This window comes from Leptospira soteropolitanensis (assembly GCF_026151655.1).
GTDB lineage: Bacteria > Spirochaetota > Leptospiria > Leptospirales > Leptospiraceae > Leptospira_A > Leptospira_A soteropolitanensis.
This window is the reverse complement of record NZ_JAMQPN010000002.1, coordinates 230,685-288,355: the sequence shown is the minus strand read 5'-3', so window position 1 is coordinate 288,355 and position 57,671 is coordinate 230,685. Positions and strand designations below refer to the sequence as shown.

Here is a 57,671-nt window from a genome sequence, read left to right as displayed (position 1 = left end):
CAAAATTCAAAGGTTAATTGATACATGGAATCCTTAGTTCGTTATATCGTTACATCTCTCGTTGACCAACCAGAACAAGTTGCAGTCAACCAAGTCCCCGGAGAGGAAGAAACTGTGATCGAACTTCGGGTAGCTGCAAAAGACCTCGGTAAGGTGATCGGAAAAAACGGAAGGATTGCAAAGTCTTTGCGTACTGTTTTACAAGCAGCCGGAACCAAACAAGGCAAAAATTATACTTTAGAAATTGTCGACTAAACCAAGTTTAGTGAAAGTGGGGGTCATCGGATCCTCACATGGAATCAAAGGGTTCATCAAGGTTTTTACAGAAGGTGACACCCTTTTATCCGCCAAACCACCGTTCCTCTGCACTGTAGAAGACCCTCGTGGAAACCAGTCCACAATCCAAATCGATGAGATTCGGCCCAATGGGAATCATTTCCTAGTCAAACTAAAGGGTTTTGAAACTCCAGAAACTGTCATCAAATACCGCGGGTTCTCTTTACTATGGAAAAGAGAAGATCTGCCAAAACCAACAGAAGGCGAAATTTACACAGAAGACTTAGTGGGTCTTCTTGCCATTTCGAAAGAAACCAATGTTTCCTTGGATTATCTTGTGACCCAAGTCATTGACAATCCCGCACATCCTATTTTGGAACTAAAACCAAAAAACGGCGAAGGGGAAACTGTCCTCATTCCTTTCCTCCATCAGTTTGTGGGAGATTGGAACTTAGAATCCAAAACCTTAGAAATCATTGGCTGGGAGCAGTGGTTTGAAGTTTAATTTCATCACTCTTTTTCCAGAAAAAATAACCTCCTATTTTGATACCGGAATCCCTGGAAAAGCAGTAAAACAAGGGGTTGTAGATATTAATACAGTCCACCTCCGAGACTTTGCCGACAACAAACACCAAAAGGTAGACGATACCATATATGGGGGCGGACCGGGAATGCTTTTGCAAGTGGGCCCGATCTACCGTGCTCTAGAATCCCTTGGTGAAAACAAAGGGAAGGTCATCCTTCTCAGCCCCTCGGGGGAGCTTTTCAACCAAACCCTGGCTCGGGAAATTTTTGAGTCCTCGGATACCATTACTTTGATTTCTGGATACTACGAAGGGGTCGACCATCGAGTCACGGAGCATTTAATTGACAGGGAAGTGGCCATTGGAAACTATGTTATTTCATCGGGGGATTTAGCTGCTCTCGTTGTGGCCGATTGCCTTTCTCGGTTTGTTCCGGGATTTTTAGGAAAAGAAGAAAGTCTTCTAGAAGAGTCGCACAACGAAACGGAAGAATTAGAATACCCCCAGTATACAAAACCCTATGATTTTATGGGTTGGACTGTTCCAGATGTGCTCCTTGGTGGACATCATGAAGAGATCCGGAAATGGCGGCAAAAAAACCGCAAAACAAGAAATCATTCTTAGAGGAAGCCATGAATCAGATTCTAGAAACAGCACTCGCAGACGAAGCAAAGAACGAACTTAATTTCGAAATTGGTGATACGGTAAAAGTTCACTACAAAATCGTTGAATCTGGAAAGGAACGTGTTCAGGTTTACGAAGGTATTGTGATCTCCATTGCAAACAAATCACAAAGTAAAACCTTTACTGTAAGACGAGTGTCTTACGATATCGGAGTGGAAAGAATTTTCCCACTTCATAGCCCAAGAATTGCAAAGATTGAACTCGTTCGTAAAGGATCTGTTCGTCGTGCAAAACTTTTCTATCTTCGTGATAAAAAAGGAAAAGCAGGACGTATCAAAGAAAGAAAGGGCGGACAAGCAATTGTTGCCAAAGACAAAAAGAGACAGGATGAGGCTTCTAAAGCCGCTCTTGCACAAGCAAAAGCTGCCGAAGCACCTAGCGCATAATCTCTTTCGACAAAACGGCCATAAAGAGGCCGTTCTTTCCTGAATTTCAAATTCCCCATTTGACCTGCTACTCCCTCGATGAAGCGGGTCGTGGTACACTTGCAGGCCCAGTTTCTGTGGGTTGCGTTTCCTTTGATCTCAAGACTTTAGAGAAAATCAAAAACGGCGAAATCCTAAAAGGGCTTCGTGATTCTAAAAAAATTCCAGAACCTAAACGGACCGAACTACGCACGGAAATTTTAAAGTATGTTTCCTATTACCGTGTCACCTTTGTTAGCGCAACATTCATTGATCGTTTCAATATCAACCAAGCTATTTTTTATGGGATGAATCGGTGTTTGCCGACACACTTTTCTCCTTCTGTATCCAATTCAAAGGAGAATGAAAATTCTAATGCGACCACTTCATTTGGAAAAGAAAAGGGAAGTCATATCTCAGACCAAAGGCCAGGAACAAAACCATTTCTTCTCGCCGATGGAAACTATAAACTAAAGATCACAAAACCCATTGAAGGTTATTTCTCTTTACCCAAAGGAGATGATTTGATTCCTTCGATTTCTGCCGCATCCATCCTTGCTAAAACCTACCGGGATGAATATATGGAAAAGATGGATGCTAAGTATCCCGGTTATGGGTTTGCCAAACATAAGGGATATGGAACCGAAGAACATAGAGGTGCTTTGGAAAGACTTGGAATTTCTCCCATCCACCGGTTGAGTTTTTGTAAATTTCTCCGAAAGGATGGGAGTGAGCCCTCTCTTTTTTAATCAGAATCCGAATCATCCGTTTTACGCTTTAGGAAAACTGACCTCTCAGAGAAAGGATCCGTTTTTTTTTAAAGAAACTAACACTAGGGAACTGGGACTCCAACTTTGGGAAGGCAATCGCTCCCAGTCCAAAACTAGACCTTTGCATACGACCATTCCGAATCATTCTATTTCTCTCCAAACAAAAGGAATCGAAAAGGAAAATCAAATCCACTCAGGGAAGTCCGAGAATCGTTTGCGTTGGGCCCAGTGGATGGCAGTACAATCAGATTCAAAATCAGTGGATGTTTCGGATCTAAAACCCCTTTGGAATTATCTACTTGGAGAAACCGGATTTTCTGACCTTCTTTCTTACATTGATCCTGATGCGAAAGAATCATTACAAATGGTTGTCGAACCGAAAAACAAAGGTTTGGTTCTCTATGTATATTGGGAATCTAAAGAAACCGGTGCGATGGGAATCCAGTTCCATTATGATCCTGAAAAAGAAAAACCGATCTTCGTACAACTCACTACGGAAAGGTCATTCCAAGGTGAAGACTTTACCAAATCTTTTGCCAACCTCATTCGGGACTTTCCCCAAATTCGTTCCGTACAGATGGAAATTTGGAAGGATGAATCCTTTAACGGAGATTATAGATGAAACAAAAAATGGCGGCCCTTGCTTATGATCCGGCGCGAAATGCGGCACCGAAACTAGTAGCAAAAGCAGAGGGAAGACTTGCTACGAATCTGATTCAGATTGCTCGTGAGTCTGGAGTTCTTGTGATTCAAGATGAAGTGATGATGCAAACCTTAGATCATCTCCCCAATGGAAAAGAAATCCCCAGGGATTTGTATGAAGTTGTGGCCGCAGTGTTTCGAATCCTTGTTTTAGAAAGGCAAAAGAAAAACAATTGATGTTTCTACGCTTCTTACTAGGATTTACGCAATTATGCGAAAAATCTCCATACGTGACTTAGAACCTGGATCCAAGTTTACTAAGTCAATTTACCTGGATAAAGACACTGTTTTTGTTGGCGCAGACCAACCCATCACACAACAAGACTTAGACCGTTTGGTTCAATTTGGTATTACCTTTGTATTAACCGATGGAGAAAAAGTAACAGCCGATGGACTTGATAAAACTGCTTCTGGGGCTGGGCCAGGTTACTTCGATACCAACCTTCCTTTTTACCAAGATGATGAAAACTCAACCAGGTTTAAGTATCTACTAGAAAAAGCCAATACAGCAAAGGTTGAGTTCAATGCAGTATTTAAAGATTGTTTTGATTTAGTTCAAAAAACTTATCGATCGGCATCAGAAGGTCGTTATACTGAAATTCGCGAGTTTCGGGAAATTGCGGAACGTATCGCAGATCATACTAAAGCAAACGCTCAAATTTCTATTTTATTATTATCTCATTCTCATTCAGGTTATTATCTATATACACATATCTGTTATGCGACTTTTTTCTCTGTTATGCTTGGAAATTTTTTGGAGTTTTCTAGACCTAAGCTGATTGATTTGGCGCTTGCATCTCTTTTTGCAGATATAGGAATGGTAACAGTACCGGAAGAAGTATCGGAAAAAAAAGGTGTCCTGTCCGAACTAGATTTAAAAACGATCAAACGCCATCCTGTTACTGGTTACCAAATCCTTACCCAAAGATTGAAGTTAAAAAACTCTCTTGCCATAGTTGCCTTACAACATCATGAAGCAGTAGATGGTTCTGGGTATCCACAGAGAATTCTCGCCAACCAAATTGAAGAACTGACTAAAGTGTTTATGATCGGTGATCAGTTTGCTGCCATGATCCATCCAAGACCTTATAGGCAAGCCATCCTTCCTTATGATGCGATGAAGATTATGATTAGTGAAAACGTGAACCGTTTTGATTTAAAAATGGTAAGACTCTTTTTAAACAAACTTTCCATGTTTCCTGTAGGATCCGGCGTGGTTCTTTCTGACCTAAGAATGGGTATGGTAATCGAATCTAATAAAGACAAACCTCTTCGTCCCGTCATTAGAGTCACAAAAGATGCAGAGGGCAAACGCCTAAAACATTTAGAATTTGTGGACCTTATGAAAGACCTCAATCTCTATATCCAACAAGCCATTCCTTTTTCCCAGATTTACTGATCCTTACGGTGATAGGGGATCAGAGATGCAGAAAAAAACGGATCTAGGACAGTCGGGAGAAGATATGGCCACGGAGTATTTGATATCAGAAGGTCATACGATCCTGTTTCGTAATTTCCGAAAATCTTTTGGGGAATTAGACATAATTAGTATTTCGAATGATTTGCTGCATTGTTCAGAAGTGAAGTTTTGGAAAGAAAGTAGCGGATTTCACCCTTTAGAATGTTTTCATGAGACAAAACGTAACCGAATGCGGAAGGTATATTTCTATTTACTAAAAGAAGTTCCTGCCTTTTATCACCTAACACCTTCGTTTAATTTGATCCATATCACAGAAAAAAAGGAAGTTCGTTTTTATTCGTCAATCTTCTAAAATACTTCATCAAGGGATTTTTGTACTGGGCCGATTGGTTTTGTATCCCTAAAGGGAAAACGCTCTCAAGGATGAGAGTTTGATTGTTACAAGGAAGTAACCGTATGAGACAATTTAGTATTTTTGGGAATTTGGCAGAAACCGACGAATTTGGTCCAGATCCGGTATTACTCCGGAAACGGGGAATGGCCTCCACCGTTCAGAAAAAATTCGAAAATTACAAAAAAAAGATCGATGATCCAGCTTACATGGATTATGCGATTAATAAAATTGCGATGGAAATTTCGCATTTTATTTCAAAGTAGTTAACCTAGGCTATAAATCCACTGGTAACCGATACAATATTCAACTGCTTCCCGGATATGTGCTTCCTTTGTTCGGGAGGATAAATCCCAATCTGCTATGGTCCGAGCCAGAGAAATGATTTGTTTTTTCTTTCTTAAGGAGAGTAGTTTGGTTCGGTTTTCTGAATCTAAAATTCTTTGAATTTTAGATTCTTCATCTTCTGGAGTTTTTCTGGTTTTTCGAAATATGATACGATCTAGAAGAATTTTTTTCATTCTATATTCTTCTAGTTGAATACACCTTTCATTCGTTGTTTCGAATAACGTTTGAAAGATGGTAATTCGGTCTAAAAAAGCCCCACTTATTTTTTGTAAATACAATCGAATCTTTTGTAAGGAACAGTGACAGGTATTGTTACTGTGGTAGTTTCCACAAGGGCAGGGGTTGGCAGAAAGCATTAGAGTAAAATCCGTTTTTATTTTTGTTTTTTCGTTCAATCGTACAATTTCTAAATACGAATCTTCCATAGGCATCCGTAGGCTTTCCAAAATCCGATCTTTAAATTCTAATGCTTCATCTAAATATAGAACTCCGCCGTAAGCTTTAGAAATTTCGCCAGGTTGAAAAGGTAATCCACCTCCTACGAGTCCTACTTCTGTAGCGGAATGGTGCGGGGACCGAAAGGGTCGTTTTTTTGTCGGGATTTCAAAATCTCCACCGAGTGTCCAGATTCCTTGGTCGTTTGGGTCTCTTGTTTCTTTAAGAGGGAGGAGGGATTCAAGCATGCGGTGGAGCATGGTTTTTCCTGAGCCAGGACTTCCGAGGAGTATACTATGGTGTTTGCCAAGAATGGCATAGAGAAGACCCTGAAAGGTTTTCATTTGAAAAGGATCTAAAAATACTTTTTCCCAAGTTTGCGATTCCGAATTTAGAGGGGAAACTTCTAGGATTTGAGGTACGGACTGGTTTATGATTCTTAGCCCATCCAAATGTTCTAAAAAATAATATCGGCCTTCGGGTAAGTTTTCTTTTTCTAAGGATTTGGGAAGGCAAAGGGTAACATCTTGGTTGTTTCTATTTTGCCAGAGATAGGGTAAAAGTTCCTGTCCACCAAGAACCGCTCCATCTAAGCCGAGCCCACCTAAGAAGAGGATAGGACCCTCAGGAATTTGGATTTGTTCTGTTGCTTCCAAGATTCCCACAGCAATGGCAAGATCCAAACAAACCATCCTTTTGGGGATATGGGCCGGTTTTAAATTGATTATGATGGTCTCGAGTGGGAATATGAATCCTGACACCTCTAAAGCCAAACGGATGCGGTCTCTGGACTCTTTTGTGAGGGAGGAGGCACAACCTAGAATTTGGAAATTGGGAAGACCCCTTCGAATGCCTACTTCTACCTGGATTTCTTTGGTTCCATTCCATTCGTATAACAGACTTCCGACTTCGGCGCGTTTGGGGATCACAAATAAATCAGGTCCTGTTTCTTCTCTTTTGGGCCAAAAAATAAAAAAGACTTTTCATAATTGAGGCATCATGGTGACTTTTCCTCAGAGTTTGCTTTGAATTGTAGTGTCATTCGTGTAATTCCCTTCGTTCTTCTCCTTGTGTTCAGCCATTGTTCCCAAAGGTTGATTAAAAAAGAAAGATTAAGGGAAATCAATGAATACTATGATGGAAAAACCTATTCCTTACAAGAAGAGATCAAGTTCTCGGAAACGGAAGTTTGGAAGAAAGGGACTTTGGTAAAGATTTATATTGAATCTACACCTTCTCTTTTGAAATTAAAGGTGTATCCTATTGCAGAGTCTAGAGAGTCTTCTGTGGGAAAGTTGGCTGCTTATATCATCAATGATGATGTGAAGAAAAAGCAGTATGACCTGGAAGACGTCGAAGAGTGGGTTTCTAGAAAGTTCACTCTGGTAGAACCCAGTGTAAAAAAAACAAAGAAATAAAGGTTTGGGAAGTCTCCATTGTTGCAAGTTTTTCGTTTTCATTCTTTCTTTGTTTCTAGTTCAAGATTTCTCCCCCTAATTCCCGATATTTTATCTGTGAAGATCCTTCGGTTGGTTATGATTTCCCATTTGGTCCTTTCTGGAACCGGGCTTTTTGCCAATCCATTCCAAAAAATTCACTCAGAGATCAATGAGTCTATTCCGGGAAACGAATCCGCCATGTTTCGTCTCTTTGGTTCTCAATCCCAAGAATCGGAGATTCACAAACTTTTCTCAAGTGGAGTCAATCCTTCCGGTGAAGAGGAAGAGGTGGAACTAGCTTCTCTTGATCTGCCCAAATACATCGACGTATCACCTGTAGTCAGCAATACCGTAGTTCATGAATCTGGTATCATCATCAAAAAATACGCGGTCCAAAAGAAGGACAATCTATCGAAGATTGCTAGGTCTTTTTCTATTGAGTTGGCTAAACTAAAAAAACATAACGGACTCACCAGTGACCAGTTAAAAATTGGGCAAGTTTTAGAGATTCCCGTCCAAGTAAAAAATGCCTCCTCGTCTAGGGTCGTTCTAAAAAAGATTTTCATTTTGCCTGTGCCTCAAAGTCGAGTGACTTCCCGGTTTGGAAGGCGAGTTGATCCATTTAATAAATACAATCGTGTCTATCATACCGGTCTTGATCTTGCGGCCAAAGTTGGGGCACCTGTTCTTTCGGCAGCAGATGGAGAAGTTGTTTTCACTGGTCGCAATGGGGGATACGGCAATTCCGTTACGATCCAACATAAAAATGGTTATAAAACAGTTTACGCCCACTGTTCACAGATTTTAGTTGAGGTTGGGGAAACGGTGAAAATGGGTCGTGTGGTGGCTCTGGTCGGACGGACGGGAACTGCCACAGGAGCGCATTTGCATTTTGAAGTGTTTCGAAACGGGAAAATAATGAATCCCGAGTCAGCTCTTAGCATCACGGAAAAACAAGTCACCAGGCTCCCTAAATCTGAAGTAGCTGGAATGTAATCGGAGCCAACCTCCGGTTTGTGGGGAGCATGAATTTAATCCTTCAAAGAATCCAATCGAGTCAGTTTTTGACATTGATTCCGGCGGTTTTACTTTTTTCCTTTTCTTTAGCTTATCTTTTAAAGTTAGTTTTGCTCCTTTTGTTTTCGACAGAAACAGGGATTAGTGTCGCAGGAGCCAAACCCAAACAGATGCGCCAAGAAGTGATTTTGGCTGTAAGTACTTATGAAGACATTGTTACCGGAAATCTTATCCGTGGGCAAGTTTATGACCCTAATGATGCCACCAAACGGGGGGCAGATGGCACACCACTCGATCCAGAAATCGCTCAGGATAATGGGGACGATGACCAAATGCTCATCACTGGAACTCTTTCAGGACACTGGTCTTTTGCTCGGGTCACAGTACGCGAAAAACAAAACAATGACTCAGAAGAATACGCAACAGGGGAAATGGTCGGTGGATATAAAGTCCAAGCCATAGAACAACATTATGTGGTATTGAAAAAAGGTGGTTTAAGCCTTCGAGTCAATATCGGGGAAACTCCCGCACAAGCGAAAGAACGAATTCGACCAAAAGATGCGGCGGCTGTTTCTAATTTGGGACCATCGAGCCAAACCGTCCAAAAAGTTCTTTCCCGTGAGGACGTGAATCGCAAACTAAAAGATCCGAATACTATCTATAAAAATGCAAGGTTTGGCCCACATTTGGTAGACGGAAAGATCGAGGGTTACAAGATCTATCAGGTGGCAAAAGACCATGTCTTTTATGCTCTCGGTGCGCGCGGTGGGGATATCATTAGAAGGGTCAATGGAATGCCGCTCAATGAAACAGAGAAAATGTTGGAAATTTGGGGTTCGATCAAACAAGCTCCAAAAATTACAGTGGATTTAGAGAGACAAGGCAAAATAATCACATATGAATTTATCATTCGGAATTAAAATGAGAAATCGTCTTCCTTTAGTATTACTTAGTATTTGCCTTTATGTATTTGTTACACCTGGTTTTTCCCAAGAAAAAGGGAAACCTAAGACCAAAGCCACGTCACAAGAACCTGCCAGTTTTACTGCTGATTGGAGAGATACAGAACTCAAAGACTTTTTAATGGGGATGAGTGCTATCATCAAAAGAAACATTCTCATTGATGATGCAGTAAAAGGGAAAAAAATTACTATCATCTCGCAAAAACGAGTAAAAATTGATGATGCTTATGGATTTATGAAATCCGTTTTAGAAACGCAAGGGTTTGGTCTGATTGAAGAAAACGATTTAATTAAAGTTGTAAAGATCAAAGATGCCTTAGCAAAATCACCGATTGTCCGAATTGGAAAAGATCCGGTTTCTGAATCAGAAGTTTCTCTCAATAAAACTATTACACAAATTGTTCCATTAGAATATTCGAATGCTGCTGAGCTTGAACCAATTCTTAAAAGAGTAACATCTCCTGATACTGATATTATCATTCCTAAAAACCAAAATACTTTGATATTTTCTGGTTCTACATCTGATATCAATAAGTTGCTTAAGTTAGTTGATAATTTAGATGTAAGAGTGGATGGTCCGGGATCGATTTCTTCTGCAGGTGATATTCATATTTATACTTTAGAATACAATGAAGCAGAGAAGTTGGCTGCCATTTTAGTAAAGTTGGATATGCCTGATGCCCCTGTGGCACCTACTCAAAATGCTCAACCGGGGGAACCTGGTCCTGATGGAAAACCAAATCCACCTCCGCAACCAGTGACCCAGGCTCAAAAAATTCCTGGCAAACAAGATAAAATCAAAGCTGTTGCCCACAAGGAATCCAACTCACTTATTGTGACTGCTTCGCCGCAGGAATGGGAAGAAATTAAAAAAATTATAAAAATTTTGGATACTCCCAGAAAACAGGTGTTACTGGAAGTTTTGATTGTGGAATTAAGTTCTACCGATCTCAATGATTTTGGTATCGATTGGCGTTACCAAGAGCTGGCTTATGGTCAGTTTAATACTGGTCTTGCGGCGCAAGGGGGAGTCATTGATAAAAACGGTCGGCCCACTAACGTAAATACTTTATCTGGGTTCTCTCTTGGATTCATTCGCCGTGGGGGACAACAAATCATTGGTATTTTAAATGCAAACTCCACCAATGAGAATTTTAACGTATTGTCAGCACCTCAAATTTTGACTTTAGACAACCAAGAAGCAGAAATCAATGTGGGTCAGGATGTTCCCGTTCGAACTCAAAACCGTAACGCAGGTCTTGGTGGTGATAATGCGGTCACTGTGGCAAACTTCGAATACCGTCCCACAGGTATTAAACTTAAGTTCACACCGCATATCAATAAAAACAACCGCATCACTTTAGATCTTTACCAAGAGATCAAAAACGTTGCAGGGATATCTTCGGAAGCTACCGGGGGAAACCCAACTTTCAACAAACGAGATATCAAAACAACCATTGTGGTCGATAATATCCAAACCATCGTGATTGGGGGGTTACTTTCCAATGACAAACAAAAGAAAGTGCAAAAGATCCCCATTTTAGGGGAGATTCCACTTCTGGGAACCCTATTCCGAAGAACTACCAATCAAAACCGAAAAACCAATTTGATGGTATTTTTGACTCCTCATATCTTAGACGACCGTGACAAATCGGATCGTATTACCATCCAGAAGAAAAATGAACAAGAAAGGATGGTGGATGAACGAGAAAAGAAATTACGATGAGAAAGAGTTTAGGCCAAATCCTATTAGAAGATGGGATTCTTACCATTAAGGATCTCGAAGATATTTCCAAACAACAGGAAAAAACAAATCTTCCCATCACTCATATCATCCAAAAAAAAGGTCTCGCTTCCGAAACTGATATATTAAAAGCACTAGCAAAACTTCATCGTATGGAGTTTATCGATAAACTGGAGTTTGCTGGTAATGAAGATGTTTTTGGCAAAATTCCCTTAAAACTTGTCCAACGATCTAAAATTGTACCAGTCTCTGTCAAAGGCAAAAAGGTAGTCGTTGCCACTTGCGATCCAACGGACCTCCATCCAATGGACGATATGAGGTCCTTTTTAAAAGGATACGAAATTCAATTCGTTCTCGCTACTGAAAACGAAATTATGAGAATCATCCATTCTCAGTTCGACAAAACTACTGCCGAAGCAAAAGAGATGATGGATGAAATGGATGGAAGTTTCGGTGACCTCTCCGATGCTTTTGAATCCGATGCGCTAGATTTATCCAATGAAGCTCCCATCATCAAGATGGTGAACGTAATTTTGTCACAGGCTGTATCGGAAAGAGCTTCCGATATTCACGTGGAACCATTTGAAAAATCCGTTGTTGTTCGTTATCGAGTGGACGGAGTTTTGCAAAAAGTCCTTAGTCCTCCTAAGTCTTATTTGGCGGGAATATCTACCCGTATCAAAATTATGTCGAATTTAAATATTGCGGAAAACCGTTTGCCGCAGGACGGAAGGATTAAACTCCGGTTAGCTGGGAAGGATGTGGATGTTCGCGTTTCCATCATTCCTTGTCAGTTTGGAGAACGCATAGTAATGCGTATTCTAAACAAAACGGACCAAAAGTATTCTATTGAGACAATGGGTTTTAATAAAGAAATCCTGAGTGAGTTTAAAAATTTAATCTACAAACCTTATGGAATCATTTTGGTGACTGGTCCCACAGGTTCCGGTAAATCGACGACACTTTATTCCGCACTTTCTGAAATCAATACTGAAGAACGAAATATCATTACTTGTGAAGATCCCGTGGAATACCAGATGGATGGAATTTCCCAGATGCAAATGAATGAAAAAATTGGTCTCACTTTTGCTGCAGGTTTACGTTCTATCCTTCGTCAAGATCCGGATGTGGTGATGGTGGGGGAGATCCGTGATGAGGAAACAGCAAGGATTGCTATCCAGGCTTCCCTTACCGGCCACTTAGTGTTTTCTACCTTACACACCAATGATGCTTCCTCGGCTGTAACAAGGCTTGTAGACATGGGAATTGAACCATATCTCATCACAAGTTCTGTATTAGGTTTTATGGCGCAAAGGCTAGTTCGGGTCATTTGTAAGGATTGTAAGACATCTTATAAACCGACCGACAAAGACCTCGCCGGTCTTGGAATCCAAAGAAAAGAATTAAAAAATGGTGTTTTGTACCGAGGTAAGGGTTGTCCTTCTTGTCTAAACTCTGGATATAAGGGCCGAACTGGTTTGTATGAACTACTTACAATGAATGACGAAATCAAACGGGCCATTTTGCAAGGGGCAGATGCAAATCGCATCAAGGAACTTGCCGTCAAAAATGGTCTATCCACTTTGCAGGAATACGGTAAATATAAGGTGATCGAAGGGGTCACTACTCCAGAAGAGGTCCTTCGGGTTTCTTAATTTTTATGCCACTTTATACATACGTTGCATTCAATAAAAAGGGCAAAGAAGAAAAAAATATTATCGATGCCCCAAATTTACAGGCGGCGCGTAACAAATTAAAAGCGAAAGGCCTTTATGTTAGGTCTATCCAAGAAGATAGGGAAAAGGAAGAAAGAGAGCTTTTTCCTTTTTTGTCTAAATTGTTGTATAGGATCCCTAGAAAAGAAGTGGGTCTATTTTGCAAACAGTTGGGAACTCTTCTTGGTGCGGGTATTCCACTCGATAAATGTTTGTTATCGATCATTGATCAAGTGGAGAACATCTATTTCAAAAAAGTTTTGATTGAGATGCGAGCAGACATCACGGAAGGAATGAGTCTCTCCGAATCCATGAAAAAACATAAAACTGTTTTTCCTGACCAATATCCTAGTTTGATTTCCGTTGGTGAATCCACTGGAAATTATGAAAATACCTTACATCGTTTGGCTGAGTTGGAAGAAAAATCTTCCGAGCTGAAATCAAAAGTTCAAGTGGCAATGATTTACCCCATGATTATGGGTTTACTTTCTCTAGGAGTATCTATCTTTCTTCTCGTTGTAGTCATTCCGCAGATTGAACAGCTGTTTGCTTCCTTTGATGCGAAACTTCCTCTACTCACAAGAAGTGTGATTTTTTTATCTTATGTTTTAACCAATTATTGGTTTTTTATTTTGGGTGCCCTAGCCGGTGGGTTTCTTGGATTTATGAAATGGAAAAGTTCTGGGGAAGGAAAAAAAACTTGGGATAAATTTCTTCTAAGATTACCGGTGATTGGAACCTTACTTCGAAAAATCCTGGTATCTAATTTTGCAAGGAACCTATCGATTTTACTTTTGAACCGAGTGCCCCTCATTGTTTCTTTGAATATTGTTTCTGATGTTGTGGGTCATACCGTTTTTAAAGAGGAAATAGCATCAGCTATAGTCAAAATTAAAGAAGGGGGAAAACTTTCTGATTCTTTACAAGGATCACAGGTCCTTTCGCAAATGGTGCTTGGGATGCTCAGTGCTGGGGAAGCCTCTGATAAAGTCCCTGAAATGATGAATAAACTCTCGGAAATCTATGAATCCGAGGTAGACACGGCAATAAAATCTTTGACCCAATCCTTAGAACCCATGATGATCATTGTAATGGGTGGAATTATTTTTACCATTATGGCGGCGATTATGACGCCAATGTACAAACTAACTCAAGAAATCCAGGGGATGTAGAGTTTATGAAAACTAAAGGGAAACACAGAAAGATTCGTGAGGGACTGACTCTAATCGAGATTACCGTCGTAATGCTCATTTTAGGTTCACTCATGGCGATTCTTTACTCCAGTATCGGAAACCGGGGTGAAGGCGAAAAAAAATTGAAGCTGAAAAATGACAGTGCGGTTTTAAAAACTGCATTGGAAAGATATTTGGAAGTCTATGATAAATATCCTACCGAAGAACAAGGTTTACAAGCTTTAATTGAAAAACCAGATGATGATAAAATTGGCGATGATTACGAACCTATTGTTCGTGAAAAAGCTGTTTTAAAAGATCCGTGGAAAACTCCTTACGTATTGAAGTTTGAGGGAGCTGTTCCTCAGATTCTTACTTTGGGTGAGGACAAAAAAGAGGGTGGCGAAGGAAAAAATAAAGATTTTAATATCCTTTCACCGGATGATTACCCGGCAGCCTTCCGATAGAATTTCGGTTTTGAAAACCAAACGGAAATTACGCGACGGTCTCACTCTCATTGAGATTGCCGTTGTAATTTCCGTTCTTGGTCTTATCATGGTAATTGTTGGGGGAACACTTCGAAACCTAATCATTCCATCAACCGAAGATATCGCTGTTAAATTACAGGAATCTTTTAAATTCGGATACAACAAAGCTCAGTTAACAAACCAAGCAGTTCTTTTTAAATACGATTTTGAAAAAAGGGAATACCAATTTTTTCTTTTGAAAAGAGAAGAAGGCGGCCTGGAAGAAGAAGCCATTTTAAAAAAAGTTACACTTCCTTTTTATTCCAAAATTGTGAAAGTGAGAGATGTAGCCGGAAAACCAAGATCGGAAGGAAAACTACATATTGTTTTTACCCCGCAAGGCACAACCACTGATTTGTTTTTATATGTAGGATCTGATACGGAAATTAAAAGAACCATCCAAATTTATAGATATGGTGGAAAATTTAAAATCCATAAAACTGAATATTTCCCAGAACCAGAATCGACTCCCATTCAAAAAGTTTCTTATGGCCTCGATGAACGTGATGAACAAGTAGATTCCAATGCAAAACCTCAGTCGAAGTAAACGAAAATCCAGAGGATTCACTCTCTTTGAAGTAACGATTGCAATGGCTATGGCTGCAATGGTGATGACTTATACGTATTCACTGATTGCAGAAGGGATCTCGTATCAGAAAAAAGCTGTTTTACTTGCGAATGCTGTGCACCTAGCAAAGATAAAAATGGCCCAAGTAGACTCCTCCACTACTATGCAAACAGACACAACGCGTGGCTCGATTGATGCATTTCCTGGATATACCTTTGAAACAGAAATCAAAGAAGAAGAAATGGATTTACTGAAACTTGCTGGTGGACCGAATGCCGAGGAACTCCGAAAAAAAGCACCAAAGGATATGTTAGGTGATAAGGATGTCGGTTTTAGTGATCTGATGAAAAAAAGAGGTCAGAAAAAAAGTTTTGAGACTGGGGGAGTTCTTAAAGTATTTAGAGTTAAGGTTTCTATTTTTTATTTGGATGGAAATAAAAAAGAAACCTACAGTGTCGAAACTTTCAGGAGTACAAAATACTAATGAAAGTTTTGCGTGAAGATTTTCCATCAGAAAACAAACGGAAGATTCGCAATGGCTTCACCTTGGTAGAAATATCGATCGTTGTGATGATTATGGCAGTGATATTCACTGGAATTTTTTCTGTTTTTTATACAGCCAATAAAATCTCCAAAAAGGGTGCCTCTAATAAAGGTGCCAACAGAAAGGACATTTTATACGCAATGGAGAACATAAGGGGAACTCTGGCACGAACTTATTTTATAGATAACCAAAAGCGAATATTGTTTGTAGGGAAACAAGATGGTGTCACAGGGTCAAGAAATGACCGAGTTGTATTTGCTACTTCGAATCCGAATTCAGAAGAAGAGGGGCAAGCATCTGTCAGGGAAGTTTCTTTTTATTTGAGAAAAATGCCAAATCCAAAAATGGAAGGTTTGTCTTATCTCATTCGCAGAGAAGATGAAATGATTGATACCTTTCCTACACAAGGTGGCGTTGAACATGTATTACTTGAAAATGTAAAAAGTTTTCAGATGAAATTTTCTGAACGTGGAGACAAATGGGTCGATGATTGGAATTCTCGGACTACAAAAAAAATTCCAAGGCTCATTCGTTTTGAAATTATATCACTAGTGGGGAATGCCTTTGTTAAATATGAATCGCTTGCGCATCCAGTCATTCTCTTCAAATAAAAAACTAAAAAGAGGATTTATGGTCTATCTCCTTGTGATGGCCATAGGTACAGCTTCCATGTTTACAGCCTCTAAATTTTTTGAAGATGCTGCTACTGAATACCGGGTAGCAAGATCTCAAGCGGATGGATTTAAGGCGCATATGTTAGCCAAAGCTGGGTTTATGGGGGCAGTGGGGGCACTCAAAAAAATACCGGAAGAAGTATTATACCAATCGGGTTTGGCGATGGACCCTCCTCCGATTCCGTTAGGGGGTGGTGTGATCTATTACACAATGAGTCCCGAAGATGGTAAAATTAATATTAATTCCCTTGTAAAAATTTACGATGACCAGCCGAACCAGAGAACGATTGAGATGGTCACTAGACTTTTTTACCAATTTGGTTTAAAACGGGAAATGATTTTCCCGATTTTGGATTGGATCGATGAAAACCACCAGGAAACGGGGGGAGGCGCCGAACAGTATTACTACAGTAGGCTTACTCCGCCAAGAAAAATCAAAAATGCACCCCTTTATTCCCTTTCGGAACTTCTTAGTGTTAAGGGTTATGATCGTTCTATTGTATATGAGAGTTTGAAGCCCAAGGATTATGATAAAAATAACTCGAAGGACTTTATGACGGAGGAGGAAAGAGCCCTTCGTTCCGATAAAGATTATGTGCTTTCCAATAATATCACTGCCTATTTACCTGCGGGTGATTCTTATGACGACCGAATCAATATCAATACTGCACCCTATTTTGTCCTCATCTCCCTTTCTGACTTTATGACCAAACAAGCCGCTATGAAAATTTTGAAACTCAAGTTGCAGAAAGGAGGCTATATTAAAGAATTGAAAGATCTGGAGACCGAACCGGAATTCCAAGTGAAGACTACAGGAGATTTAACTCTGTATAAGGAACTGGCAGGAGAAGGAACAGATGTTTCTGGTGGGCGTATCAAAACCAAAGGCGAAGTGTATAAAATTACAGGGGTTGGGATTATAAAGGATAAAGTGGTTCGAAAGGTTTCTGGTCTTTTTGACCTAACCAACAACCAAATGTTATACTATACTGAAGATTAATTATGTTATCATTTGACCAATACCTAGCTATCGATTATGGTTCGACCTTTCTAAAAGGGGTCCTTTTTAAAAAGGTCCTCGGGAAAGTAGTGATCCTTCGGACAGAAAGTCTTCCCGTAGTGGAACTTGACGAATCAGAAGGGGATCCCTTCGAATACAATATCATTCGTTTCATTCAAAGTTTTTTTCCTGAAGAAAATAGGTTTCTTATTAATTTAGGAATCCATAATTTATTTGTTCGTGATCTGACAGTGCCTTTGGTTTCGGAAAAAGCGATCCAAGAAGTACTACCGTTTGAAGTAGAAAACCTGGTTCCTTATCCTATGGAAGAATTAGAGGTAATTGGTAAAACTTGGAGAACTAATAAAGAAAATTCTGATGTAATTTCCTTTAACGTTCACCATTCGGAACTTCTTCGTGCGCTAAAACCATTTGCGAAGGGTGATCTTTCTCTATCTTGTTTATCTCTTGATTCGTTCGCTTTATCTTCTCTTGTAACAAAAAACTATCCATTATTAATTGGTGAGAAAACTATACTACAGCTGGATCTTGGCGGTAGATACAGCATTCTTAATGTGTTATTTGAAGGAAAACTTCGTCACACGCGACAAATCTATATCGGTGGAGAAGATGTTAGTTTAGAAATTTCTAATTTACTAAAAATCGAATTGGAAGAAGCAAGAGAAATTAAAGAATCTCTTCCTTTAGGTTTTCTTTTTGATGAATTAGATAAAAATGAAGAATCAAAATTTCTTACCAAATTTCATATTTCGCAAGTGCAATGGAAATCTCTTCGAAAGTTTATATTAGCTAAAATTGAACAACTGATACATGAAGTAGAAAATAGTATCTTTTCACTTCCAGAAACGGAAAGGCCGAGCCTGATACTTCTTTCTGGAGGAGCAAGTTTATATCCAGGGCTTACCGCATATTTGGAAGAGAAATTAGGGATTAAAACAGGACGTTACGAATTTTTAGGAATTGCTGATCCAAATTTTGTGACAGCCGTTGCCACGGGAATCCATTTTGAATCTCGGAACCGAGTGAATTTTTTAGAGACTGGGTTTGCCAAAAAAATTCATACCAATAGGTTCAAATTATCTGCTTTTAAGCCTCATTTAATTCTTGTTAGCATTTCTTTGGTTTTGCTTTTAGGGGTGTTTATCATTGGAATCATTTTAGATAAACGTAAGATTTCTGCTAATAAAAAGGTATTACTAGAGAAATACAAAAATGGCATTGGTGGAGAACTAGGTGAAGACGAAGATCCACTTACAGAAGCCAATAAAAAGTTAAAAGCGGAACGTAAAAAAACGGAAATTTACCGTTTGTTTCTCTCCCAGGAAAGTGTTTTAGATGTTTTGAATGAAGCTACCGAACAGTTTCCTTCCCCAGAAGTTTTACCGTTTATTTTAGATCAGTTTAATTTTGAAGAAAAGGAAATTCAAATTTATGGTCGGGTAAATGAATTTGGGGAAATTGGAACCATTCAGTCAGCTTTAGAAAAATCTGAAAAATTTACCAATATACAAATTCAAAACAAAAGGCTGATCACTGGGGTAAACAAATACAAAGTAAGCTTTAAAATCAAAATGGATGTCGTGACTCCGAAGGAAGAACCATAATGTTTGATCGTTTAAACGATAGGGAACGCGTTTTAGTTGTTGGGCTTATTAGTTTTGTGGCACTTCTTGGGATTTATACCATCGTTACTCTTTTTTCTGATTTAAGAAATAGTCTTACGGAAGAAATTTTTGAAACCAGATCTCAAGCGACAGAACTTGACCGCATCATTCGCGAATATAATTATTTACGTGGCTTACAATCGGGTGGGAGCGAAGAAGATGTAAGTGTAATGTATTCGAAATTGGATCAAATTTTAGTTCGATATAACCTGAAAGACAAAGTCCAAACTATGAAGGATACAAGTAATGTGATCCAAAAGGATTATAATAAAATTACGATAGATGTATCCTTTCGTTCTGTACTTTTACAAGATGTTATTAAACTTGTTTATGATATAGAAAAGAATAAACAAATCCAAGCCAAAGTGGATTTACTCAGTTTTAGAAAACCATTTGCTGAAAAAGAAATTTACGATGTGAATCTAAAAGTTTCTTCGTATAGTCGTTTATCCAAAGGGAAATAATATGCCAAAAGAAGAAGAATTGGAAGAAGATTTCCTAGCAGAAGAAGAAAAGGAAATTCAAGAAAGTCTTTTAGAGGACGAAGATGATTTGTTTGATGAGGATGGTGATGAAGAACATTCCAAGGTCAATCGTAAACAAATATTAACTTTAGTAGCCATTGCAGTGGTTTCCTTTTTGGTTTTTACTCTATTTATTTTTCCTTTAAACGAAATTGTTCGTTCGATTCTCATCAAAACGGGAAAGGAAACTGGAATTTTTATGGATGCGAAGGAGATCCATTTTCCTGTAATCGGCCGCAAGTCATTTGATAGTTTTATTATTAGTTTTCCAACAGGAACTTCAGTCAAAGCCGAGGAAATTAGTTTAGGTGTATCTCTTTTTGGACTTCTTCAGTCAAGATTAGAAGGTGATGCCAGTATTGGTTATTTTAGTTTTGAGGGTAGTGAGTGGGCTATGAGTATCCAAACTTTGGACATTCCTCTTCGATTATCACCAATCGATGATAAAATTACTAAATGGAATGGAGAAGGGGAGATTGACATTTCTGGCGGAAAAATTAAAGAATCTGCAGAGATTCCATTTCTAGGAAGTTTAAAGGGAACTGACATCCGTAAGGCGAATCTATTGTTTAAAATTCGTTCAGGTAAGTTACTTTTGGAGCGAGGAAGTTTGGAATCTTCTCTTGCTAAATTTCAATTCCAAGGTGTGATTCGACTTTCAGACACTTTATCTTTTTCGCAGTTGGATCTAAAGGTTTGTTTTACTTTAACTGAAAAATTTGCCCAGGAACGCCAAGATTTAGTGGGTATGGTTGCCTTACTTCCACAGGAAGGGGGCAAAACTTGTATCCCGATTCGAGGAACTTTTTCTTCTCCAAAAGTGGATTTACCCAACTTGAATCAGTTAGGTGGTGGGGCACCTAAATCGGAAGGCACTTCCATCGAACCAGCCCCAGTCCCTTAAGTATAACTTCGATTGATCAAAATGGTCGCTCATTACCACTATTAAGTAAGATCTCTCAGGTATCTTTCTTTCAATGTTAACTGTAGGTGATTTAAGAGTAAAAAAAAGATCTCAAGGATGATTCCAAGAGATCTTTTTTTATTAATTCTAAACTCTAACCTTAAAGATCAGAGTTCGGTCTTTAATTTGTTTGTTTCTTACGAACAACCAGTAGTGGACCCACAAGAGATACACTTGAGGCAAGCTCCGTTACGAACCATTTGGAAGGAACCGCATTCAGTACAAGAATCTCCTGTATATCCTTTGGTTCTTGCTTCTGCAATGATTTTGAGAGTAGCCGCTGCCGATTGTGCTGCTGCTTGTGGCGTAGCACCTGCGACTGCAACGGCTTCCGGTTTTTCTTCCAACACGGATTTCATAGAAATGGGAGCCACCTGTATCGGAACTCTTAACCCGCTACTTTCCTGTTTTCCCCCGAGGTCCTTTGTCGGTTCTGTAGCCTTTCTGCCCACTTCGTCTGTTCTTAAATCTTCTGGAGATACTTGTGCCAAGTCGTATCTACCAAGGTAAGTGATGGCAAGTTCCCTAAAGATGTAATCGATCACTGAAGTTGACATCTTAATGTGAGGGTTGCCAGAAACCATACCGTTTGGTTCAAATTTGAAGAAAGTGAAAGCTTCTACAAATTCCTCTAACGGAACACCATGTTGGAGACCCAGTGAAACTGCGATTGCAAATGCGTTCATAAGAGAACGGAAAGCCGCTCCTTCTTTATGCATGTCGATAAAAATTTCACCGAGTTGGCCATCTTCGTATTCTCCAGTGCGAAGATATACTTTGTGACCACCCACCATTGCTTTTTGTGTATAACCAGCACGGCGGTGTGGAAGTTTTCTCCTTTCCGCAATGTATTTATACACAAGTTTTTCCGCCACTTCTGTGACCGTTTTGGGAGCAGAAGAGGTTTGAAGTTCTTCCTCTTCTTCACCCACAGCACTTAACAACTGGAATACGGAGTTAAGTGGTTGTGAAAGTTTGGAGCCATCACGGTAAAGTGCGTTTGCTTTGATCATCACTTTCCAAGACATGAGGTATGCATTTTTTACATCCTCAATGGTTGCCTCCTCGGGAAGGTTGATCGTTTTGGAAATCGCACCCGAAATGAATGGTTGTGCCGCAGCCATAATTCGGATATGTGATTGATAAGATAAGAATCGTTTTCCGTATTTTCCACATTTGTTTGCACAATCAAAAACTGCTAGATCCTTCTCTTTGATAAAAGGTGCGTTTTCGATAGTCATTGTTCCACAAACATAATCATTTGCTTGTGAAATTTCATCTGCGGAAAAACCCAATGTTTCGAGAAGATTAAAACCCATTGAGTTGTAAACGTTTGCATCAATTCCCAGTGTTTTAGAAAGGAAATCTTCGCCTAGCGTGAATTTGTTGAATGCAAATTGGATATCAAAAACAAATGGAAGTTGTTTTTCGAGTTTTTCCAATACATCTTCAGTAAAACCTTTTTCTTTCAAACGGGCAGTGTTTACCCCTGGTGCTCCGTTAAAAGTAGCATGGCCTTTACAGTAGTTTACAATTGCGTCTTGTTCTGCTTGGCTATACCCAAGTTTTTTGAGTGCCGCAGGTACGGATTGGTTGATGATTTTGAAGTATCCACCACCAGCTAATTTTTTGTATTTCACTAGAGCAAAGTCTGGTTCGATTCCTGTTGTATCACAGTCCATTACAAGACCAATGGTTCCTGTTGGTGCAATTACAGTCACCTGTGCGTTACGGTATCCATACAATTCACCTAGCTCCAAGGCTCTGTCAGAATCTTCTTTTGCTGCTTCCAGTAAGTAAGATGGAAGAAAAGACGGATTGATTCCCACCGGTGTGATGGTAAGGCCTTCGTATTCTTCTTTTGGTGCATTGTAAGCGGCACGTCTGTGGTTACGAATGACACGGAGCATATGGTCTTTGTTTTTTTCGTATCCAGCAAATGGTCCAAGTTCCTTTGCCATTTCCGCTGATGTTGCATAAGCTGTCATATGCATGATGGAAGAAATGGCTCCAGTCACAGCCATCGCTTCTTGTGAATCATAAGGAATTCCCATGATCATAAGAAGAGAACCAAGGTTGGCATATCCAAGTCCTAGGGTTCTAAACTTGTAAGAAAGTTCTGCAATTTCTTTGGAAGGGAACTGCGCCATAAGGACAGATACTTCTAAGATGATGGTCCAAATTTTGTTTAAATAACGGTATCCCGCGACATCAAAACTTCCATCTTCTTTTAAAAACTTAACGAGGTTTGCTGAAGCCAAGTTACAGGCAGTATTGTCGAGGAACATATACTCGGAACATGGGTTGGATGCATTGATGGCACCATCTTCTGGGCAAGTATGCCACTCGTTAATGGTACTGTGATACTGCGTTCCTGGGTCTGCGGAATTCCAAGCGGCATTCGCAATTCTTTCCCAGAGGTCACGAGCCCGAAGGGTTTTTGCAGGTTTTGCTTCCCTGTTTTGTACCTTCGCTTTTTCTTTTTCGGTTCTGTTGTAAAGATGGAAAGGGAGGTCTTTTTCGACGGCTTCCATAAACTCATTTGTGATTCGCACTGAGTTATTGGAGTTTTGTCCAGAAACAGTATTATAAGCTTCGGATTGCCAGTCAGTGGTTAATTCTTCAAAGAGTAAGTCTTTGTAACCTTGTTTGGAAAGGTCAATGACTCGTTTGATATAGTTGTCTGGAACAAATGCCTTTCTTGCCTTTTGGATCGCTTTTTTTAGATCTAAATTGGCAGTCGGGTCGTAGGCATCTTCACCAAGTGTTTGTTTGGCGGAAGAGCAGGCACTCATAATATCATTGAGAAGGCGGTTATTGAGAATGGATCCCGTAACAAGGGAAGCCACTTTTTTCTCTTCTTGTACTTTCCAATCAATGAACTCTTCGATGTCTGGGTGGTCCATATCAAGACAAACCATCTTTGCTGCACGACGAGTGGTTCCGCCGGATTTAATGGCTCCTGCGGCCCTATCTCCAATTTTCAGAAAGGACATCAGCCCAGAACTTTTACCGCCACCAGAAAGAGATTCATTGGCGGCACGTAAGTTAGAAAAGTTTGTTCCTGTACCTGATCCGTATTTGAAAAGACGAGCTTCACGAACCCAAAGGTCCATGATTCCCCCTTCATTCACTAAGTCATCATCCACCGATTGGATAAAACAAGCATGGGGTTGTGGGTGTTCGTAAGAAGAGGCAGATCTTACTAGTTTTCCTGATTTTGGATCCACATAGTAGTGGCCTTGTGATTTTCCATCAATTCCATAAGCCCAGTGGAGTCCTGTATTGAACCACTGTGGGGAATTGGGTGCAGCCATTTGGCTTGCGAGCATAAAAATAACTTCTTCATAGAAAACACGGGCACTGTCTTCATCGGAAAAATACCCGTATTTATAACCCCAATAGGTCCAACATCCCGCAAGGCGATGGAACACTTGTTTGGAATCTGACTCTCCGACAAATCTGTCCTCAGGATTCAGAGCAGAAAGTTTTTCATCATCGGGAACCGAACGTTGTAACCATTCCGGAATTCCTTTTTCTGCTACTTTCTTTAAATATTTTGGAACACCTTTCCTTCGAAAGTATTTCTGCGCGAGGATATCTGTAGCTACCTGTGACCAAAAATCCGGAACTTCCACTCCGTTGGCCTCAAATACAACTGACCCGTCAGTATTCGTAATTTTAGAATCCTTACGGACCCAAGTTAAATTCGGGTAAAGACCCTTATTCCCTTTGGTAAAATGCCTCTCAATTTTCATGCAGACCCCATCTACAACAACATATACAATTTCTATTTTTTCCTCTACCAGAAGCGGAGAGGATTATGTCACAATGAAGGTATCTTTCGTTGGAAACATCCATTTTTTCTCTTAAGCTTCCTTCGAATCTTAGAATTTTTTCAAAATTTCTGTAAGCTCTGTAAGTTTTTTTTCGTTGACCTAGCGACCTTCCTACGTAGCATGGTCACAGATTCGAGATTCCCCTTTAGCTCAGTCGGTAGAGCAAATGACTGTTAATCATTGGGTCGCTGGTTCGAGCCCAGCAGGGGGAGCAGTCTCGTGGTTGTTCTCATTTTGAGTGCCTACCTTATCCATAATCTTCTTTCAAAAATTCCAAAATTCTTAGATTTTTCCCTAAAAATTTCTGCCTTTTCTCATTTATCTATTCTATTTTTCCTGATTGTTTCGGGTTTTCCCTGGGTTAATATGGGACTGTCCGCGGACGAAGGTCCTCTTTCTGAGGCGAAAACCCTTCTGACTGATTCAGAACAGATTCTATTCGTCACTGCCAGTCTAGGGGAAACAAAAGGAAATTTATTTTTTTACAATCTCGAAGATGGGGAGTGGATTCCGATTTTCGAAAATATTCCTGTGCAACTTGGAAAAAATGGAATCATACCAGGAGAAAAAAAAAGAGAAGGGGATGGCCACACTCCAAGCAATATTTTTTCCATTCAAAGGGTTTTGGGTAGAGCAAAAAGAGAAATTAGAAATATCGAATACACTAAAATTCAAAAATATCATCATTGGAGTGATTCTTCTACCTCAAAAAATTACAACCAACTCATAAAACATAAAGAGAAAGGTGCAGTCTCTCTTTGGGATTCTGAAATTTACGAATTATTGATTGTGGTTGAACACAATACAAAACCGGCGATACCTGGTTTTGGAAGTATGATTTTTTTACACCCTTGGTCTTTGGACAAACCAACTTCTGGATGTGTGGGAGTTTCAAAAGAAATTTTAGAAACCATTGTTTCAAAGTTAGACGGTAAAAAGTTTCCTAGTTTAATCATTCAAATGGTAGAATAAGATAGAACCATCGCCACCGATCGCAGTGGAAATCCTTTGCGAATGCAAAGATTGGAACGGAGAGCGGGATCGCTTTTCCGATGGAATTTTTTGTTGGGAATTAAATTGCGAGGCACAAAAGAAAAAATCTTTGGTTTATATTGAGTTTAAGAATTCTGTTGGATCAGTTCAAAAAAAGCCGGTATGAAAAAATATACCGGCCAAAATGTTGTTTAGGATTTTAAAAAAATTAGAAAGAATTCAAAACAAAGTCTTTGTAGTTAGGGGTTTTCATTTCTTTTTCCCAACGGCTCCAGGTATAGGGCCACATGGCAGGATCACCATCTGGATCTAAATACCAACTTTGGCAACCACCAAGCCAAACTGTACTTCCCATACCTGCTTTGAGATAAGCGGCAAAATTTTTAAGTGCTTCTTCTGTAGTTTCAATTTCGTCGAATTTCTTTTTTCGCCAATCATTGATCACTTTCAATACGTATTTAGTTTGTACTTCACTCATCGCAATGACGGAAAAATTTCCAATTGGTGTATTGGGTCCTAACATCAGGACAAAATTTGGGAAATGCGGAATAAATAGGGACCTGTAGGCTTGGACTTTCTTTTTCCAAACTGTATCGATAGAGACTCCATCTTTTCCTGTGAGGTTCATCGGTCTCATAAAATTAAACGGGTGAAAGCCTGTTGCAAGAATCAAAACATCCAGTTCGTGGAGTTTTCCATCTTTAGTCACCACACCTTTTTCTGTAATTTTTTCGATACCTTCTGTCACCAAATCCGCGTTCGGCTTTTGTATCGCTTCGTAAAAAGTAGAGTTTACAATGACTCGTTTACAACCCACGCGGTAGTTAGGTGTTAGTTTGGCTCTAAGGACAGGATCCTTAACAGAATTTTTTAGATTCCTTTTACAAAGAAAACTCATAAGCATATGTGGAATTTTTTTACCAATCACTGCTTTGGAAAAAGTCTGTTCTACGGCAAAAGTATACCATTTATGAAATCGTTTTAGTATGTTATTATTTTTTCTCCAACGTTCTTTATCTTTTTCGGTATAATCGGTGTCGGGAACTCGGACAATCCACTGAGGAGTCCTTTGAAAAACAGACACTTTTTTACCTACTTTTATGATTTCAGGAATGACTTGGGCAGCTGTGGAACCTGTGCCAATGATCCCAATTCTTTTTCCTTTTAGATCCACGGAATGATCCCATTCCGCTGTGTGAAAACATTTCCCTTGGAAAGTACCTAGTCCTTGGATGTTCGGACGGGCAGGGTGGTGCAAAATTCCCGTTGCTGAAATGAGAAAATCAGATACGTAAGTTTTACCCTGATTTGTTTTTGTTGTCCACTTTCCATTGCGATAGGAGGCTTCTGTTACCGCTTCATTAAAATGGATTTTTGGGGTAACTTTGTACTTATCACTCACTCGTTTGAAGTAAGCTTGGATTTCTTCACCATGCGCAAACCTGTGGCTCCATTCTGGATTGGGTTCAAAACTGTAAGTATACATGTGCGCGGGGATGTCGCAGGCAACACCCGGATATGTATTTTCTCTCCAAGTACCACCAAGGTCGTTTTTTTTCTCTAAGATGGTAACGTCTGTGATCCCTGCTTTTTCTAATTCAATCGCAAGTAGGATTCCGGTCATACCGGCACCGATGACCACAACGGAAGGATTTCTCAGTATGGGTGCTGTCATTTGTTTCCTCATTTCGTAATTTGTTCGAACTTTCTTATGAGAACATTGTTCCGAAATTCGCAACTGAGAGAGAATGACATCGGTTTGGGAATTGTTTGCAATAAAAAAAACATATGTGTGATAAAAAAGGAAAAACAAATTTTAGATTTAGAATCATAGTGATTCTAGAAAAAGGCAATTTGAACAAGAATGGGTTTGGTTCAGATAAGTTGCAACTATATCATGTTATGCGGTGGCACCAGAAAATCTTCATTTTCATTGAAAATTTTCTAATTTTTTAAGATTCAAAATGTAAAAAAAATATCGAGGACCTTATCCGCTAAAAACTCGATTTTCTTTTTATATTTAAGTGATTACTTAAGTAATGTTCTTATGAATACTTTTGCAGCCTTAGCGGATGATACACGAAGAGATATAGTCAGACTTGTTGCAAAAAAAGGAGAACTGACTTCCTCTGAAATCAGCCAAAATTTCCAGATGAGTTCACCTGCCATTTCTCAGCATTTGAAAGTTCTAAAAGAGTCCAAAGTGCTTATCATGAAAAAGAATGCACAAAAGCGAATTTATAGTTTGAACCAACAAGGTATGCAGGAAATGGAAGATTGGATTTTGGAGATAAAAAACCTTTGGGTGAAACGTTTGGATCGATTAGACAGAGCCAGAGCATCTTTCTGAATGGTGGGGACCGGATGGATTTACCTTAACAATTCAAAGTTTAGATTTTTCCAACGGTGGTATTTGGGAGTTTGTGATGCATGGTCCTGATGGACATGACTATAAAAATAAAATTCAATTTATCGACATTCAAAGACCTCATTTCATTTCGTATAAACATTTAGGGGATGGAGAGGGAGATGAAGATGTAAATTTCCTATCAAAAATCATATTTGAAAGAGTTGGCAATGGAACTAACCTCGTTATGGAGCAAAAATTCACAAGCAAACAAGAGTTAGAAAGAGTCAATGAGAAGTATGGTGCCATTGAAGGTGGAAAACAACATCTGGAAAATCTAGCAAAGTATTTGGTAAAAATTAATTAGAGGATAACCGATCAAAATTTATATTTGGAGCTGATATATAATGGGATCTAAAAACATCTATAAAGCATTTAGAATTCAAGTGTGCCAGTTGATTACTAGAAATCCGAAGGAGTCGACTTGATTCAAAAAAATAGAATTCAAACGTAGGATTGTTTCTTTGAAACTTTAGTATTCAAAGTTAACAAAGATCATCCTAATGAGGATTATCATTTTTTTTATAGGCTCTTCCTCGGGTGAACTCTAGTTTGCATTTTTCTTTAAACACAAAAATAGTTTCATTTATGAACTCAGAGCGCCATTATCCGAATGCAATCCTTTCAATGGGAAAGGAAACGAGGATTTCTTTTTAATCAATGCTTTTTGCATTTGATTAAAGAAGAGGTAGAATGTTACTTCGAATACTATTCCTATTGAAGCATTATTTTGATTTCAGATACTATCTATTTTGACGCAATATGCTACTTCCCATAATTAGTATTATGTCGCATTAGTTTTGGGTTTATTTTGAGTGTACTCGTACATCCTTTACAGTTTTGTCCTGGTACATACTTTACAAAAAGTATGATGAATATCCTGATTCAGACGTTAATGAGGATGGCATTGGAAAAACTTACCTTTGGAACATGTTTTGGCTCTTAAATATGGACGGAAAATGATTCAAGGATACGATTTTTCTCAATCCTTCCTCGACTGCCGATTGGATGCTAGATGCGATTTTTTCTTTCGATTCCGTGTCTTCTGAACTAAATGGGATGGTCTTTGAAGTGATTTGTTCTGAACGACCTAAGATGCGCTGTTGTTCCCCCAAGGGACTTACAACTAAAAATTCCACTACCGAGGCGAAAGTTGCCTGACGGAATTTGGTGGTGCCTTCTTCAAACTCCAGAGTTCGATCCACTTGGACTTTTCTTAAAACAATGGCGCCAGGTTCCAGGGGTTCGTTTGATTTGAGTGGCGATAAAGAAGTTACGCTTAAATACCGAGGACTAGCGCTCGATAGAGATTGGAGTGCAAATTGTCCAATGGAGATTTCTTGCGATGGGCCAACTTTTAGAACTTTTGTTTCCAGGTCTTCCGCATACTTTAGCCGTAGCGAATTTTCTGATCTTTCGCCTGCGGATGTCGTTTCTGTTTGAATTCTTGACACACAATGAACCAACAAGAAAACCAAAATTATAGCGTATCGAAATCCGAATTTCATAGGCTAGACCTAATGATTAATTCCACCAAACAAGACGTTTATTGCAGACATTCGGAAAAAGGAAAACCTAAAGTTGGTTTTTTCCTGATCGATATTTAGAATCCTCTGAAAACAAAGTGACTTTCTTTTTGTTTCCATTAGAATTCAGAAATCGCCCTGGATTTTATGATAGGCGTTTTGTTGGAAATTCACTGATACAAAGGAAATTGGTATGAAAATTGCTTATTTAGTGGTCAGGATTTTGCTTGGTGCATTATTCCTTTTTTCATCTGTTGTTGTCCTCTTCAACTTGGTTCAGCAACCTGAAACAACTGGAGATTTAAAGGTATTTAACGATGGACTCAAAGCTTCCGGTTATTTATTAACTCTGATCAAAGTTACAGAACTTGTTTGTGCGATAGCATTTTTGTCTGGTAGATTTGTTCCACTCGCTTCTATCGTGATCGCTCCCATTGTTGTGAATATTTTACTTGTTCACTTGATGATTGCGCAAGAAGGAATACCTGTGGGGATATTTGTTGTTGTTGCTAATGCATTTCTTGCCTATGTCAATCGTAATGCTTACAAACCACTGTTTGTGGCAGTATACAAATAATCTTTTTACATTAACCCAGGCAACGAGTATTCAAATTCATCGTTGTCTGGATCATATAAAAATCGATATTTATCGTTTGATTAGTTCTTTCTTAAGGTTTTGATTCAAGATTTTCGAAAAATTGCACTTCTCCTGAGGAAGTATCATAAAACCCAGAGACAATTTTAATTTCTTTTGCATTTACTTTTCCAAATAAAAAAGGGCTATGTGTTAGGATCTCATTGATTGAATTCTTTACATTTGCCTTAACCACGTGATTAAAAATATGTTCATTTTGTTTTTGGATGGGATGGATGATCTTTTCTGATTCATCTATAGCCTTTTGGATTTTGTTTGTGATACTTGAGATATTTCCTTCTCGAAGTGAATACAAAGCACTGGAAACCGCTCCACAATTAGAATGCCCAAGTACAACGATTAACTTTGTACCAATTTTGTCACAAGATAACTCCAAACTTCCTAGAATTTCCTCGTTTACGATATTGCCTGCAATTCGAATGGAAATAATATCTCCTAAACCTGCATCAAAGATAATTTCTGGGCTTGTCCTTGAATCAATGCATGACAAAACCACTGCGATGGGATTTTGTCCAAACGCCGTTGCATTCACTTGGTGTTTGAAATATTTTTCAGACCATTTTCCTTTAACAAACCTTTCGTTTCCTCGTTTTAAAAAATCCAAAATTTCATCTGGAGTTAGTTTTTGTTGTGCTTCTTTATCTAAAATATTGACAAATTGAACTTGGTCACTGAGTTCATAGGAATCTTTTAAACCAATTAAATTCAGTTGGATTTTTTTTTCGACTGAGACTACTGTTTTAAATTCTTCTAAGACTTCTAAAATATCATGATCAATGAAATTGCAGTTTGAAGCATCTATGATCAATTTAGAGTTTTCAGGGATCGCCCAAAGAGTATCTTTTATAGAGGCTTTATTTAAAAAGGAGACTTGGTTTGGCAATTCGATACGAACCGTTTCCCCGATGTTTAAGGTTTCCGTTTCCACTAAGAACGGGTTTTTATAGTTGTTTTTTAAGATAAAAATAAAACTGATTGAAAGTCCAATTAAAACGCCTGTTAGTAGGTCAGTAAAAATAATGGCAAAGATTGTAGCAATAAAAGGAAGGAATTGATAAAATCCTTTTTTGTAAATCGATTGGTAAAGATTAAAGTTTGTCAGTTTGAAACCGGTTACGATTAAAATGACAGCTAAAGAAGATAAGGGAATTAAATTCAAAAACGATCCAAAAAAAACTACACTAATGCACAATAAAATTCCGTGAAAAATTGTGGATAACTTTGTCTTTGCACCCGCATAGATGTTGACCGAACTCCGAACTATCACTGATGTTATAGGAAGTCCACCAATGAGTCCAGAAAGTGAATTCCCTACTCCTTGTGCCACAAGCTCTCTGTTGGGAGAAGCTAATCGTTTATGTGGATCGATCCTTTCTACTGCATCTAAATTGAGTAAGGTTTCCAGAGTGGCAAAAGCAGAAATGGTAAAGGCAAAATACCAAACTTTGGATTCTGTAATGGCCGAAAAGTTAGGAAAGAAAAAAACAGATTCCCAATTCTTAATATTAGGAATGGTTACCAAATGTTTTTCAGAAAGATAGAGATTTGGAAAAAAAATTTGAAAGATCCCATTCAATAAAACCCCTATGAGGATGACTAACACAGGAGAAGGCAAAAATTTTAAAGGTTTCCATTTTGTTTTGTCATAGCCAATCATCAGGGCTAGAGAAGAAAATGCGATGAGAACTGCACCCCAAGAAAAGAAATTTATAATATTTAATAGTTCGGAAAAAGTATTCTCTCCATCTTTTTGAAAGAAGATAAAATCCTCTTCCGGATCAACGTCGAAACCTACAGCATGAGGAATTTGTTTTAAGATCAGGATGATTCCGATAGAAGCAAGTAGACCCTGGATTACGTTGGAGGGGATATAATTTGCGATAAACCCGCCCCGTAACATTCCGATGGCAATTTGAATGAGCCCTGCCAAAAAAACGGCGAGGAGAAAAGTGGGATAATCGCCTAACCCTGAAATCGCAGCTAACACTAAAGTAACGAGTCCTGCGGCAGGCCCGCTCACACTTGTACTTGAATGGCTAAGAATTCCGACAATAATGCCTCCTATGACACCTGAGATCACTCCAGATAATAAAGGGGCTCCACTGGCCAAGGCAACTCCCAAACAAAGAGGGAGAGCCACTAAGAAAACCACAAGGCCTGAGGGAATATCTTGTTTTAAATTGGAAAACATAAATGTGTGGTGAGCCTAAAATTAGAGTGAGGAAATGTCAACCTGAATGGAAAAAGTTCCCAAGGATTCAATGGAATACTTAGGGAATATGATTAAAAAGGTGATTTTTACAACCATACAGTCACATCATCTAGATCAGCTTCACTAATGACGTGGCGCACTTGGTCCGCTGTAGTAAAAGAAATTGATTGAATATGGATCGAAGACCAAAGGTTTGCATATACGAAAGGCCCCACATGGCATTTGAGAATTACGTTCGGCAAAATTTGTTTTTCGATCGAACAAATCAATTCTGGTGTTTTTTTATCTTCCGGTATTAAAATCTGTTTTTGATCATCTAAGGCAAAAAATAAAATTTGGAACTTCGAGATACTAGTATTTGTTAGGTTTTCCGTTTTGATGAAGAGTTGTAATTCTTTTGATTGGATTTTATGGCGAGGACGAATGGTAACAAGAATTGGCAATCCCACTTCCCGCAAATAGGTCTTTCTATTTTCAGTATAATTTCCATTGGGATGCAAACAAAACCCATAGGAGACCCAAAAAAGGACAAGAAGGGGAATTTGACTCCATCCATTCTTAATTTCCAAGTCCATTTGTCGTTTTCGTCGCAAGATTTAGCAATAATGGCTTAAGAAAGGCCTAGGCTCAAGCCTTTTCCTCACCCTGTCTACATCCGGTTTTTATTGAGAAACAAACTCAAAATACTAAGTTGGTTGCCAATTGATTTATGAATTTACGAGAAGTGGATTCTGTCTAAACCTGGACGTAATAGAAAAATTTACACCTATACTCTATCAGGAGCTCTTCAATGACGTTGAGTCTAGACTTCTTTCGGTCCTCAATTGGAAAGAAGATCATAATGGCCATTACTGGATTTATCTGGTTTGGGTTCGTGATCCTTCATATGGTCGGAAACCTTCAAGTTTTCCAAGGACCAGAAAAATTAAACACCTACGCAAAGTTTCTCAAGGATTTAGGTCCCCTATTATGGGTAGCAAGGATTGGACTGATTGTGGCCTTTTTTGGACACGTATGCACAGCCATCCTCCTAAAAATTGAAAACTCAAGTGCTAGGCCAGTATCTTATGCTAAAGGTTCTACGATCCAAGCCTCTGTAGCATCTCGGACAATGGCCTATAGTGGACTCCTTTTGCTTACGTTTCTTGTGTATCACCTTGCACATTTTACTTTAGGTATCACGAATCCAGAACATTACAGTTTTGAATACATCCTGAAAAACGGTGATGTGGTTCATGACGTTTATGCAATGGTGATTCTAGGGTTTCAAGATCCCATCATTTCAGGAACTTATATTGTCTTTATGATTTTCCTTGCTCTTCATTTTTCCCATGCATTGGGATCTATGTTTCAGACTTTGGGGATCCTTGCACCAAAACACAACCCCACCATTCAGAAACTATCTACAGGACTTGGTCTTATCATTTTCCTGGGAAATTGTTCCATGCCAATCTCGATTTTACTCGGGTATGTCCGTTAAGGGTTTTTAGGAGAAGTTATGAAATTAGATGCAAAAATTCCATCGGGTCCTTTGGAACAAAAATGGGACAAACACAAACAAGATATCAAACTTGTAAACCCAGCTAACAAACGTAAATATAAAGTTATCATCGTAGGAACAGGTCTTGCTGGCGCTTCTGCTGCTGCTACACTCTCCGAACTTGGATACCAAGTTTCAGTTTTTTGTTTCCAAGACAGTCCAAGACGCGCCCACTCCATTGCTGCCCAAGGTGGGATCAACGCGGCGAAGAACTACCAAAATGATGGTGACTCCGTTTATAGATTGTTCTACGACACCGTAAAAGGCGGGGATTTCCGTGCCAGAGAGGCAAACGTTTATCGTTTAGCACAAGAATCCACAAATATCATTGATCAGTGTGTCGCACAAGGTGTTCCTTTTGCTCGTGAATATGGTGGAACCCTTTCCAACCGGTCTTTTGGTGGAGCACAAGTATCCCGAACTTTTTATGCAAAAGGACAAACTGGACAACAGTTGTTACTCGGTGCTTACTCAGCATTAGAAAAACAAATCTCTCGTGGTGCTGTAAAAATGTATCCAAGAACTGAGATGTTGGAACTAGTTCTTGTGGATGGTCATGCGAAAGGAATTGTCGTTCGTGATCTAGTCACAGGTGAGATTTCTTCTCATGCAGGAGATGCTGTGATACTTGCATCCGGTGGGTATGGAAACGTATTTTACCTTTCGACAAACGCAAAAGGATCGAACGTAACAGCCACTTACCGTGCCTATAAAAAAGGTGCCGGTTTTGCAAATCCTTGTTATACGCAAATTCACCCAACATGTATTCCTCAGGCGGGAGACTACCAATCAAAACTAACTCTTATGTCTGAATCTCTCCGTAACGACGGACGGGTTTGGGTTCCTAAGAAAAAAGATGATCTTCGTGCTCCTCATGAAATTCCAGAAGACGAAAGAGATTATTACCTCGAAAGAAAATACCCATCTTACGGAAACTTAGCACCTCGAGACATTTCCTCACGTTCTGCAAAAGAAGCTTGTGACAATGGGCTTGGAGTTGGTCCAAAAGTTGGTGATAAACGACTTGGTGTTTATCTAGATTTTTCTGATTCCATCAAACGTTTGGGTGAATCTGTAGTGGCTGACCGTTATGATAACCTCTTCCAAATGTATGAACGCATTACGGGAGAAAATCCATATAAAGTGCCAATGCGCATTTACCCTGCGGTTCACTATACAATGGGTGGACTTTGGGTGGATTACAATTTGATGTCCAACATACCAGGACTTCACGTACTTGGGGAAGCAAACTTCTCTGATCATGGTGCCAACCGTCTCGGAGCTTCTGCTCTGATGCAAGGTCTTGCCGATGGTTACTTTGTAATACCTTATACAATTGGTGATTACTTTGCGAAGGAAGGTCATAAAAATATTTCTACTGATAGACCGGAATTCAAAGAAGCAGAAGCCCGCGTTCGTGAAATGACAAACAAACTTCTTGCGATCAACGGTAAAAAGACTCCAGACGATTTCCATAGAGCCCTTGGTAAGATTATGTGGGATCAGTGTGGTATGGCTCGTAACGAAAAAGGTCTCAAAGATGCCTTGAAAAAAATTCCTGAACTTAGAGAGGAATTTTGGAATAACGTAAAAGTTGCCGGATCTGGATCGGAGCTCAACCAAGAGTTGGAAAAAGCCGGTCGCGTTGCCGATTACTTAGAGTTTGGTGAACTACTCTGTTTGGATGCACTCACAAGGGAAGAATCTTGTGGAGGTCACTTCCGTGAGGAACACCAAACTGAAGATGGCGAAGCAAAACGTAATGATGAAAAATTCTGTCACGTAACAGCTTGGGAATATCAGGGTGAAGGAAAGGCTCCTAAAGAACACCGCGAAAAACTTGAGTATGAAAACATCCACCTTGCCGTAAGGAGCTACAAATAATGGATACAATGAAGTTACACCTTAAAGTTTGGCGACAAAAGAATAAAAACGATAAAGGTCGTATGGTTAGCTATGAAGCTAACAACATCAGTGAACATATGTCTTTCCTTGAGATGTTAGATGTCGTGAATGATGATCTAATCAAAAAAGGTGATGAACCGATTGCATTCGATCATGACTGCCGCGAAGGAATTTGTGGGGCTTGTTCTATGGTGATCAATGGTGTTCCGCATGGTCCAGAAAAAGGTACCACCACTTGCCAATTGCACATGCGTAAGTTTAAAGATGGAGATACGATTTATATTGAACCGTGGAGAGCCAAGGCTTTTCCAGTGGTAAAAGACCTTTTGGTAGATCGTTCTGCCTTTGATCGTATCATCCAAGCGGGTGGGTATGTTTCGATCAATACAGGGGGAGCTCCTGATGGGAATGCCTTACCAATTCCAAAGGTAGATGCTGACCTTGCTATGGATGCTGCGACTTGTATTGGATGCGGGGCTTGTGTGGCTGCATGTAAAAATGCCTCGGCAATGCTCTTTGTATCAGCAAAAGTATCGCACTTGGCACTTCTTCCACAAGGTGCTGTAGAAAAGAAAGAACGAGTTCGTAAAATGGTAAAAGCAATGGACAAAGAAGGATTTGGAAATTGCACAAACCAATACGAATGTGAAGCGGCCTGCCCGAAAGAAATTTCTGTAAACTTTATCACGAGGTTAAACCGAGAGTATATCTCTAGCTAAGCCACTTGGTGAAATAGTGAATACTTTTTGTTAAAGTTACGGCATAAACAATTATCGTTTGTGGCCAAAAGTATAAAGACCCGATTGGAAACAGTCGGGTTTTTTATTTGTCCTCTGGATTTTTTTTAATCCTTTAAACAGACTTTAGCGGACGACTAAAAAACAAAAAACTGTTAGTAGATGGAAAATTAAAGATCGGTGTCGGAACATTGATTCCAACTTTTTTCAGATTAAAATAAAGAGTCATCTAACAAAGCTGATCGTTCCACTTTAGAAATTGGATTTTCTGATAAAAAATCGGTAATTAACCTTTCGATCCATTTTGCATCTTTTCCGCGTTTGAATCGACCTTGGAGGATGGTGTCCATCCGAGATTTGATGGCAATTTGAAAAAGATATTTATGCGCTGGCTCTAACAAATCCCATTTTCCGTTTTCACTTAATTCTTCTTTTGTTAGCAAAAGAGAATACAATCGAAATCTTTCGAGTGCCTGATACTGGTTGGAAAGTTGGTCTTCATGGCCACCATAACGAACCATTAGGTTTTCTTCGATTAGCCCTATAGGAAATCCAGCGAAAAGGATTCTGTTCCATAAATCATAATCTTCGCATACTAATAGTTCGGTGCGAAATCCACCTATCTCTGCCAATGTTGGCTTATGCGCCATAAAACTGGAAGATGTCACCATACAAAGTTCTAAGGATTCTTTCAAAAACCATCCAGAACGTTTTTGGTATTTGCCTTTGGGTTCCATCAAATTTCCTTTTTTGTTCCAAACCTCTTTGGTTTGAGAAAAGAAAAATTCTGGGTTTGATTTATGAAAATCCATTTGTTTGGAAAGTTTCTCTGGATACCATTCGTCATCGGAATCCAAAAATGCAATCCAGTCACCATTGGCTTTTTCCATCCCAAAGTTCCTTGCCCCACTCACTCCCTTATGTTCTATTTGGTGGACTTGGATGGATTTTTGATTTCTACCAAATGATGATAGTTTCCCTTTCCAACCGGTGAGTTTAGAAAGTAAGTCATTCCAAGTTTCATCGGTTGACCCATCATCCACTATATGGAGTTCCCAGTGGGGATAAGTTTGCGAAATCACTGATGTGATGGCTCTATCCACAATGTTTTTGCGATTAAAACTTGGAAGGATAACAGAAACGAGTGGTTTTTCCAAAGGATTCATTTCGATTCTTTTTCCAAAATCAAATTTAGATGTTGGATTTGGCCCCCTTGGTGGAGATAAAAAATAGGAGGTGGAATTGTTTCCAATACAAAAGACGGAGATAATTGCATTTCGTATATTTCCCGCAGTAAGGGTTTTATCGTCATTCCACTATATATCGGCTCTAGTAGAATATCTGTATTTCGATAAAAATCATAAATCCACTGTTTTTGGACTTGTGTTTGTTTTCCAAAGGATATCGGCTTTGTTGCCTTATTCTTTTCTGGTTCTACTTGCGATTTGTTTTCTTTCTCGATTTTCAAAATCTGCTCTTCTTTGATCGCAATGGATCTAAGGCTTAATTGTTTTTGTAAATCTTCCGTTTTTAATATCCAAGTTTCTTTTTTTTCTCCTACCATCACTCCTTGGACAAGGATCGATGTTTCATTAAAATAATTTAAGGCAGAAAGAAAGGTTGCTCCAGATCCTATTTCCATTCGAAGGATGGCATTGGTCCTTTGGTATCTCTGTGAAATTGGATCCATCTGGGCTTTTGAGGCATCTATAGACTGAAATATTTTTTTCTCCAATTCCTGCCAAAAGGAACGGAGACCGAGGTTTTGTCCTTCGTGGATTCCAAATTCTGGTAAAGCTAAACCTCTGTAATTTTTTTTCTTTTCTAACCAAACTGCAAGTGCATCTTTCCTATTCGCATAACAGATTAACGTATGCGAATGGCCTCTTACCAACCTTTCGTTATACGAGTGAAAGTTGGGATCCTTTGTGTAGGTTATCGTATCGACAGTGATTCCGCTGCGACGAAGAATATAAGTAAAACTTGCCAAATAATTTCCATGAATGGCTCCCCAAAGAAGGACTTTGCAAATCTGATTTTTTTGCAAATACTGGAGGATACCAAATGCCTTCCGCCACTTTGTTCCAAAACCAAAAGGAAGTAAGTCATCACGAATGATATGGAGTCTTGGCATTGACTGAGTCACTAGATTGTGTGAGGAATTCGCCTCGGTTAGTAGTAATGGATTCAATGTAGCTACCAAGTGGATTTCAGAAATTCTAGTTGGAAGATCGGGGAAAAAGCGGGAATGATCAAAAGGATCGGAAGGGACAAGATTCATTTGGTATCAACCTTGTTTATAATCGTTCATCAGATAAGGGGAGCTTGATTGTTTTGAATCTGCCAATGGTATGATTGGCAGATGTTTAAACTTTATTGTAAACTTCTAATCTCCGGTTTTCAAAATGGAAAGGAATGCTTCCTGTGGAATTTCTACGTTTCCAATTTGTTTCATTCGTTTTTTACCTTCTTTTTGTTTCTCGAGAAGTTTTTTCTTACGAGATATATCCCCACCGTAACACTTTGCCGTTACGTTTTTGCGAAGGGCAGATATACTTTCCCGAGCGACCACTTTCGAACCAATGGCCGCTTGGAGTGGGATCATAAATTGATGGCGTGGGATGAGGTCTTTTAATTTTTCAATGATGACTCGTCCACGTTCTTCTGCTTTGGATTTGTGTACAATAGAGGATAGGGCGTCTACCGGCTCTCCATTCACAAGGATATCCATCCGTACCAGTTTGGAATCTCTATACCCTACTTCTTCGTAATCCAAGGAAGCATAACCTTTGGTATAAGATTTGAGTTTATCGTAGAATTCAAAAATAAGTTCCGCCAAAGGCAGTTCATAAGTGAGTTGGAGTTTGTCTTTAGAAAGATAAACCGTATCCATATGGATCCCGCGTTTTTCAATCACAAGGGACATGATATTCCCCACATACGCTTCGGGTGCAATGATCGTGGCTTTGACAAATGGTTCTTCAGATTTCCCAATTAAAATGGGATCAGGCCATTTACTTGGGTTGTCTACTTCGATCACATCCTCCTTGGTCGTAGTGATTCGAAATTTGACAGAAGGTGCTGTTGTGATCAGGGCTAAGTTAAATTCTCTTTCTAAACGCTCCTGTACTATTTCCATATGAAGAAGGCCAAGATACCCCACCCGAAATCCAAATCCAAGTGCAGCGGAATTTTCTCTTTCGAAGGTAAGTGCCGAATCGTTTAACTTTAGTTTTTCGATCGCATCCACAAGGGCATCGAAGTCTTCCCCGTTAATGGGAAATAGACCAGCAAATACCATAGGTTTTGCGTCTTTAAATCCTTTTACATCTTCTGCTGTTTGTCTATTGGCATGAGTGATGGTGTCCCCAGTTTTCGCATCTCCCATCTTTTTCATCCCAGCCACCACATAACCTACATCTCCTGCTTGGAGTTCTTCACAAGCTACCATAGAGAGACGATTGATCCCAACTTCAGTCACAGTAAACTGGCGGCCTATGTTCATCATATGGATCACTTCCCCTTTGCGAAGTTTTCCATCAAATAACCGAACTTTGGCGACCACGCCCATATAGGTATCAAAAAAGGAATCATAAATGAGTGCTTTGAGGGGTGCATTGACATCCCCTTTGGGTGGAGGCAGTAAATAACAAATGGCCTCTAAAACATCTTGTACATTAAGACCGGTTTTTGCCGAAATGGGAATGGCTTCATCCGGATTGAGGCCGAGTGACTCTTCAATCATCAATTTACATTTGTCAATATCAGCAGAAGGTAGATCAATTTTGTTAATAACGGGAATTATGCGAAGATCAAGATCCATTGCCAAATATAAATTGGCCAAAGTTTGTGCCTCTACCCCTTGACTTGCATCCACAATGAGTAAAACCCCTTCGCAGGCAGCAAGGGAACGTGACACTTCGTAGGTAAAGTCTACGTGGCCGGGAGTGTCGATTAAATTGAGATGATAAATATTTCCATCTTTGGCATGGTAATCGAAGGACGCATTGTTAGCTTTGATAGTGATCCCACGTTCCCTTTCGATGTCCATAGAATCGAGGATTTGGTCTTTTTTAGTCCTTTGGTCGGTGACAAGACCAATCTCAAGCAAACGATCCGCTAGAGTGGACTTCCCGTGGTCGACATGGGCAATGATGGAAAAATTGCGGGTGAATTGTTGGCGTTCGTTCACGGTTCCCTCTTCTTTTTAAGTCATTTTTCTGGAACGAGGCTCTTTGTCGAAAAAGTTTATTGTCAGAGGCTTAAATTTCCTAAGACTGGGAGTAAATTATCCCTTAGGAGAAACAATTCCCGATGTCCCAAAAAGATAGCATTCGTTCCGTCAAAGCCCGTGAAATCATGGATTCCAGAGGAAATCCAACCGTTGAAGTGGATGTCACACTAGAAGACGGTTCCTTCGGTCGTGCGGCGGTTCCCTCTGGTGCGTCAACTGGTGAACATGAAGCCGTAGAGCTTCGTGACGGTGATAAAAAAAGATACTCCGGAAAAGGAGTACTCAAAGCCGTTGAAAATGTAAATTCTAAAATCTCTAAATCCATCTTAGGCCTTTCGGCAACCAACCAACTTCTCATTGATGGAACAATGATCTCGCTCGACGGAACTGCCAATAAATCTAAGTTAGGTGCCAATGCGCTTTTGGGTGTTTCTATGGCTGTGGCAAAAGCGGCGGCGGCCCATGCTGGCCTTCCATTATACCGTTATATTGGTGGAACTTTTGCTCGTGAACTTCCAGTACCAATGATGAATATCATCAACGGTGGTGCTCATGCGGACAACAATATCGACTTCCAAGAATTTATGATCCTTCCTGTTTCGGCTCCCAACTTCAGCGAAGCTCTTCGTATGGGTGCTGAAGTATTCCACAGCCTAAAATCAGTTTTAAAAGGTAAAGGTCTAAATACCGCTGTGGGTGATGAAGGTGGATTTGCTCCCAACCTAACAAGTAATAGCGAAGCCATCGAAGTGATCCTTACTGCAATTGAAAAGGCTGGATACAAACCAGACCTAGACATTAAAATTGGTTTGGACTGCGCTGCTTCTGAGTTCTACGACGAGAAGAAAAAGAAATACGTTCTCAAAGCAGAGAAAAAACCGGAAAAGACTGCCGAAGAACTCGTAGAATACTACTCAAATTTAGTGTCCAAGTATCCGATCATTACCATGGAAGACGGTCTGGATGAAAACGATTGGACAGGCTGGAAAAAACTTTCCGAAAAACTGGGGAAAAAGATCCAACTTGTGGGGGATGATTTGTTCGTAACCAATATCAAAAAACTCGCACAAGGGATCGATAAAGGGATTGGTAATTCCATTCTCATCAAAGTGAACCAAATTGGAACTCTGACAGAAACCCTGAGTGCCATTGAGATGGCGAAAAAAGCCCAATACACTGCGGTCGTGTCTCATAGATCTGGAGAAACGGAAGATGCGACTATTTCGCATATTGCCGTCGCAACAAACTCAGGTCAGATCAAAACTGGGTCACTTAGCAGAACGGACAGGATCGCAAAATACAACGAGCTCCTTCGCATCGAAGAAGAACTCGGAAAAAATGCAAGCTTCAGCGGAGTAAACACTTTTTACAACTTAAAGTAATATGACACCAACGAAAGCCTCCCTACTCGTAACGTATATTTGCGCTGGTATCTATCTTGGACTTTTGTCCGAGTCTGGGATTGCCGAACGTATGCGCCTCGAGAAGGAATTACAAAATCTCAATGCGGAAGTAGAGAGGCTTGTGGTCGAAAACCAAGGGTTGGAAGAAAAGGAACGCCGCCTAAAAAATGATGTTTATGCCTTAGAACAGGAAGCAAGGAAGTACTATTTACTTTCTGAAACTGCTCATGTATTGAAATTCGAAGAAATGCCTTCGCCTTTGACGCAAAAAACAAAAGCCCTTCCGGCTTCCCTGCATACGGCAGGGCTTGGCGGGGAATGGAAAGAGCCTCCGCTCTTTTTGTTACGTTTCTTTTTTATTTCTTTCAGTGTTTTCCTGATTCTAGGCGTTTACTTCAAGCTGAAACGCTTGCAACCTATGTCTAATCACAAAAGACTGAATTAATATGCCAGAAGAAGAAACACCAGAAAAAGAAATCACCGAAACCATCCAAGATCTCATTAGCGACAAAAACATGGGTAAGAAATTCCTGGAAAAACGGAAAATCTTTCTCTGGGGTCCAGTCACTGATGAATCTTCCAAGGAACTCACTGCCAAACTGATGTATTTGGAAATGGTAGATCCTGGAAAACCAATTACGTTTTATATCAATAGCCCCGGTGGTGTTGTCACCTCTGGACTTGTCGTTTATGACACCATGCAAATGATTTCCTCACCAGTACATACAGTCTGTATGGGAATGGCTGCCTCAATGGGTTCTATCCTTCTCATTGGTGGAAAAAAAGGAAATCGTTACATTTGGCCGAATGGTCGAGTGATGATCCACCAACCATCCATTGGTGGACAAATCCAAGCACCTGCTACGGATTTACTCATCCATGCACAGGACATTGTCAAAACCAAAGAAAAACTCAACCAAATGTTAGCGGATGCATGTGGCAAAACTTACGAACAGTTGGTAGAAGACACAGACCGCGATTATTATATGGATGCCGACCAAGCTTTGGCTTACGGGATTGTAGATAAGATCGTAAACACAATTGACGTCGTCTAACAGAGAATTCAAACCTAGAAGATTTTTAGAAGGTAGGCATTTACAAACTGTCTACAACGTACTCTTTCCTCCAGACAATTCTTTGGAGGATGAGTATTATTCAGAGAGTATCCTCATTCCCACAAACGATGGGTCTGGGGATTTGCTTTGGTTAGAACACAACCCCCCTCTTTCTTTAGTTCGAAAAAATGCCTCCCAATGGAACGGATACTATTTACTTCTCATTCATGGGATGGAAGGAAGTTCTGAATCCCATTATATGGTCAGTGCTGGAAAAGAAGCGCTTAATCGTGGTTATGGGGTGGTTCGTATGAATTTACGGAACTGTGGTCGCGGGTTCGGTATTGCCAAAAAACCTTATAATGCCGGCCAATCGGAAGATTTAGAAGCCGTATTAAAATACATATATAAACATTTTACTAAATCCATATTTGTTTCTGGATTTTCCTTATCTGCCAATATGGTGATCAAATTTTTTGGAGAAAAAAGGGAACATTATTCGAAGGCATTTTCGGCCACATCCCCTCCATTAGATTTAAAACGGAGTTGTGACTTTATTGATTCGAGGGCAGGTAATTTTTACCGCGATCATTTTTTGGATACCATGAAAGAAAAGGTAACCTCAGGGGTTTATGAAATCTCTGATAAAATGAAAGAAAGAGTATTGCGAAGTAAATCATTTTTTGATTTTGATGATTTTTTTACAGCACCAATTTCTGGTTATGCGAATGTATTGGAATATTACAATATTTGTTCCAGTGTCAAATATCTCGGTGGAATCAAAGTTCCTGGACTCATTGTCCATGCGGATGATGATCCAGTGGTTCCTTCTGAAGTTTGGCACGAAATTCGTTGGAAGTCCTATCCCCTATTACAAACCGTTCTTACGGAAAAAGGCGGACATGTTGGATTTATCAGTGATCCCTCTCCGGACAATCCTGAAGGAAGATGGCTTCCTCGGATTCTACTCGAATTTTTTGATTCGCAAATCAAACCATAATTATCGTCATTAAAATATAAGGAAGGGAAGTTATGCGAAACCTATTAAAAGAATGTTTGGCCGAAGAGTCCGGATTTGTCGAACTAAGATACCACCATAAAGAAAGTCGTTCCTTCTTTGCCGAAAGGGGACGAGTGGAATCTACGGCACTTCGCAAAAGAACGGGAATTGGGGTTCGGGTTTTGGAAGCCGGAACTTGGGGTTTTGCATCCACCAGCGAAATTTCAAAGTCTTCCATTCAAAATGCCATTCAAGTGGCTAAAAAAGCGGCTCGCCTATCCTCTGCTCTGCGAAAGGACAAAATCCCAAACTTACCAAAAGCAAACTTTGCCATTGGTGATTTTATTGGGAAAGGGATTGAAGACTTTCGTAATCGAACGGTAGAAGAAAAATTAAAACTTGTTTTAGACATCCAAAATGCTGCCGCCAAACAATCGGCAAAACTCCAATCGGTTGGTTGTGGGTATTCTGAAATTTATGAAGAAAAAGCCATCGTGACTACCGATGGAGCGGATAGTTTTTTTAGTATGGTACGACCAGAATTTCGAGTCTCTGCTGTAGCCAAAGAAGATGGAAAGATGGAATCCGGCTCTCATTCGATTGGTGTGACAGGAGGATGGGATTGTCTCTTTCGTTCCCAGTCACCCACTGAAATTTCTGACGAAGCATGTAAAACTGCTGTGGATTTACTTTCCAGTTCTCTCCCCGACGGTGGCCTTTCCACTGTCATTTTATCTCCTTCGATTGTGGGTCTCCTGGTTCACGAAGCCATCGGGCATACCGTAGAAGCAGACTTTGTTTTGTCTGGATCTGTAGCCCAAGGAAAAATTGGTCATAGAGTTGGTTCTGACCTCGTTACGTTATGCGACTCAGGGTATTCTGAATATTATGAGGGTGCCGGTGGTTCCATCCCTGTGGATGATGAAGGAGTCATTCCCACAAACACAGTCATTATTAAAAATGGAATTCTTTCTTCTTATCTTCACAATCGGGAAACCGCAGAACGATTTGGAGTGGCTCCAACGGGATCTGCAAGGGCTTGGGAGTATGGAGATGTACCCCTCATCCGTATGCGTAATACTTTCCTTACGCCTGGAGATTCCAGTTTGGAAGAAATGATCGCAAGTACAAAAGATGGATACTATTTGGACGGAGCCAAAAACGGCCAAGCCGATGCGACAGGTGAATTTATGTTTGCCGTACAAAAAGCCTATCGCATCCAAAATGGTAAGATCACTGATCTTTTGAAAGGTGTGACGGTTTCAGGTCTTGCTTTTGATGTTTTGCAAAATGTAGATATGGTATCCAAAGAATTCAAATGGGATTTGGGTTCGGGACATTGTGGAAAAGGACAACCTGCCAAAGTGGATGCTGGTGGGCCTTATGTTCGCACAAAAGTATTACTCGGTGGTAAATAATGGATCGTAATTCAATTGAAAAACGTTTGAACGACCAAAAAGATTTACTTTCTAATTTAGTCAAAAAAGCAAAAACAAATGGAATCGACCAAGTCGAAATTTATTCGAGTTATGGATATTCTGAAGATGTCAGTTTAGAAAAAAATGACTTAAACAACTGTACGGCGACCGAAGAAAATATGTTTGGAATTCGTGTGATCCACGAGGGAAACCAAGGTTTTATCATTTCCAATCATATCCCAAGCCTTTATCAGTCGATTGAAGAAGCTTATAGTTTAGCAAAAAGCCAATCCACGCCAGATTTTGATTTGGGACTTCCGGAACCAGAATCCATTTCGAATCATTTCAATCAATATGATGAATCCTTAGATACAATGGGAATTGAGGATTTAGTCAATACTGCAAAAGAAGCTCTTAGTTGGAGAAATGATTTGTATTCCAAGGTCAATATTGACTCGGGAGATTTTTCGATTAGCAAGGGTTACAAACTCATCGTTTCTTCCAAGGGAGTGATGGCCCATGAACTGGGTGCAGAACTTTCTGCTTCGGTGATGGGAATGGGTGTGGATGGGGATTTAGTCGGAAGTTTTGATTATGATTCTGCCAGTGGGTTTGACAAAAACCAATTCCAAACTCTGTGGAAAAAGGCCTTTATGAATTTTGGAGACAAATGTATGGGAGCGCTCTATTCCAAACCCATCTCTGGATTCCAAGGAAAGGTTTTACTTCCCCCCGATGCTGTGTATTCATTTTTTCTCGGACTTTTTGTTGGTTCTTTAAATGGAACCAGTCTCCGGAAAGGAAAATCAAAAATGGCAGATAAACTCGGCAAAAAAGTTGCCTCTTCTTTACTTTCCATTTGGGATGATCCAACGAACAATAGTTTGATGGGTTCAACTGGATTTGACCGCGAAGGCCTTCCAACTTCAAAAAAATCAGTCCTAACAGAGGGAGTTTTAAATACCTACTTCTACAATACATATGAAGCGAAAAAAGCAGGCCTTCCAAAATCCAATGGGTCTGCGAGCGGTGGAGCCCAAAGTCTCCCTGGTTGTGGCCCAAAACAACTCCAGATTGCACCAGGCATATCCTCTAAGGATGAGTTTTTCAAACTCCCGGGAAAAACGTTATTTGTGAACCGAATTTCGGGAACTAAAGATGGAGCCTCCGGTGATTTTTCGGGAGTGATCAAAGGGGGATACCTTTTGGAAAATGGAGAGAAAGTCCCCGTCCGAGAGGTACAAATTGTGGGGAATGCATTTGAAGCATTAAACCAAATCGAAGCAATCTCCAAGGAAGGAGAACTTCTGGGTGAATCGTCTTTTGTTCCCTATATGTTACTCGATGGATTTACCATTACGGGAGTGACAGAAGAGTAACCAAATGCCACAAGAGATTTTAGAAAGGCCGCCTGGCGCATCGTTTTTTGTCATTCTTTCCTACCAAGAGGAAGACATTCTTTTTGAACTGAAGGCGATGGCAGAGAAACGGTTTTCTAAAATCCTCTATGAATCTGTTTTACTTTCCAAATGGACTCCTGATGAAACAGAAAGGGAATTTGCCTATCCAGGAAGATTTACAAAAGTCCTTTCTTTTAAACAAAGAATTCATAGGGAAGAATTAGTAGAAAAAAAGAAAGAATGTTTAGAATTCCAAAATCTATTACAAAAAAAAGACCAGAGTGTGCTTCTTATTCCGGGATACGTTACTTCGCATAACATCATCATTGCGAAATCAAAGGATGATTTCCATCGGACATACTTATTCCAAGGTGTTTATGGAGAAACAGTCTATTTTTTTTCCAGAAGCCAATTGGTGGTAGCTGAATCGGCCCAAAACTACTTCCGAGAAAGAGAGGTAAGTTATTTTTTTAACACTCTAAGGGAATCCTATGAATTTAATAAATTCAAATCCTAATCCAACATCTATTTCTCAAATTTTCACCAATAGAAAAGCTAGAATTTTAAATCTGGTTTTCTGTTTTTTGATTTTAGGATGCGGCGGGTTAGAAACGAACTCATTTCAATTCTGTGATAATTTTAATGAACCTTTAGATTGTACAGAACCCAAAACAGAGAAAGATGTGATTTATCTGGATCAAAAATTATTCAAAAAAGTAAATCCCTCCTTTGAAGATTTTGGAAATTTTTTGTATTTTACGGCAAGAGAGACACCCGGGTTTCGATTGGTACTTTCCAAACCTTACAATGGACTTGGAAAAGAGACGTTTCGTTCTGGTTATGTAGCGTACTTAAAATATGGAAACTCTTCGGAACGGATGGAAGGGAATTTATTCCAAAACAGCATAGTTGTTTCCTTTCATTATTTAGGGGCCCTTTTGAAAGAAGAGTTCCGACATAAAGGAATAGAGAAGTCCCCTTTTCGATTAGAGGACTTAGGACCCATATCTTTGGAATATAAGGTGATGGTACCTGGAATGGAACCAATTACGAAACAAAGAGTAGTCGAACTTCGCTGGAAATAATACCTTTTTGGTTTTGGCTAAAAGGTTTATTTAAATTTTTTCTGGCGCTCCGTTTTTGTATCACGAAAAGCCATTGGATTCTCAAATTATTTTTGAATGTAAAGCGCCTTTGGGTCGAAGAAAAAGTCCATTGGTGTATAATCCAAATATAATAAGGATAAAACGGATAGAACCACTGCACCAACAATCGGAATGAGCAGGTTATCATCCACAAGTCCCTTGGCAGTTGTATTTGCAAAAAACTCAGTCACACAAGCAGCAATCACCGAAAAAAACACAAGATATATCGGCGTCCAGAGAAGTTCTCCCTGGTTGTCCAAGATGGCAAGGAAACTGCCTGGATGAGATTTTGTGATAAGTAAAAGTGCTAAAACTGAAAATAAAAAGGCTGGGACTAAAAACCCAATGATTCCCTCGAGAGATTTCCCATTATAGAATCTATGTTTTCCATACTTACTTCCGACGTAAGCCGCAAAGGGATCCCCAATCACTAAAAACAAAATGGAAAGAATGGCTACTTCTGCGGGGAAAAACAATACCACGAGGAAGTTGGCAAAAAAATAAGGAACCGTTCCATTGAATCTTTTTCTTTCCGATTCTTTCATTAAGAACCCAAAGTATTTATAAAAGAAGTTTTCAAATCCGGTATGGCTTAGACGTACCAATTCTAAAATAAACAGTCCAAGAAGGAAAAGAGCAAGTAATGTAACAAGTATGGCACGAGTCGCATACACGAGTCCGAAGGCATCTTGGAAGGCATCAAAAAATAGAGTCACAGGGATGATGAGTCCGAGCACATGCCAGATTTTACGAAAAAAATTAAATCCTGAATTCACGGTTTACCTACTGGGTCTCGAAGCCATTTTAAATGCGGCCTCTTCATTGTTTGCTATGGGAAATAAATTACGAACGCCTGCCATTAAAAATGCTTGTCTAACACTTAACGGCAGATTGATTAAGATGATTTTGTGTTTGTGAAGGAAAGCCTCTTCACTGAGGGTTTTGAAAGCGATGATTCCTTGAGTGGTGACCATATTCAATTCCTCGAGATCTAAGATAACGGATCCATGTTTTAAGGAATTGAGCACAGATTTGATGCACTTCTCCGAAGTAAAGTTGTTTAGGTTCCCCTGTAATTTGGTCACATACACAGTGTCTATTTTTTCCGTGGAAACTACTAAATCATCTAGGCTCATAAAAATTGCTATTTTTCTTATTTCATTCTTGCACTCTATTGCAAGTAAATAAAACTTTTGGAAGGAGTGGTGTTTGAAGGTAACTGTTGCCCATTTATACAAAAAACTGGAAGAGTTGGATCGGGATGTCGTGGAACTTAAAAAATTAACCGATCGACTTGCCTCGGACAGGGAATATTCCCCCATCCTTAAAGAAACTTTTTTATCGGAGATGAATAAGTTAGAGGATCAGAAATCGGAAATCCTTAAATTAAATGTTTCGAGTACCGAGTCCGTGACAAAAAAAACTGCAGTAACTTCTGAAAGTAAATCCCCAACTCCTCCCCCAGCTCCCGAACCTAAAAAGTCGGAAAAACCCATTCGCAAATATTGAATAACACTGAAAAATAGACAAGGAAATCCAATGAATCTAAAAAAATATCTCTCTCTGAGTGTTTCACTCGGATTGATACTCATACCAATTTTGAATTGCTCCAAGGATTCTGAAATCCTGGCGACGTTCGATGGTGGCACAGTCACTCGCAAAGAAATGAACTTTGTGATTGAGGCTTCTAAAAGAGGCAATACGGAACCGCAACCAATCAGTGCCGATATCCAAGCAAAAATTTTAGAGAGTATCGCTTTAGAGAAAATTTTACTCAAAGATGCAATTTCTTCCAAAAAAGTAGCGGAAGAAGATGTTCAAAAAATAGAATCGCTAGTGAACCAATTTTTGAAACTAAACGTTTATATGCGTGAATATGTAAAAATTGGTTTAAAAGAAAAACCTTTAGAGTTTGTAAATCTTCAATTAGCACTTGTTCGTGGTGAAGATGAAGCCACTAATCTAAAAAAAGCGGAAGAATTGGCGAACAAACTTAATTCTTTATCGGATAAAGAAATTGCGGAAGAAATATCCAAAGTGACTGATGATATCACGAGAAGACCCATTGCTGGAAAATTGGAACCATTTTGCACAAATTGTGCAGAGACTCCTTTGGAAGATATCTTAGCAGAAGTAAAAAAGGCTAAAAAAGGTACATTTATTTCTTATGCAAAAGCTGGAGAAGGAAGGATTGCTTATGTCGTTCGTTCCACTGGAACAGAAAAAGTCCACCCAGAAAGGCTAAGAAAATACTTCACTTCTATCTTTGATGAATTTAAAAAAGAAGCAACTGAGTACGGAAAAACTCACGAAGATCAAGAATCTAAGGCCTCTGTTGCTTATTTTACAGAAGGTGAGTCTGCAGACAAAGCCGGCCAATTTGCTTCTCATACAATGAAAGAATACGAACAAGGATTGTATCAAAAAGAACTAAAAAAGATTACTGAGGAAAGTGGAATCACTGTAGCAAACCTTCCTCGTTTTACAGGTCCGAATGACATCGATCCTAAAATCTTTACTCCAGACTATTCTCTATATTCGAATCGAGAGGGAAAAAATTACACTTGGAAAGATTTGACTCTGGAATTTGAAGCCATTCCCAATGTTTTGAAACAAGAATATAAGGATGAAAAATCAAAAACTTGGGATATGCTCAATTTATTCCAATCTACTATCCTCCAAGGAAAAATTGCAGAAACTTCTGACCGAGTTCAAGATGTTGGATCTGAAATTGGGTATTTGATGCAAATGGATAAAATGAAAGTTTCATTGGCGTTAAAATCACTTCAAGATGAAATCAAGGCAATTCCAGTAACTGTTACGGAAGCACAAATGAGAGATGCTTATGAAGCTGGAAAAATGTATGCTTATGCTGATCCAGATCCTAAAAACCCTCAAAACCGCATTCCTAAGCCTTACGCAGCAGTCCGCGAGAGAATCAAATCGGAAATGGAAGGTGCTCAAAGGAATTCCTTTATTGAGCAAAAAGTTTCTGGTTTAAAAACTACCTATAATTTAGTGATTGCTGCTGATCGACTAAAAGAAGTTACACTATAAGGAAAATCTCCGTTCAAGATTTAAAATATGGCAAAATTTTTTTATTGAATTTTGCCATATTTGACATATTTTGACTGTTAGGGGGGGATAAATGAACAATCACATTTACATGCTTCGAAAGAAGAGAGGTATCAAACAATACGATATGGCAAGGGCGCTGGGAGTTTCTCCAAGTTACCTATCCAAAATTGAGACAGGTGCCCAAGATCCGACTGAAAAATTTAAGTCATCTTGTGCTAAATATCTCAAAACGTCCGTTGACAAACTCTTCAACGATAGCGCTGTGGAAGACATCTACCCTGAGTTTTCCAATGGATTGAAAAACAAACTTTGGGCAGTTCGACGTGAGTTAGGAATTAAACAATACGATTTCGCAAAGAAATTGAAGGTTTCCACTCCGTTTTTGTCAAAAGTAGAACTTGGACTTTTAGAACCACCAGAAGATTTTAAGAATCTGGTTTCTAAAGTTCTGAAAATGGAAAAAAACGAGCTATTTCTCGGCTAATTTGAAAAACAACAAAGCAAGGTGTCAAAACCTTGCTTTTTCTCAATCTTCTACAAAAAGATTTTGTCACATAATTCCTAATACTTTCAATAGTCCCTGATGCAAGAGAGACAAGTGGAAAACCACGATGGTTGGGCCAGTCGTATCGGTTTGATATTGGCTGTTGCCAGCGGTGCCATTGGACTTGGGAATTTTTTACGATTCCCTGGACAAGCAGCACAAAACGGTGGTGGCGCCTTTATGGTTCCCTACATCATCAGTTTTCTAATTCTTGGAATTCCTGTTTGTTTGGCGGAATGGACAATGGGTCGGATGGGTGGCAAACACGGGCATAGTACTCCATTTATTTTTCGCGAGTATCTGAAAGGTTTCCCTTTAAAGTTATCTGGAAGTATCGGTGTGATGATTCCGGTCATGATCTATGTTTATTATGTATTCATAGAGTCTTGGTGTTTAGCTTATGCTTATTACTTTCTGACAGGCCAAATGTCACTTGTAGGATCTACCCAGGAGGAGATGACAATTCAGTCTTCTGCTTTCTTTTTGCACCTAACGGGAGCCGAAGCAAACGGGTCTAGTTTCCAATCACCGATTATTGTTTTTTTTCTCCTTTGTGTTTTATTTAATTTTTTACTCGTATACCGGGGACTTTCCAAAGGCCTTGAGGCTTTTGCCAAAGTGGCTATGCCACTGATGGGAATTTGTGCAACAATCATCCTCGTTCGGGTTTTGACCATTCCTGGAATCGAGTCAGGTCTTGCGGTAATGTGGAACCCAGATTGGTCAAAACTAACCCAACCTAAGGTATGGATCAGTGCTGCCGGCCAAATTTTCTTTTCCTTATCGACTGGATTTGGGATTGCTCTTGTGTTTTCTAGTTTTTTAAAGAGAAAAGATGATGTTGTTTTATCGAGTTTGTCTTCTGCTTCCTTAAATGAGTTCGCAGAAGTTGTGTTTGGTGGGATGATTACCATTCCCGTTGCCTTTTTATTTTTAGGAATGCAAGCCACATCGTTCGGAACCTTTGGAATGGGGTTTATTGCACTTCCCTCTGTATTTGGAATGATGCCAGGTGGGAATTTTTTTGGCGGTTTGTGGTTTCTTGTTCTTTTTCTGGCAGCGATTACTTCCTCTGTAACTATGTTGCAGCCTGGAATTCTTTTTTTGGAAGAGGGATTTCGCATTGGCAGGAGAAAATCTTCTTTATTGTTGTTTCTATTTACTTTTGCATTGTGCCTTCCTATTATTTATTTTAATAAAGATTTTGCCGCACTTGATATTGCTGATTTTTACATTGGAACCATTATGATTTATATTTTGGCTTCCATCCAAATCTTTATATTTGTATTTAAAATTGGTGTTGAAAAAGGGGTAAAGGATGCCAATGAAGGAAGTCTCATCCCCTTTCCTAAATCCATTCAATTTGTTTTAAAATATATAACCCCTTGGTTTTTACTATTTATCTTTGTTTCTTTTTGTTATATGAATTTGCCTGAATATTTAGATAAAATGAATCCTGAAGTTATGGGTTTACTTGCAGAAAATAAAGGCCAAAATGTGGAAGATGCGAAAACAAAAGCTATTGTTGCTCGTTCTGTTGTTATAGGACTTGTTTTGATTTATGGTTTTATATATTTTTTGGTGTCCAAAGCACTTCGAGAGAAAAAGGAAAAGGTTGTCCTATGAATTCTTCTGGAGAACTCAATTGGCAGGGGATACTCATTATGACTGTCTCCCTACTTTCTGTAATCAGTTTAACCGTTGTTTGTATCATTCTTCTTTTTCGCAATAGGCATTAACGATTGGACGTTCAAACCGTTTTCACAAAACAACTTCCAAAACTTTGGAAGGATTATGAAGCTAGAAAAGAACAGATGGATATGTCTACATCCATTGAATCGGCTTTTAACACTGGTTCTCATTGGGCCATTGAAGCAGGTACGGGTGTAGGAAAGTCTCTTGCTTATTTAATTCCTAGTGCCCTATTCTCTCTTGAAAATGAATGCACTGTGGTCGTATCTACAGAAACAAAAGCCTTACAGGATCAATTATTATATAAAGATATCCCGCTTGTTTCTGAAGCACTTGGTGCCCCTGTCAATGCAATGGTTGCACTGGGTGCAAACAATTACCTTTGCAAACGTAAGTATAACCGTGTGATGGAACGGGGTGATTTTGGTCCCGAAATGGAATCTTCCATCCAATACTTTGTCAATTGGGAAAAACAAACTACTGCTGGGATCCGTGCCGAGTATGACGGGTTTTTATCAAATTCTTTTTGGAACTCTGTAGCAAGGGAGTCTGACAATTGTTTGGGGAGGAACTGCCCTAACTTTAGTTCTTCTTATTACTTTCTAGAAAAAGAAAAATGGAAAAAAGCTAATATATTAATTGTTAACCACCATTTGTTAGCGAGCCATCTTGCGGGCGATTTTAAAATACTTCCCTCTTTTTCGCAACTCGTGATTGATGAAGCTCATGCGTTTCCTGAAATTGTGGGACGCGCTTTTGGTTCTGAGATTCGTTATGATCTATTGATAAATCTCCTCCATTATCTTTATTTTCCGGAAAAACGAACCGGACTGGTTTTAAAACTGAAAAACAGTGAAAAAATAATCAAATCAATAGAAGCTTCTATTGGTTATGCGAATGATTTTTTTCGTATGTTGCTTTCTGCGATTCCATTACAATTCAACCAGTTTTCTACACGTCATACAGAGCGTATTAAATTAGATAATGGTGCTTTAGAAGATACATTGGCAGATCTTGCTTCTCAATTAGAAAGTTTACTTTCTAAATATAAAAAAGATAGCGAAGATATGGAAGAAAAAGAAATGGCTCTAGGTTTAGAGATGGTTTCCGGAAACTTAAAAAAAGCCTCTTCATTCCTAAACGACTTTCGATTAAAAACCAATCTTAATTTGGTGTTTTGGATTGAACCTCCACCACAGTCGGCCAAGGATCCTTTTTATTATCTTTTTTCCCAACCGAAAAATACAGATGAGATTTTAGCCAATTCCTTATTTCCCAATATGGATTCTGTTGTGATGACTTCGGCTACCCTCTCTCCAACGGCTGGTAACTTCCAATATTTTCTAAAAGAAGTTGGTATCTCAGAAGTAAAAACAAAAACTTTAGCTTCTCCATTTGCTTATAACACTCACTCTCTCCTTTTTGTCCCAAAGCAAGTTGCTGATCCTGTCCAAGATCCCAGAAGGAATAAATCGGATTTATCTTATTGGATCACTCGCCTTTTGAAACTTTCAGAAGGCGATGCTTTTGTATTATTTACGTCCAATAAATTATTAACGGAACTTTACGAAGAGTTAAGGAACCAAGTTCCCTATCCCATATTCTCGCAAACAGAACTTGGTCCGATTGCCGCCAAACGCGAGTTTCTTGCTACAGAAAAAAGTGTTCTTTTCGGAGTTTCCAGTTTTTGGCAAGGTGTGGATATTAAGGGTGACAAACTTCGTAATGTCATTGTGACAAAACTTCCTTTCCAAGTACCAACAGAACCAGTATTACAAGCCAAAATGGAAGATATGGAAAAAAAGGGGAAAAGTCCTTTTTGGGAGATGCAGGTTCCCAAAACTTGTTTGCTTTTGCGGCAGGGATTTGGTCGCCTCATTCGTTCTCAATCGGATACGGGAATGGTGAGTATCCTTGATCCAAGAGTCCATACGAAGTCTTATGGAAAAAACGTGTTGCAAAGTTTACCGAAGGGAGTTCCGCTCATAACTGAATTTAACGAATTGGAAAGAAAATTCCAACTTTTGCCGAAGTCTTAATTATGAAACGAATCTATCTTCTTTTTGTATTATGTTGGGGTGTTTCTTTGGGTTCAAAACCCATTGAAGATAAAGATATCTATTCTTCTGTGGTTAATTGGACTAATCTTTTGATTTCGTCTTCAGTCAAAGAAACCATCCCAAAAATTGTTTTTGATGAAGATGATCCTGAGTTCTCAGGAAAAAATACTGCCACAAGCCAAGGGAAAGCTCATTCTCTAGCTCGGAAAAAAGCGAAAGAAAAACTTAAGATCCGTTTAAGCCAAAGGTTAGAATCAATTTTATTTAACGCGGATTATACGGTTTATGAATACACCCAAGTAAATCCACAGGCAAGACTTCGTCTAAATTCGTATATTGGTTCTGAAAAAGAAGAATATGATTTCCAATTTATTAAAAATGTATTAGAAGCAAAGGCCAGTTTGACTCTGAAAGGTAAAGAAGGAATTCTTTCTCATATTCCTATTGAATATGGTAGAGAGTCTATACCTGAGTTTAGTGAAGAAGTGGTTCCTGTCGAGTTTTCCGGTCTCGTTATAGATGCACGTCATCTGAATCTAAAAAAAGCATTGTATCCAAAAATACAAACCGACCGTGGACTTGATATTTATTCTCCGTTATATGTGAAAGAAGCTTACGCGATTGAAACTGGCTATATTGTTTATAAGGAAGACCAAACAGGGAAAGGTGTTGAAGCTAAAGTCGGAAAAAATCCTTACTTTGTTTTGGCACTAGGTACCGCAGGGAAAAATCAAACAGATCTTGTGATTCCGACGGATGAGGCAGCCAAATTTCTTAGCCACCCCGAATCTAGGAAAAATCTTACACGTTGCAGAGTTTTGATTTTAGTTTCTCAGTAAGAGATAAAAACATCTTTTCTGCTTTTACATAATCGCCGTGAAAAAGGTAAGCAAAACCCATATCTTCTAAATCTTTATGATTTAGTGAACTTGTTTTTGCCTCTAATTCAGAGATCTTTTTATAAACAGAATCATACATCTTTCTCTTTTCATCAAAACTTGGAAGATTTAATTTACCAGGAATGTTTTCAAAAATTAAATTTGCTTCTTTATGGCGATCTAAAAACAAAAGTGCCATACCGACCAGCTTATGAATGTCTGAATCGTTCAACAATTTCATATTGTCACGAAAAACTTTGATCACTTCATCATATCTTTTTAAGTAATAAGTGCAAATTAGTTCCTCTTTAATAAAGGAATTATCATTCCACTGCTTCTTAAAACGAGTGATTACCGAATTCGCTTCCTCATATGCTTCTGCTTTAAAGTAGATTTTGATTGCAGTTTGTATGATTGGGAAACAAAGAGGATTGGTTTGTGTAATAAAATAAAGGTTTAAACTCTTACTTGCTTCACTAGTTTTTCCCATTTCATAGTTTTGAATGGCTTCGACTAGCGGGGCTAGGTTTGAGATTCCCTTTGGAGGTGTAATGGTCACTCTTCCAGTAAGTTCATAAAGGGCTAAATAACCAAGGTGTTGGATATAAAAGTTCTCAGGATGACGTTTTGCAAGAACTACAACATCTTCGTTTGATCCTACTTCATAAAGATCCCAAGCTTCCTTTTCGATGGATGTGGTTAAAACTTGGGTTGCTTGTTGTGCCATAAGAATCCTCTCTTTCCTTTAAAGGATCGGATTATGAGCAAAATTTCCTTTAAGAAAAATTAGGGACTCAGTCTGTAAATCATCCTTGGGAATGGAATGCATTCCCGAATATGGGATAAACCACAAATCCAAGCAATCACCCTCTCTAAACCCATTCCAAATCCAGAATGTGGGACAGAGCCATATTTACGAAGGTCCAAATACCAAGAATAATCCTCTGGAGGTAACTCCTCTTCTTTGAGCCGTTCCACAATTTTTTCGTAAGATTCTTCCCTTTCCGAACCTCCGATGATCTCTCCGATGCCATCAGGTGCAATGAGGTCTGCAGAGAGGACGGTTTTCGGATCGTTTGGATTTTGTTTCATATAAAAGGCCTTGATGGAACGTGGAAAATTTTGGATAAATATTGCTGTTCCAAAATGAGTTGTGAGAATTTGTTCTCTATCGGAATTGATATCTTCTCCCCAAGTGATCTCTTCGCCGGCGGTTTGTAAAATTTGGATGGCTTCTCCATAATCGACACGAGGGAAGGTTTTTGCCAGTTGTTCTAAAAGAGGCGCGGGATCCCTGTCCAAAACCTTTAGATCTTCTAAGGTGCGTTCGATGGTGGTCTTTAGGACTGTTTTTACAAATCGTTCTTGTAGGTCTAAATTTCCATCTTGGCCAAGAAAGGCAGTTTCCGCTTCCAACATCCAGAATTCTGTTAAGTGCCTTCTTGTTTTGCTTTTCTCTGC

The 57,671-nt window shown here is 39.3% G+C and carries 58 protein-coding genes, 1 tRNA gene and 2 pseudogenes (2 of these 61 cut by a window edge); 47 read left to right on the top strand and 14 right to left on the bottom strand.

Annotated features, from left to right (window positions below; all coding sequences use genetic code 11):
- The 11 genes from rpsP to ND811_RS06020 all read left to right on the top strand — a co-directional run.
- Positions 1–17, top strand: the end of a protein-coding gene (rpsP, locus tag ND811_RS06070; protein WP_002973959.1) for a 30S ribosomal protein S16. It extends 241 nt beyond the left edge of the window; 17 of the gene's 258 nt are visible here — the last part of the coding sequence; its start codon lies off the left edge, out of view; the stop codon is at positions 15–17.
- 7 nt (positions 18–24) lie between these two features.
- Positions 25–255 carry a KH domain-containing protein gene (locus tag ND811_RS06065; RefSeq protein WP_002974362.1) on the top strand — a complete coding sequence of 77 codons (231 nt, stop codon included), beginning with the start codon at positions 25–27 and terminating at the stop codon, positions 253–255.
- Complete coding sequence (gene rimM, locus ND811_RS06060; protein WP_265351211.1) at positions 245–781, top strand: ribosome maturation factor RimM; 537 nt, start codon at positions 245–247, stop codon at positions 779–781. Before ND811_RS06065 ends, rimM begins: the two co-directional genes overlap by 11 nt.
- Positions 771–1,424 carry a tRNA (guanosine(37)-N1)-methyltransferase TrmD gene (gene trmD, locus ND811_RS06055; RefSeq protein ID WP_265351210.1) on the top strand — a complete coding sequence of 218 codons (654 nt, stop codon included), beginning with the start codon at positions 771–773 and terminating at the stop codon, positions 1,422–1,424. The genes rimM and trmD overlap by 11 nt, the downstream gene beginning before the upstream one ends.
- Before the next feature lie 8 nt (positions 1,425–1,432).
- Positions 1,433–1,870 (top strand): 50S ribosomal protein L19, encoded by a 438-nt coding sequence (gene rplS / locus ND811_RS06050; RefSeq protein WP_035983844.1) that lies wholly within the window; start codon positions 1,433–1,435, stop codon positions 1,868–1,870.
- 116 nt (positions 1,871–1,986) lie between these two features.
- Positions 1,987–2,637 (top strand): ribonuclease HII, encoded by a 651-nt coding sequence (locus tag ND811_RS06045; protein ID WP_407658878.1) that lies wholly within the window; start codon positions 1,987–1,989, stop codon positions 2,635–2,637.
- Entirely contained in the window at positions 2,618–3,280 is a 663-nt protein-coding gene (locus ND811_RS06040) for a hypothetical protein (protein WP_265351208.1), read from the top strand. The genes ND811_RS06045 and ND811_RS06040 overlap by 20 nt, the downstream gene beginning before the upstream one ends.
- Positions 3,277–3,537, top strand: coding sequence for an EscU/YscU/HrcU family type III secretion system export apparatus switch protein (locus ND811_RS06035; RefSeq protein ID WP_265351207.1), 261 nt, complete (start codon positions 3,277–3,279; stop codon positions 3,535–3,537). The genes ND811_RS06040 and ND811_RS06035 overlap by 4 nt, the downstream gene beginning before the upstream one ends.
- A gap of 34 nt (positions 3,538–3,571) precedes the next feature.
- Positions 3,572–4,759, top strand: a complete 1,188-nt coding sequence (locus tag ND811_RS06030; RefSeq protein ID WP_265351206.1) for a cyclic di-GMP phosphodiesterase — start codon at positions 3,572–3,574, stop codon at positions 4,757–4,759.
- Positions 4,760–4,784: 25 nt separating this feature from the next.
- Positions 4,785–5,132 (top strand): YraN family protein, encoded by a 348-nt coding sequence (locus ND811_RS06025; RefSeq protein ID WP_265351205.1) that lies wholly within the window; start codon positions 4,785–4,787, stop codon positions 5,130–5,132.
- Between the two features lie 104 nt (positions 5,133–5,236).
- Positions 5,237–5,437, top strand: coding sequence for a hypothetical protein (locus ND811_RS06020; protein WP_265351204.1), 201 nt, complete (start codon positions 5,237–5,239; stop codon positions 5,435–5,437).
- Here the strand turns inward: ND811_RS06020 and ND811_RS06015 are convergent, their stop codons facing one another.
- Positions 5,438–6,883, bottom strand: a complete 1,446-nt coding sequence (locus tag ND811_RS06015) for an ATP-binding protein (RefSeq protein WP_265351203.1) — start codon at positions 6,881–6,883, stop codon at positions 5,438–5,440.
- Between the two features lie 120 nt (positions 6,884–7,003).
- On the opposite strand from ND811_RS06015, the gene ND811_RS06010 reads away from it, so the two are divergent.
- Genes ND811_RS06010 through gspN form a run of 14 tightly spaced genes read left to right on the top strand, consistent with a single transcriptional unit; the run spans position 7,004 to position 20,429 of the window.
- A complete protein-coding gene (locus ND811_RS06010; protein WP_322113449.1) occupies positions 7,004–7,372 on the top strand; it encodes a type II secretion system-associated lipoprotein in 369 nt (122 codons plus the stop codon).
- 18 nt (positions 7,373–7,390) lie between these two features.
- On the top strand, positions 7,391–8,389 hold the full coding sequence (locus ND811_RS06005) for a peptidoglycan DD-metalloendopeptidase family protein (protein ID WP_265351201.1): 999 nt from the start codon (positions 7,391–7,393) through the stop codon (positions 8,387–8,389).
- A gap of 29 nt (positions 8,390–8,418) precedes the next feature.
- Positions 8,419–9,330, top strand: a complete 912-nt coding sequence (locus ND811_RS06000; protein WP_265351200.1) for a general secretion pathway protein GspC — start codon at positions 8,419–8,421, stop codon at positions 9,328–9,330.
- Position 9,331: 1 nt separating this feature from the next.
- On the top strand, positions 9,332–11,098 hold the full coding sequence (gene gspD, locus ND811_RS05995) for a type II secretion system secretin GspD (RefSeq protein WP_265351199.1): 1,767 nt from the start codon (positions 9,332–9,334) through the stop codon (positions 11,096–11,098).
- Positions 11,095–12,771, top strand: a complete 1,677-nt coding sequence (gene gspE, locus ND811_RS05990) for a type II secretion system ATPase GspE (RefSeq protein WP_265351198.1) — start codon at positions 11,095–11,097, stop codon at positions 12,769–12,771. Before gspD ends, gspE begins: the two co-directional genes overlap by 4 nt.
- A 5-nt stretch (positions 12,772–12,776) precedes the next feature.
- Positions 12,777–14,003 (top strand): type II secretion system F family protein, encoded by a 1,227-nt coding sequence (locus ND811_RS05985; protein WP_265351197.1) that lies wholly within the window; start codon positions 12,777–12,779, stop codon positions 14,001–14,003.
- A 5-nt stretch (positions 14,004–14,008) separates the two neighbouring features.
- On the top strand, positions 14,009–14,470 hold the full coding sequence (locus ND811_RS05980; protein WP_135569597.1) for a type II secretion system protein GspG: 462 nt from the start codon (positions 14,009–14,011) through the stop codon (positions 14,468–14,470).
- A 10-nt stretch (positions 14,471–14,480) separates the two neighbouring features.
- The gene (locus ND811_RS05975) at positions 14,481–15,077 is read left to right on the top strand and encodes a type II secretion system protein (protein ID WP_265361142.1); all 597 of its coding nucleotides are present in this window, start codon (positions 14,481–14,483) and stop codon (positions 15,075–15,077) included.
- Entirely contained in the window at positions 15,055–15,582 is a 528-nt protein-coding gene (locus tag ND811_RS05970) for a prepilin-type N-terminal cleavage/methylation domain-containing protein (RefSeq protein ID WP_265351196.1), read from the top strand. The genes ND811_RS05975 and ND811_RS05970 overlap by 23 nt, the downstream gene beginning before the upstream one ends.
- Positions 15,582–16,253, top strand: a complete 672-nt coding sequence (locus ND811_RS05965; RefSeq protein ID WP_265351195.1) for a type II secretion system protein GspJ — start codon at positions 15,582–15,584, stop codon at positions 16,251–16,253. Before ND811_RS05970 ends, ND811_RS05965 begins: the two co-directional genes overlap by 1 nt.
- Positions 16,216–17,316, top strand: coding sequence for a type II secretion system minor pseudopilin (locus ND811_RS05960; RefSeq protein WP_265351194.1), 1,101 nt, complete (start codon positions 16,216–16,218; stop codon positions 17,314–17,316). The genes ND811_RS05965 and ND811_RS05960 overlap by 38 nt, the downstream gene beginning before the upstream one ends.
- Before the next feature lie 2 nt (positions 17,317–17,318).
- Complete coding sequence (pilM, locus tag ND811_RS05955; RefSeq protein WP_265351193.1) at positions 17,319–18,941, top strand: cell division protein FtsA; 1,623 nt, start codon at positions 17,319–17,321, stop codon at positions 18,939–18,941.
- Positions 18,941–19,465 carry a hypothetical protein gene (locus ND811_RS05950; protein ID WP_265351192.1) on the top strand — a complete coding sequence of 175 codons (525 nt, stop codon included), beginning with the start codon at positions 18,941–18,943 and terminating at the stop codon, positions 19,463–19,465. The genes pilM and ND811_RS05950 overlap by 1 nt, the downstream gene beginning before the upstream one ends.
- 1 nt (position 19,466) lies before the next feature.
- Entirely contained in the window at positions 19,467–20,429 is a 963-nt protein-coding gene (gene gspN, locus ND811_RS05945) for a type II secretion system protein GspN (RefSeq protein WP_265351191.1), read from the top strand.
- Positions 20,430–20,626: 197 nt separating this feature from the next.
- On the opposite strand, the gene ND811_RS05940 is transcribed toward gspN, so the two are convergent.
- Positions 20,627–24,247 carry a vitamin B12-dependent ribonucleotide reductase gene (locus ND811_RS05940; RefSeq protein WP_265351190.1) on the bottom strand — a complete coding sequence of 1,207 codons (3,621 nt, stop codon included), beginning with the start codon at positions 24,245–24,247 and terminating at the stop codon, positions 20,627–20,629.
- Between the two features lie 220 nt (positions 24,248–24,467).
- Here ND811_RS05940 and ND811_RS05935 point away from each other — a divergent pair.
- Positions 24,468–24,540, top strand: a tRNA-Asn gene (locus ND811_RS05935).
- 154 nt (positions 24,541–24,694) lie between these two features.
- A complete protein-coding gene (locus ND811_RS05930; RefSeq protein WP_265365518.1) occupies positions 24,695–25,300 on the top strand; it encodes a L,D-transpeptidase family protein in 606 nt (201 codons plus the stop codon).
- A gap of 229 nt (positions 25,301–25,529) precedes the next feature.
- On the opposite strand, the gene ND811_RS05925 is transcribed toward ND811_RS05930, so the two are convergent.
- Positions 25,530–26,996: a flavin-containing monooxygenase gene (locus ND811_RS05925; RefSeq protein ID WP_265351188.1), complete on the bottom strand. Its 1,467-nt coding sequence runs from the start codon at positions 26,994–26,996 to the stop codon at positions 25,530–25,532.
- A gap of 372 nt (positions 26,997–27,368) precedes the next feature.
- On the opposite strand from ND811_RS05925, the gene ND811_RS05920 reads away from it, so the two are divergent.
- Together ND811_RS05920 and ND811_RS05915 are read left to right on the top strand one after the other, a co-directional pair.
- On the top strand, positions 27,369–27,671 hold the full coding sequence (locus ND811_RS05920) for a metalloregulator ArsR/SmtB family transcription factor (RefSeq protein WP_265351187.1): 303 nt from the start codon (positions 27,369–27,371) through the stop codon (positions 27,669–27,671).
- Positions 27,658–28,035: pseudogene (locus tag ND811_RS05915) on the top strand (SRPBCC domain-containing protein); the annotation flags it as partial. The gene ND811_RS05920 and the pseudogene ND811_RS05915, both read left to right, overlap by 14 nt.
- Positions 28,036–28,231: 196 nt before the next feature.
- Here ND811_RS05915 and ND811_RS05910 read toward each other — a convergent pair.
- Positions 28,232–28,404: pseudogene (locus tag ND811_RS05910) on the bottom strand (ISNCY family transposase); the annotation flags it as partial.
- A gap of 241 nt (positions 28,405–28,645) precedes the next feature.
- The gene (locus ND811_RS05905) at positions 28,646–29,236 is read right to left on the bottom strand and encodes a hypothetical protein (RefSeq protein WP_265351186.1); all 591 of its coding nucleotides are present in this window, start codon (positions 29,234–29,236) and stop codon (positions 28,646–28,648) included.
- A 211-nt stretch (positions 29,237–29,447) separates the two neighbouring features.
- On the opposite strand from ND811_RS05905, the gene ND811_RS05900 reads away from it, so the two are divergent.
- Positions 29,448–29,831 (top strand): DoxX family membrane protein, encoded by a 384-nt coding sequence (locus tag ND811_RS05900; protein WP_265351185.1) that lies wholly within the window; start codon positions 29,448–29,450, stop codon positions 29,829–29,831.
- A 91-nt stretch (positions 29,832–29,922) separates the two neighbouring features.
- On the opposite strand, the gene ND811_RS05895 is transcribed toward ND811_RS05900, so the two are convergent.
- Together ND811_RS05895 and ND811_RS05890 are read right to left on the bottom strand one after the other, a co-directional pair.
- Positions 29,923–32,100: a SulP family inorganic anion transporter gene (locus ND811_RS05895; RefSeq protein ID WP_265351184.1), complete on the bottom strand. Its 2,178-nt coding sequence runs from the start codon at positions 32,098–32,100 to the stop codon at positions 29,923–29,925.
- 107 nt (positions 32,101–32,207) lie between these two features.
- Complete coding sequence (locus ND811_RS05890; protein WP_265351183.1) at positions 32,208–32,696, bottom strand: hypothetical protein; 489 nt, start codon at positions 32,694–32,696, stop codon at positions 32,208–32,210.
- A gap of 215 nt (positions 32,697–32,911) precedes the next feature.
- On the opposite strand from ND811_RS05890, the gene ND811_RS05885 reads away from it, so the two are divergent.
- Genes ND811_RS05885 through ND811_RS05875 form a run of 3 tightly spaced genes read left to right on the top strand, consistent with a single transcriptional unit; the run spans position 32,912 to position 36,285 of the window.
- The gene (locus tag ND811_RS05885; protein ID WP_265351182.1) at positions 32,912–33,601 is read left to right on the top strand and encodes a succinate dehydrogenase cytochrome b subunit; all 690 of its coding nucleotides are present in this window, start codon (positions 32,912–32,914) and stop codon (positions 33,599–33,601) included.
- Between the two features lie 18 nt (positions 33,602–33,619).
- Positions 33,620–35,545, top strand: a complete 1,926-nt coding sequence (locus tag ND811_RS05880; protein ID WP_265351181.1) for a fumarate reductase/succinate dehydrogenase flavoprotein subunit — start codon at positions 33,620–33,622, stop codon at positions 35,543–35,545.
- Between the two features lie 8 nt (positions 35,546–35,553).
- Positions 35,554–36,285 carry a succinate dehydrogenase/fumarate reductase iron-sulfur subunit gene (locus ND811_RS05875; RefSeq protein WP_265351180.1) on the top strand — a complete coding sequence of 244 codons (732 nt, stop codon included), beginning with the start codon at positions 35,554–35,556 and terminating at the stop codon, positions 36,283–36,285.
- Between the two features lie 230 nt (positions 36,286–36,515).
- Here the strand turns inward: ND811_RS05875 and ND811_RS05870 are convergent, their stop codons facing one another.
- The 3 genes from ND811_RS05870 to lepA all read right to left on the bottom strand — a co-directional run bounded on the left by ND811_RS05870 (position 36,516) and on the right by lepA (position 40,495).
- On the bottom strand, positions 36,516–37,469 hold the full coding sequence (locus tag ND811_RS05870; protein WP_265351179.1) for a glycosyltransferase family 2 protein: 954 nt from the start codon (positions 37,467–37,469) through the stop codon (positions 36,516–36,518).
- On the bottom strand, positions 37,466–38,584 hold the full coding sequence (locus tag ND811_RS05865) for a hypothetical protein (RefSeq protein ID WP_265351178.1): 1,119 nt from the start codon (positions 38,582–38,584) through the stop codon (positions 37,466–37,468). Before ND811_RS05865 ends, ND811_RS05870 begins: the two co-directional genes overlap by 4 nt.
- Positions 38,585–38,689: 105 nt before the next feature.
- Entirely contained in the window at positions 38,690–40,495 is a 1,806-nt protein-coding gene (lepA, locus tag ND811_RS05860; RefSeq protein ID WP_265351177.1) for a translation elongation factor 4, read from the bottom strand.
- A 122-nt stretch (positions 40,496–40,617) separates the two neighbouring features.
- On the opposite strand from lepA, the gene eno reads away from it, so the two are divergent.
- From eno to ND811_RS05820, 8 genes are read left to right on the top strand one after another with little or no spacing between them, the layout of a single operon-like run.
- Entirely contained in the window at positions 40,618–41,919 is a 1,302-nt protein-coding gene (eno, locus tag ND811_RS05855; RefSeq protein WP_265351176.1) for a phosphopyruvate hydratase, read from the top strand.
- Between the two features lies 1 nt (position 41,920).
- Positions 41,921–42,385, top strand: a complete 465-nt coding sequence (locus ND811_RS05850) for an FtsB family cell division protein (protein ID WP_265351175.1) — start codon at positions 41,921–41,923, stop codon at positions 42,383–42,385.
- Position 42,386: 1 nt separating this feature from the next.
- Positions 42,387–42,995, top strand: coding sequence for a ClpP family protease (locus ND811_RS05845; RefSeq protein ID WP_004788639.1), 609 nt, complete (start codon positions 42,387–42,389; stop codon positions 42,993–42,995).
- Positions 42,982–43,995: a YheT family hydrolase gene (locus tag ND811_RS05840; protein WP_265351174.1), complete on the top strand. Its 1,014-nt coding sequence runs from the start codon at positions 42,982–42,984 to the stop codon at positions 43,993–43,995. Before ND811_RS05845 ends, ND811_RS05840 begins: the two co-directional genes overlap by 14 nt.
- A gap of 32 nt (positions 43,996–44,027) precedes the next feature.
- Positions 44,028–45,413 carry a TldD/PmbA family protein gene (locus tag ND811_RS05835; RefSeq protein WP_265351173.1) on the top strand — a complete coding sequence of 462 codons (1,386 nt, stop codon included), beginning with the start codon at positions 44,028–44,030 and terminating at the stop codon, positions 45,411–45,413.
- On the top strand, positions 45,413–46,792 hold the full coding sequence (locus ND811_RS05830) for a TldD/PmbA family protein (RefSeq protein WP_265351172.1): 1,380 nt from the start codon (positions 45,413–45,415) through the stop codon (positions 46,790–46,792). Before ND811_RS05835 ends, ND811_RS05830 begins: the two co-directional genes overlap by 1 nt.
- Positions 46,793–46,796: 4 nt before the next feature.
- Positions 46,797–47,330, top strand: coding sequence for a DUF4416 family protein (locus ND811_RS05825; protein WP_265351171.1), 534 nt, complete (start codon positions 46,797–46,799; stop codon positions 47,328–47,330).
- Positions 47,305–47,898 carry a hypothetical protein gene (locus ND811_RS05820; protein WP_265351170.1) on the top strand — a complete coding sequence of 198 codons (594 nt, stop codon included), beginning with the start codon at positions 47,305–47,307 and terminating at the stop codon, positions 47,896–47,898. The genes ND811_RS05825 and ND811_RS05820 overlap by 26 nt, the downstream gene beginning before the upstream one ends.
- An 86-nt stretch (positions 47,899–47,984) precedes the next feature.
- On the opposite strand, the gene ND811_RS05815 is transcribed toward ND811_RS05820, so the two are convergent.
- On the bottom strand, positions 47,985–48,734 hold the full coding sequence (locus ND811_RS05815; protein ID WP_265351169.1) for a diacylglycerol/polyprenol kinase family protein: 750 nt from the start codon (positions 48,732–48,734) through the stop codon (positions 47,985–47,987).
- A 3-nt stretch (positions 48,735–48,737) separates the two neighbouring features.
- A complete protein-coding gene (locus ND811_RS05810) occupies positions 48,738–49,094 on the bottom strand; it encodes an STAS domain-containing protein (protein WP_100742913.1) in 357 nt (118 codons plus the stop codon).
- Positions 49,095–49,167: 73 nt separating this feature from the next.
- Between ND811_RS05810 and ND811_RS05805 the strand changes: the two genes are divergently transcribed.
- The 6 genes from ND811_RS05805 (at position 49,168) to ND811_RS05780 (ending at position 56,171) form a co-directional block, all read left to right on the top strand.
- On the top strand, positions 49,168–49,467 hold the full coding sequence (locus tag ND811_RS05805) for a hypothetical protein (RefSeq protein WP_265351168.1): 300 nt from the start codon (positions 49,168–49,170) through the stop codon (positions 49,465–49,467).
- A 30-nt stretch (positions 49,468–49,497) separates the two neighbouring features.
- Complete coding sequence (locus ND811_RS05800; RefSeq protein WP_265351167.1) at positions 49,498–51,015, top strand: LIC12015 family putative lipoprotein; 1,518 nt, start codon at positions 49,498–49,500, stop codon at positions 51,013–51,015.
- Between the two features lie 109 nt (positions 51,016–51,124).
- Positions 51,125–51,520, top strand: coding sequence for a helix-turn-helix domain-containing protein (locus tag ND811_RS05795; RefSeq protein ID WP_041769816.1), 396 nt, complete (start codon positions 51,125–51,127; stop codon positions 51,518–51,520).
- Positions 51,521–51,619: 99 nt separating this feature from the next.
- On the top strand, positions 51,620–53,206 hold the full coding sequence (locus tag ND811_RS05790) for a sodium:neurotransmitter symporter family protein (RefSeq protein WP_265351166.1): 1,587 nt from the start codon (positions 51,620–51,622) through the stop codon (positions 53,204–53,206).
- 116 nt (positions 53,207–53,322) lie between these two features.
- The gene (locus ND811_RS05785) at positions 53,323–55,311 is read left to right on the top strand and encodes an ATP-dependent DNA helicase (RefSeq protein WP_265351165.1); all 1,989 of its coding nucleotides are present in this window, start codon (positions 53,323–53,325) and stop codon (positions 55,309–55,311) included.
- A 2-nt stretch (positions 55,312–55,313) separates the two neighbouring features.
- A complete protein-coding gene (locus ND811_RS05780; RefSeq protein ID WP_265351164.1) occupies positions 55,314–56,171 on the top strand; it encodes a hypothetical protein in 858 nt (285 codons plus the stop codon).
- Here ND811_RS05780 and ND811_RS05775 read toward each other — a convergent pair.
- Together ND811_RS05775 and asnS are read right to left on the bottom strand one after the other, a co-directional pair.
- Positions 56,134–56,937 (bottom strand): hypothetical protein, encoded by an 804-nt coding sequence (locus tag ND811_RS05775; protein ID WP_265351163.1) that lies wholly within the window; start codon positions 56,935–56,937, stop codon positions 56,134–56,136. The genes ND811_RS05780 and ND811_RS05775 overlap by 38 nt on opposite strands.
- Before the next feature lie 59 nt (positions 56,938–56,996).
- Positions 56,997–57,671: the 3' portion of an asparagine--tRNA ligase gene (asnS, locus tag ND811_RS05770; RefSeq protein WP_265351162.1), read on the bottom strand. Its footprint extends 627 nt past the window's final position; only the last 675 of its 1,302 coding nucleotides appear in the window; its start codon lies off the right edge, out of view; the stop codon is at positions 56,997–56,999.

Coding starts and splice junctions, on each gene's coding strand:
- ND811_RS05820 (WP_265351170.1), top strand. CDS start 47,305: ATGAATTTAATAAATTCAAATCCTAATCCAACATCTATTTCTCAAATT.
- ND811_RS05810 (WP_100742913.1), bottom strand. CDS start 49,094: ATGAGCCTAGATGATTTAGTAGTTTCCACGGAAAAAATAGACACTGTG.
- gspD (WP_265351199.1), top strand. CDS start 9,332: ATGAGAAATCGTCTTCCTTTAGTATTACTTAGTATTTGCCTTTATGTA.
- ND811_RS05825 (WP_265351171.1), top strand. CDS start 46,797: ATGCCACAAGAGATTTTAGAAAGGCCGCCTGGCGCATCGTTTTTTGTC.
- ND811_RS06020 (WP_265351204.1), top strand. CDS start 5,237: ATGAGACAATTTAGTATTTTTGGGAATTTGGCAGAAACCGACGAATTT.
- gspN (WP_265351191.1), top strand. CDS start 19,467: ATGCCAAAAGAAGAAGAATTGGAAGAAGATTTCCTAGCAGAAGAAGAA.
- ND811_RS05870 (WP_265351179.1), bottom strand. CDS start 37,469: ATGAATCCTTTGGAAAAACCACTCGTTTCTGTTATCCTTCCAAGTTTT.
- eno (WP_265351176.1), top strand. CDS start 40,618: ATGTCCCAAAAAGATAGCATTCGTTCCGTCAAAGCCCGTGAAATCATG.
- ND811_RS05890 (WP_265351183.1), bottom strand. CDS start 32,696: ATGGACTTGGAAATTAAGAATGGATGGAGTCAAATTCCCCTTCTTGTC.
- gspE (WP_265351198.1), top strand. CDS start 11,095: ATGAGAAAGAGTTTAGGCCAAATCCTATTAGAAGATGGGATTCTTACC.
- ND811_RS05925 (WP_265351188.1), bottom strand. CDS start 26,996: ATGACAGCACCCATACTGAGAAATCCTTCCGTTGTGGTCATCGGTGCC.
- ND811_RS05830 (WP_265351172.1), top strand. CDS start 45,413: ATGGATCGTAATTCAATTGAAAAACGTTTGAACGACCAAAAAGATTTA.
- ND811_RS06065 (WP_002974362.1), top strand. CDS start 25: ATGGAATCCTTAGTTCGTTATATCGTTACATCTCTCGTTGACCAACCA.
- ND811_RS05950 (WP_265351192.1), top strand. CDS start 18,941: ATGTTTGATCGTTTAAACGATAGGGAACGCGTTTTAGTTGTTGGGCTT.
- ND811_RS05845 (WP_004788639.1), top strand. CDS start 42,387: ATGCCAGAAGAAGAAACACCAGAAAAAGAAATCACCGAAACCATCCAA.
- ND811_RS05880 (WP_265351181.1), top strand. CDS start 33,620: ATGAAATTAGATGCAAAAATTCCATCGGGTCCTTTGGAACAAAAATGG.
- ND811_RS05965 (WP_265351195.1), top strand. CDS start 15,582: ATGAAAGTTTTGCGTGAAGATTTTCCATCAGAAAACAAACGGAAGATT.
- ND811_RS05795 (WP_041769816.1), top strand. CDS start 51,125: ATGCTTCGAAAGAAGAGAGGTATCAAACAATACGATATGGCAAGGGCG.
- ND811_RS05920 (WP_265351187.1), top strand. CDS start 27,369: ATGAATACTTTTGCAGCCTTAGCGGATGATACACGAAGAGATATAGTC.
- ND811_RS05970 (WP_265351196.1), top strand. CDS start 15,055: ATGCAAAACCTCAGTCGAAGTAAACGAAAATCCAGAGGATTCACTCTC.
- ND811_RS05980 (WP_135569597.1), top strand. CDS start 14,009: ATGAAAACTAAAGGGAAACACAGAAAGATTCGTGAGGGACTGACTCTA.
- ND811_RS05775 (WP_265351163.1), bottom strand. CDS start 56,937: ATGGCACAACAAGCAACCCAAGTTTTAACCACATCCATCGAAAAGGAA.
- rplS (WP_035983844.1), top strand. CDS start 1,433: ATGAATCAGATTCTAGAAACAGCACTCGCAGACGAAGCAAAGAACGAA.
- ND811_RS06025 (WP_265351205.1), top strand. CDS start 4,785: ATGCAGAAAAAAACGGATCTAGGACAGTCGGGAGAAGATATGGCCACG.
- ND811_RS05940 (WP_265351190.1), bottom strand. CDS start 24,247: ATGAAAATTGAGAGGCATTTTACCAAAGGGAATAAGGGTCTTTACCCG.
- ND811_RS05930 (WP_265365518.1), top strand. CDS start 24,695: ATGGGACTGTCCGCGGACGAAGGTCCTCTTTCTGAGGCGAAAACCCTT.
- ND811_RS05895 (WP_265351184.1), bottom strand. CDS start 32,100: ATGTTTTCCAATTTAAAACAAGATATTCCCTCAGGCCTTGTGGTTTTC.
- ND811_RS05850 (WP_265351175.1), top strand. CDS start 41,921: ATGACACCAACGAAAGCCTCCCTACTCGTAACGTATATTTGCGCTGGT.
- ND811_RS05865 (WP_265351178.1), bottom strand. CDS start 38,584: ATGAATCTTGTCCCTTCCGATCCTTTTGATCATTCCCGCTTTTTCCCC.
- ND811_RS05875 (WP_265351180.1), top strand. CDS start 35,554: ATGAAGTTACACCTTAAAGTTTGGCGACAAAAGAATAAAAACGATAAA.
- ND811_RS06000 (WP_265351200.1), top strand. CDS start 8,419: ATGAATTTAATCCTTCAAAGAATCCAATCGAGTCAGTTTTTGACATTG.
- ND811_RS05800 (WP_265351167.1), top strand. CDS start 49,498: ATGAATCTAAAAAAATATCTCTCTCTGAGTGTTTCACTCGGATTGATA.
- ND811_RS05790 (WP_265351166.1), top strand. CDS start 51,620: ATGCAAGAGAGACAAGTGGAAAACCACGATGGTTGGGCCAGTCGTATC.
- ND811_RS05960 (WP_265351194.1), top strand. CDS start 16,216: ATGAATCGCTTGCGCATCCAGTCATTCTCTTCAAATAAAAAACTAAAA.
- ND811_RS05905 (WP_265351186.1), bottom strand. CDS start 29,236: ATGAAATTCGGATTTCGATACGCTATAATTTTGGTTTTCTTGTTGGTT.
- pilM (WP_265351193.1), top strand. CDS start 17,319: ATGTTATCATTTGACCAATACCTAGCTATCGATTATGGTTCGACCTTT.
- ND811_RS05780 (WP_265351164.1), top strand. CDS start 55,314: ATGAAACGAATCTATCTTCTTTTTGTATTATGTTGGGGTGTTTCTTTG.
- ND811_RS06035 (WP_265351207.1), top strand. CDS start 3,277: ATGAAACAAAAAATGGCGGCCCTTGCTTATGATCCGGCGCGAAATGCG.
- ND811_RS05885 (WP_265351182.1), top strand. CDS start 32,912: ATGACGTTGAGTCTAGACTTCTTTCGGTCCTCAATTGGAAAGAAGATC.
- ND811_RS05985 (WP_265351197.1), top strand. CDS start 12,777: ATGCCACTTTATACATACGTTGCATTCAATAAAAAGGGCAAAGAAGAA.
- ND811_RS05835 (WP_265351173.1), top strand. CDS start 44,028: ATGCGAAACCTATTAAAAGAATGTTTGGCCGAAGAGTCCGGATTTGTC.
- ND811_RS06030 (WP_265351206.1), top strand. CDS start 3,572: ATGCGAAAAATCTCCATACGTGACTTAGAACCTGGATCCAAGTTTACT.
- ND811_RS05900 (WP_265351185.1), top strand. CDS start 29,448: ATGAAAATTGCTTATTTAGTGGTCAGGATTTTGCTTGGTGCATTATTC.